The sequence below is a fragment of the Pseudomonas sp. 18-147 genome, from assembly GCF_051048045.1.
Classification (GTDB): domain Bacteria; phylum Pseudomonadota; class Gammaproteobacteria; order Pseudomonadales; family Pseudomonadaceae; genus Pseudomonas; species Pseudomonas aeruginosa.
Map to the genome: position 1 here is coordinate 1,779,504 of NZ_CP182296.1, position 54,179 is coordinate 1,833,682.

Sequence of the window (54,179 nt, forward strand, 5' to 3'; positions counted from 1 at the left end):
GGATCGCTCAGCAGGCGATCGAATATCGCCGGCTGGAACAGGCCGCGGTCCTGGCTCGGGTCGAGCAGCAGTTCGCGTACCCATTCGCGGGTGCGGCCCTGCAAGTGCTTGAGGCCGGGCACCGGGAAGTAACCCTTGGGCCGGTCGATGACTTCGCTGGGAATCACCTTGCGCGCGGCACCCTTGAGCACCTGCTTGCCGCCGTCGCCGAGCTTGAAGCGGGCGGGAATGCGCGCCGACAGCTCGGCCAGGCGGTAGTCGAGGAACGGCACGCGGGCTTCCAGGCCCCAGGCCATGGTCATGTTGTCGACCCGCTTGACCGGGTCGTCGACCAGCATGATCGTGCTATCCAGGCGCAGCGCCTTGTCCACCGCGGCCTCGGCGCCGGGGCTGGCGAAGTGGTCGCGGACGAAGCGCCCGGCGACGTCCTCGACGCGGAAGCGCTCGCCGACGGTGGCCAGGTATTCCTCGTGGTCGCGGTCGAAGAACGCCGCGCGGTACGCGGCGAAGGCGTCGTCGGCGCCATCCACCTTCGGATACCAGTGGTAGCCGGCGAACAGCTCGTCGGCGCCCTGGCCGCTCTGCACCACCTTGCAGTGCTTCGAGACTTCCCGCGCGAGCAGGTAGAAGGCGATGCAGTCGTGGCTGACCATCGGCTCGCTCATGGCGCGGAAGGCCGCCGGCAACTGCTCGATCACTTCGTGCTCGCCGATGCGCAGGCGATGGTGGCGGGTGTGATAGCGCTCGGCGATCAGGTCGGAATACTGGAACTCGTCGCCGCGCTCGCCGCCGGCATCCTCGAAGCCGATGGAGAAGGTCAGCAGGTTGTCCACCCCGGCTTCGTGCAGCAGGCCCACCAGCAGGCTCGAATCGACCCCGCCGGAGAGCAGCACGCCGACCTCGCGGGCGGCGCGCTGGCGGATCGCCACCGCTTCGCGGAGGCCGTCGAGGACGCGCTCCTGCCAGTCGTCGAGCGTCAGCTCGCGCTCGTCCGGGCGTGGGCCGTAGTCCAGCGTCCACCAGGTGCGCTGCTCGCAGCTGCCGTCGAGGTCGACGCTCATCCAGGTCGCCGGCGGCAGCTTCTTCACGCCCTCCAGCAAGGTGTGCGGGGCGGGAACCACGGCGTGGAAGTTGAGGTAGAAATTCAGCGCCTGCGGATCGAGGTCGCTGGCGATGTCGCCGCCCTTGAGCAGGGCCGGCAGGCTCGAGGCGAAGCGTAGGCGCGAGCGGTCGAGGCTGTAGTAGAGCGGCTTGATGCCGAGTCGGTCACGGGCCAGGAACAGCCGCTGGCGATCGCGCTCCCAGACGGCGAAGGCGAACATCCCATTGAGCCGGGGCAATAAATCGGCGCCCCAGGCATGGTACCCCTTCAAGAGAACTTCGGTGTCGCCGCCGGAGAAGAACCGATAGCCAAGGCTTTCCAGTTCGCCACGCAGTTCGGGGTAGTTGTAGATGGCGCCATTGAACACCATGGCCAGGCCGAGATCGGGATCGATCATCGGTTGGCCGGAAGCTTCCGCCAGGTCCATGATCTTCAGCCGTCGATGTCCGAGGGCGATCGGACCCTGGGCGTGGAAGCCCCAGGCGTCGGGGCCGCGAGGGGCCAGGTGGTGGGTGATGCGTTCGACCGCTGCGAGGTCGGCTGCCTGGTTGTCGAAACGAAACTCTCCTGATATGCCGCACATATTCCTTACCGGTTCTCCGTTGGGGAAGTGGGTTGCGTACCCCTTCCGGGTACATGACTTACCTAACAGAGGACCGTTACAGTTGGAAGGAGTTCTATACGAATTTTCCGGGCCTATCAGGACCCTTAACGAAGAATTTATTATGGTTGAAAGTAATAAGACCGCTGCCGATACCTATTCGCTCGCTATTTTCCGCGCCATCCGCGGTCTCCAGCAGGCCGCCGAAATCCACTCCAAGCGTCTCAGCCGATACGGTGGCCTGACCCCGCTGCAATTGCTGATCCTGCATGTCCTGGCGGTGGAGGGAGAACTGACCGCGACGCAACTGGCCAAGCTGGTCAGCCTGTCCCAGGCATCGCTCTCCGGCGTGCTCGATCGCCTCGAAGGACGCGGCCTGCTCTATCGTCGGCGCGACGAACAGGACCGGCGCAAGTCCTGGCTGCACCTCGACCCGGCCGGCCACGAAGCCCTGGCGGAGGCGCCGCCGCTATTGCCGGAGTACGTGATCGAGCGCTTCGCCGCGTTGCCCGAGTGGGAGCGCCACGGCCTGCTGGCCGCGCTGCTGCGCGCGGCCGACCTGTTCGGCTTGCCGGAAGAGGACGTCGAAGAAGAGTGAGGGCGCCAGGTTCGCTACGAAAGACAGTCGCGTCGGCGGTCTTTACCTGGCGAACCTGCCGATGCCTGGTGGACAAGCGCGTTGTACGCCATGGCGTGACCTCCGCGTAGGGCGGATAACGCCGTCGGCGTTATCCGCCGACCCAGCGATATCCGCCAGACGACATGGCATGACCGTCGAGCAGGGCGCATAACGCCGCTTCCCCGGTGCCCCGGCCGCCGAGGAAAGCTACCCGCCGTAGAGCTTCTGCGCCGCCAGGGAGAAGCTCACCGCCACCAGCATCAGCGCGAACAGGCGTTGCAGGGTCGGGCCGCCGAGGCGCTGCGCCAGCAGGTTGCCGCCGAGCACGCCGACCGCGCCGCCGGCGGCGAGGCCGCCGAGCAGCGGCAGCGGCGGGTGGGCGCCGGTCAGGTAGATCAGGAAGCCGCCGCCGGAGACCAGCGCGATCACCGCCATCGAGGTGGCGGTGGCGGCCATCATCGACAGCGGGGTGAACCAGAGTAGCCCCGGCACCACCAGGAAGCCGCCGCCCACGCCCATCAATCCCGACAGCAAGCCGACCGCCAGGCCGATGCCGAGCAGCGGCAGGCTCCGTGCCTGGTCGCTGGCCTCGCGTTTCATCCCGGCGCCGCGCCACATGCGCCAGGCTGACCAGAGCACCAGCAGGCAGAAGGCGACGATCAGCACGCCTTCCGGGACGAAGCGGCCGAGCCATTGGCCGACGGCGTTGCTCGGCAGGCCGGCCAGCGCCAGGACCAGCACCGGCCGCCAGGCCACCTGGCCCTGGCGCGCGCGCGGAATGGCGCCAATCAGCGCCGACAGGGCGACCGCGCCGAGGCTCACGCCGATGGCGTCGCGCAGCGGCAGGTGCAGGCTGAGCAGCAGGGGCAGGGCGACCAGCGAGCCGCCGGCGCCGGTGAGGCCGAGCAGCAGGCCGAGAACGGCGCCGATGCCCAGGGATTCGAAGAGCAGTACATCCATCGTCGATCAACTATTTCCGCGGGTGAGCCAGCCGGTGGTCCGGTATGGCCTGCGCGTGCGGCAGGCCCGAAGGGTAGCGCAAATCGGTGCGCCCGGGGCTTCAGCCGCGCTGCCCGCGCACCAGGTCGCGCAGCAGGAAGCGGTTCGGGTGGCAGGCCTCGGCCACCGCGCGCGGCAGCGGCAGCGGCTCGCCGCAGATCCACGCCGCCAGCAGTTCGCCGGACAGCGGCGCGCTGATCAGCCCGCGCGAGCCGTGGCCGCTGTTCAGGTACAGGCCTGGCAGCCAGGGGCAGGCACGCTCCGGCACCTGGCGGGCGTCGCGGGCGAGCACCGCGTAGACCTCGTCGAAGGCCGCGCGCTCGGCCAGCGGGCCTACCAGGGGCAGGTAGTCGGGGCTGGTGCAGCGGAATGCCGCGCGGCCTTCCAGGCGCTCCAGCGGCAGGTCGTCGGCGCCCAGGCGCTGCAACAGATCGGGGGATATTTCCCGCAGCAGTTCGAGGTTGCCCTGGTGTTCGGCGAGGGTTGGCGCCAGGTCTTCGCTCTTGAAGTCGAAGCTGGCGCCGAGGGTGTGTTCGTCGCCACGCGGCGGTGCGACGTAGCCCTCGGCGCAGACCACGGTGCGCAGCGCCCGGCTTTGCGGGGTGGCCGGCAGGCGGGTGACCTGCCCGCGAATGCGCTTCAGCGGCAGCTCGGCGGCGGGCGGGAAGTCGCGGATGTCGGCGGCGGTGGCGAGGATCGCGAGTGGCGCGCGGGCCAGGCATTCGTCGCCGGCGTAGGCGCACCAGTCGTCGCCCTCGCGGCGCAGGCGTACTGCCCGGCCGCTCAGCAGGGTGATCCCGGGGGTGGCGGCCAGGGCCTGGCACAGCGCGGGCGGATGGACCCAGCCGGCTTCGGGATAGAACAGGCCGCCGGCGGGCAGGGCGACGCCGGCGAGGCGCTCGGCCTGCTCGCGCTCCAGGCCGTGCAGCAGGTCGGCGGGGAAGGCTGCGGCCAGTTGCGCCTGGCGTTGCGCTTCCTTGGCGTCGAAGGCCAGTTGCAGTACGCCGCAGGCGTCCCAGTCGTGGCCGCGCCGCAGGCGTTCGAGCAGCCGGCGGGTATGGCCGAAGCCGCTGAGCACCAGGCGCGACAGCGGCGTGCCGTGGGCCGAGAGTTTCAGGTAGAGCACGCCCTGGGGGTTGCCCGAGGCTTCCCGGGCGAGGCCGGGATGGCGTTCGATCAGGGTCACCTGCCAGCCGCGCGCGGCGAGGCTGGCGGCGCTGGCGCAGCCGGCCAGGCCGCCGCCGACCACCAGTGCCGCGCGGCGCCCGGCGTGGGGCGCGGGGCGTGCGTACCAGGGCTTGCCGGCGTTCGCCGGCGGCCCCTGGTAGGTGCCGCTGAGCATCTCGCGCTTCTGTCCGTAGCCCGGTACCCGTTGCATGGCGAAACCGGCCTCGACCAGCCCGCGGCGGACGAAACCGGCGCTGGTGAAGGTGCCCAGGGTCGCCTGCGGCGCCGACAGTCGCGCCAGTTCGGCGAACAGTACGGGCGACCACATGTCCGGGTTCTTCGCCGGGGCGAAGCCATCGAGGAACCAGGCGTCGACCCGCGCGTCGAGCTGCGGCAGGCACTCCAGGGCATCGCCCAGCAGTAGGGTCAGGCCGACCCTTCCGCCCGCGAACGCCAGGCGCTGGAAGCCCGGGTGCACGGCAAGGTACTGGCCCAGCAGGGCCTCGCTCCAGGGCGCCAGTTCCGGCCATAGCGCCAGGGCGCGGCGCAGGTCGGCGGCGGCGAGGGGGAATTTCTCCACGCTGACGAACTCCAGGCGCGCGCCGGCCGGCGCGACCCGCTCGAACAGCTGCCAGGCGCAGAGGAAGTTCAGTCCGGTGCCGAAGCCGGTCTCGCCAATGCACAGCACCTCGCCGTCGCCCAGCGCGGCGAAGCGCTCGGCCAGGCGGTTGGTGGCGAGGAACACATGGCGCGTCTCGTTGAGCCCGGAATGCCGGGAAAAATATACGTCGCCGAAGGCGCGGGATAGCGGCTGGCCGTTTTCGTCCCAGTCGAGCTGGGCATGCTGGAAGTCGGACATGGGAGAACCTGAAAAAGCGGATGGCGCATTTTACGGGGCTTTGCCGGCCAGCGGCGAGGCGCTGCGCGAACATGCCGCGGCGCCGCGCAGACAGCCGCACGCCGATCCGCTACCTTGAAGGACTCAGGTTAAGGGAGACCTCCATGTTCGAATCCGCGGAAGTTGGCCACAGCATCGACAAGGACACCTACGAGAAGGCCGTCATCGAGTTGCGCGAAGCGCTGCTCGAGGCGCAGTTCGAGCTCAAGCAGCAGGCGCGCTTCCCGGTGATCATCCTGATCAACGGCATCGAGGGCGCCGGCAAGGGGGAGACGGTCAAGCTCCTCAACGAGTGGATGGACCCGCGCCTGATCGAAGTGCAGAGCTTCCTCCGTCCCTCCGACGAGGAACTGGAGCGGCCGCCGCAGTGGCGCTTCTGGCGGCGCCTGCCGCCCAAGGGGCGGACCGGTATCTTCTTCGGCAACTGGTACAGCCAGATGCTCTACGCGCGGGTCGAGGGGCATATCAAGGAGGCCAAGCTGGATCAGGCCATCGATGCCGCCGAACGCTTCGAGCGCATGCTCTGCGACGAAGGCGCGCTGCTCTTCAAGTTCTGGTTCCACCTCTCCAAGAAACAGCTCAAGGAACGCCTCAAGGCGCTGGAAAAGGACCCGCAGCACAGCTGGAAGCTCAGTCCGCTGGACTGGAAGCAGAGCGAGGTCTACGACCGCTTCGTGCATTACGGCGAGCGCGTGCTGCGCCGCACCAGCCGGGACTACGCGCCCTGGTACGTGGTGGAAGGCGTGGACGAGCGCTACCGCGCCCTGACCGTCGGTCGCATCCTCCTCGAAGGGTTGCAGGCCGCGCTGGCCACCAAGGAGCGCGCCAAGCGCCAGCCGCACGCCGCGCCGCTGGTGTCGAGCCTGGACAACCGCGGCCTGCTGGACTCCCTGGACCTGGGCCAGTACCTGGACAAGGACGCCTACAAGGAGCAGCTCGCCGCCGAGCAGGCCCGCCTGGCCGGGCTGATCCGCGACAAGCGCTTCCGCCAGCATTCGCTGGTCGCGGTGTTCGAGGGCAACGACGCGGCCGGCAAGGGCGGCGCCATCCGCCGTGTCACCGACGCGCTGGACCCGCGCCAGTACCATATCGTGCCGATCGCCGCGCCGACCGAAGAGGAGCGTGCGCAGCCCTATCTCTGGCGCTTCTGGCGGCACATTCCGGCGCGTCGCCAGTTCACCATCTTCGACCGTTCCTGGTACGGCCGCGTGCTGGTGGAGCGCATCGAGGGCTTCTGCGCACCGGCCGACTGGCTACGCGCCTATGGCGAGATCAATGACTTCGAGGAGCAGCTCAGCGAGTACGGGATCATCGTGGTGAAGTTCTGGCTGGCGATCGACAAGCAGACCCAGATGGAGCGCTTCAAGGAACGCGAGAAAACCCCCTACAAGCGCTACAAGATCACCGAGGAAGACTGGCGCAACCGCGACAAGTGGGACCAGTACGTGGACGCGGTGGGCGATATGGTCGACCGTACCAGCACCGAGATCGCGCCCTGGACCCTGGTCGAAGCCAACGACAAGCGCTTCGCCCGGGTCAAGGTGCTGCGCACCATCAACGACGCCATCGAAGCGGCGTACAAGAGGGATAAGTGAGGCCCGCCGGAATGCGGCGCCGTCCTCTCCAGGGGATGGCGACGCATACGCCGGATGAATGATCGGTGCCTCGCGCGATTGCCTCGCCTTATCCTCGCTCGATCCGGCCGCTGCCCCGGCGGCCGACCGACAATAACAGCGAGGGTACCCCCATGCGTGAAGTGGTGATCGTCGACAGCGTCCGGACCGGCCTGGCCAAGTCCTTCCGCGGCAAGTTCAACCTGACCCGGCCGGACGACATGGCCGCCCACTGCGTCGACGCGCTGCTGGCGCGCAACGACCTCGACCCGCTGCTGGTGGATGACTGCATCGTTGGCGCCGGCTCCAACGAAGGCGCCCAGGGCCACAACATCGGGCGCAACGTGGCGGTGCTCTCCGGCCTCGGCATCCAGGTGCCGGGGATGACCCTCAACCGCTACTGTTCCTCCGGCCTGCAGGCGATCGCCATCGCCGCCAACCAGATCGCTTCCGGTTGCAGCGAGGTGATCGTCGCCGGCGGCGTCGAGTCGATCACCCTGACCCTGAAGAGCGTCAACACCGACCACCTGGTGAACCCGCTGCTGCAAAGGGAGGTGCCGGGCATCTACTACCCCATGGGGCAGACCGCCGAGATCGTCGCCCGTCGCTACGGCATCACCCGCGAGGCCCAGGACGCCTACGCCCTGCAGAGCCAGCAGCGGATGGCGCGAGCCCAGGCGGACGGGCTGTTCGCCGACGAGATCGTGCCGATGACCACCCGCTACGCGGTGGAGGACAAGGCCAGCGGCGAGAAGCAGGTGCTCGACGGAGTGGTCGACCGCGACGACTGCAACCGCCCGGACACCACCCTCGAAGGCCTGGCCTCGCTGAAGCCGGCGTTCGCCGAGGACGGTTCGGTCACCGCCGGCAACGCCTCGCAACTCTCCGACGGCGCCTCGATGACCCTGCTGATGAGCCTGGAGAAAGCGCTGGCGCTGGGCCTGGAGCCGAAGGCCTTCTTCCGTGGCTTCACCGTGGCCGGCTGCGAGCCGGACGAAATGGGCATCGGTCCGGTGTTCTCGGTGCCGAAGCTGCTCAAGGCGAAGGGGCTGAAGATCGCTGACGTCGATCTCTGGGAACTCAACGAAGCCTTCGCCTCGCAGTGCCTGTACTGCCGCGACCGGCTGGAGATCGACAACGAGAAGTACAACGTCAATGGCGGCTCCATCGCCATCGGCCACCCGTTCGGCATGACCGGCTCGCGCCAGGTCGGTCATCTGGTCCGCGAACTGCGCCGGCGCAACCTGCGCTACGGCGTGGTGACCATGTGCGTCGGCGGCGGCATGGGCGCCAGCGGGCTGTTCGAAGCCGTACGCTGAGCCCGTGCGCGACGGCGGGCCCCGCAGGTCGGGGCTCGCCTCATGGGTTTTATTTACATGACGCTCCGTGCCATCCCCGGCGACTCGCGCTAGGCTAGGCGCCTTTTTCCTTGCATAGGGATGTAGCGATGTCCACCGAGCCCAACTCGCCGTTCGTCGACGACCCGCTGAGCGCCGTCGATGCACGGATTCTCGGCAGCCTCGTCGAGAAGCAGGCGACCACCCCGGAAACCTATCCGTTGACCCTCAATGCCCTGGTCCTCGCCTGCAACCAGAAGACCAGCCGCGATCCGGTGATGAACCTCACGCCCGGCCAGGTCGGCCAGAGCCTGCGCCAGCTCGAGGGGCGCGGCCTGGTCAGGCTGGTGATGGGCAGCCGCGCCGACCGCTGGGAGCACACCCTGGGCAAGGGCCTGGAATTGGTGGCGCCACAGGTGGCGCTGCTCGGCCTGCTGTTCCTGCGTGGTCCGCAGACCCTCAACGAACTGCTCACCCGCAGCAACCGCCTGCACGATTTCGACGACGTCGAGCAGATCCGCCACCACCTGGAACGCCTCGCCGGCCGTGGCCTGGCCGTGCACCTGGAGCGTCGCGCCGGGCAGCGCGAGGAGCGCTACATGCACCTGCTCGGCAGCCAGGCCGACCTCGAGGCCGCCGTGGAGGCGATGGGCAGCGACCCGGAACGCGCCGCGCCGGCCGCTCTGTCGGCCGATGCGGAAGCGCGGATCGCCGAGCTGGAGACGCGCCTGGCGGCGCTGGAGGAGCGCCTGGCCAGGCTCGAAGGAGGGGCGTGATATCGCGGGAGGGCGCAATCGGTGACATGCAGGTTCCGGCGGATAACCGCGAGCGGTTGTTCGCCCTACGGCCCACAGTGACTTTGTGGGCGGCGCTGCCTGTCGGGTAGGGCGGATAACGCCAGCGGCGTTATCCGCCGATGCGCCGCCCCGCAAGGCGAACGCCAACCCAAAAAAGCCCGGCTATTGCCGGGCTTTTTCATGCGCGCGCGTCGGTGGCCGATCAGGCCTCCGGCTGTACCGGCACGTGGATCAGTTGCAGGCGCTCGCTGCTCCAGGCACGGGTGCTGTTGGTCAGCTCGATGTCGTTGTTCAGCTTGCGCCCGTAAGACGGCACGATTTCCTTCAGGCGTGCCTGCCACTCGGGGGTAGCGACCTTGTCCTTGAAGGCCTTCTCCAGCACCGACAGCATGATCGGCGCGGCGGTCGAGGCGCCCGGCGAGGCGCCGAGCAGGGCGGCGACGGAGCCGTCCGCTGCGGTCACCACTTCGGTGCCGAATTGCAGTACGCCGCCTTTCTCGGCGTCCTTCTTGATGATCTGCACGCGCTGGCCGGCCTGCACCAGCTTCCAGTCCTCGTCGCGGGCTTCCGGGAAGTACTCGCGCAGCGAGGCCATGCGGTCGTCCTGGCTGAGCATCAGCTGGCCGATCAGGTACTGGCTGAGATCGAAGTTGTCGATGCCGGCGTTGAACATCGGGCCGATGTTGCCGCTGGTCACCGAGCCCGGCAGGTCCCACAGCGAGCCGTTCTTCAGGAACTTGGTGGAGAAGGTGGCGAACGGACCGAACAGCAGAACCGGCTTGCCGTCGATCATGCGGGTGTCGAGGTGCGGCACCGACATCGGCGGCGAACCCACCGAAGCCTTGCCGTAGACCTTGGCCAGGTGGCGCTTGACCACGTCCGGGTTGGTGGTGGCGAGGAACGAACCGCCCACCGGGAAGCCGGCGTAGCCTTCGGCCTCGGGGATGCCGGACATCTGCAGCAGCTTCAGCGCGCCGCCGCCGGTGCCGATGAAGACGAACCTGGCCTTGACGCTGGTTTCCTTGTCGCCATTGGCCAGGTCGGCCATGGTCACGGTCCAGGTGTTGTCGTCGTTGCGCTTGAGGTCGCGGACCTCATGTTGCAGGCGCAGCTTGAAGGTGTCCTTGGCCGACAGCGAGCCCACCAGTTGGCGGGTGATCTCGCCGAAGTTGACGTCGGTGCCGATCGACATGCGCGTGGCGGCGATCTTCTGCCCCGGCTCGCGGCCTTCCATCACCAGCGGCACCCACTGCTTGATCTGCTCGGGGTCTTCCGAGTACTCCATGCCGCGGAACAGCGAGCTGTGCTGCAGGGCGGCGTGGCGCTTCTTGAGGAAGGCGACGTTGTCGTCGCCCCAGACGAAGCTCATGTGCGGGACGTTGTTGATGAACGACTTCGGATCGTTCAGCACCTTGCGGTCGACCTGGTAGGCCCAGAACTGCTTGGAGATCTCGAAGTTCTCGTTGATCGCCACCGCCTTGCTGATATCCATCGAGCCGTCCGCGGCCTCGCTGGTGTAGTTCAGTTCGCAGAACGCCGAGTGACCGGTGCCCGCGTTGTTCCAGCCGTTGGAGCTTTCTTCGGCGACCTTGTCCAGGCGCTCGACCATCTCGATGGTCCAGCCCGGTTCCAGTTCGTTCAGATAGGTACCCAGGGTGGCGCTCATGATGCCGCCACCGATCAGGAGCACGTCGACCGGTTTTTCCGATTCGACGCTGTTTTTGGAGCAACCCAGCACGCTGACGCACAAAAGCATCAATAAGATTTTTTTCATGGATTTACCGCTAGAAAACGTGGAGAAGCGTGGATACGCACGACATGGCAGGTATTCACCGGGTGAATGATACTGGAACTCACCCCCGATGTGAGTGCGTTCACATGCGGTGACATTTGCCTCGGCGTTCCGCCGAGAATACCTGCCTTCCCTTTCTTGAACGTTTCAGCCGCCGGGAAATAAATTCAGCGCCTGTATCGTTTCAGCGGGAACCCGGCGCGTGGATTTCCGCCGATTGGCGCATCCTGCGGATATACGCGTCGATTTCCCGCTCCGCGTCGAAACGGGTGAAATAGGGACCTTCCAGGGTCCCTTCGCGGGTGGAGAAGAAGTACTGCCCATTCACCGAACTTATGCGATCGCTGCGAAAGCGGGTGGCCGGGGTGGGATCGGTGGAACGTTTCCCCAACATGACGGCGACTCCTGGATAGCGGGCCAAGGTGTTTTCAGTGTAGGCGGGGGTTGGCCGGGCGGCAGGCCGGCGGACGAAAGGAGACGGATTTCCAGGCGAAGGGTTGGGTATTCTATTTTTGGTTATAAGAAAATCTGAATTTATTCTTTTTAACGTCAGCCGGCCTTGGGCATAGTGGGCTCCAACACGAACAAGGAGTGACCCCATGAGCCTCAGACTCGGCGACATCGCCCCCGATTTCGAACAGGACTCCAGCGAAGGGCGCATCCGCCTCCACGAGTGGCTGGGCGACAGCTGGGGCGTGCTGTTCTCCCACCCCGCCGACTTCACCCCGGTGTGCACCACCGAGCTGGGTTTCACCGCCAAGCTCAAGGACCAGTTCGCCCAGCGCGGGGTCAAGGTCCTGGCGCTGTCGGTGGATCCGGTGGAGTCGCACCTGAAGTGGATCGACGATATCAACGAGACCCAGGACACCCGGGTCAATTTCCCGATCATCGCCGACGCCGACCGCAAGGTTTCCGAACTCTACGACCTGATCCACCCGAACGCCAACGACACGCTGACCGTGCGTTCGCTGTTCATCATCGACCCGAACAAGAAGGTGCGCCTGATCATCACCTACCCGGCGAGCACCGGGCGCAATTTCAACGAGATCCTCCGGGTGATCGATTCGCTGCAACTGACCGACGAGCACAAGGTCGCCACGCCGGCCAACTGGGAGGACGGCGACGAGGTGGTAATCGTGCCTTCGCTGAAGGACGAGGAAGAGATCAAGCGGCGTTTCCCCAAAGGCTACCGCGCGGTGAAGCCCTACCTGCGCCTGACGCCCCAGCCCAACCGCTGAGGCCGGATTCGTCCCGCCTGCATGGGCAGGCACGGCAGGCGGGACCTTTTATTCGACGGTGCGTGCCGTCATGCAACGCTGTTTAGCCACGAGCAGGGTTTTTGGCCGGTTTCGACCGGCCCTCTTTTTTATGTGCGCCAGCGCGTCGCCGCGACGCTTTTTATCCGCCATCCATTTCCGAAACCGGCTCTGACTTGCCCGCCAGACGGGGAGAAGGCTCGCTCATCCACCTCCTTCCAGGAGCAGACGCATGATCGCCGCTCTCCGTCGCTGCCGGGCCTGGCTGGCCCTGCTCGCCGTTCTTGCCGTGTTTCCCGCGGCAGAGGCCGCCGCCCCCGCTGAAATCCGTCTCGACTATGCCTACTACGCCCCCACCAGCCTGGCGCTCAGGAAGTTCGGCTGGCTGGAGAAAAGCCTGGACGGCAGCGGCACCCGGGTGCGCTGGGTGTTCAGCCAGGGCAGCAACCGTTCCCTGGAGTACCTCAACGCCGGCAGCGTCGATTTCGCCTCGACCGCCGGCCTCGCCGCGGTACTCGCGCGGGCCAACGGCAGCCCGGTACGTACCGTATACGTCGCCAGCCGCCCGGAGTGGACCGCGCTGCTGGTGCGCAAGGATTCGCCGATCCGCAGCCTCGCCGAGCTCAAGGGGCGCAAGGTGGCTGCCACCAAGGGCACCGATCCCTACCTGTTCCTGCTCCGCAGCCTGCACAGCGTAGGCCTGGACAAGAACGACCTGCGTATCGTCCACCTGCAGCATCCCGACGGCCGGGTAGCCCTGGAGAAGGGCCAGGTCGACGCCTGGGCCGGACTCGATCCGCACATGGCGGCCAGCGAGTTGCAGGCCGGCTCGCGGCTGCTCTACCGCAACCTCGGCTTCAACAGCTACGGCGTGCTCAATGTCCGCGAGGATTTCGCCGAACGCCATCCGCAACTGATCCGCCAGGTGCTGGCGGCCTACGAGCAGGCGCGCCACTGGGTGATCGGGCATCCCGACGAGGCCGCGCAACTGCTTGCCGAGGAAGCCGGCCTGCCGCTGGAAGTGGCTCGCCTGCAACTGTCGCGCACCGATTTCAGCCAGCCGCTGCCGGGCGCCGAACAGGTCGCCGCGCTCAAGGCCGCGGCGCCGATCCTGGCGGACGAGCGCCTGGTGCGGCCGGGCGTGGACGTGCAGAAGGTGGTCGACGAACTGATCGCGCCGCAGTGGGCCGCCGAGGTCATCGGCGGTGTCCCGTTGGCGCGCACGGAGCCCTGAGCCATGGTCAGCCAGAGCCTGCGACTGGCCCGGCGAGTCTCGCGCCGGGCGTGGCGACTGCGCGTGCCGGGCGCCTGGCGGGCCTGGGCCTTGCCGCTGCTGGCACTATCGTCGTGGGAGGCGCTGGTGCGCCTGGGCTGGCTGCCGGCCTACCAGATGCCGGCGCCGAGCGGCATCCTGCTGACCCTGGTGGAACTGGCTCGCGGCGAGCTGTGGGGGCATGTCGGCGCGAGCCTGGCGCGGGTCGCCGCCGGCTTCGCGATCGGCAGCGGCCTGGCCCTGGTGGTCGGTACCTGGGTCGGTCTCAGTCGTCGCGCCGAAGCCTACCTGGAGCCGAGCTTCCAGGCCCTGCGGGCGATCCCCAGCCTGGCCTGGGTGCCCCTGCTGCTGCTCTGGTTCGGCATCGACGAGACGCCGAAGATCGTCCTCATCGCCCTCGGCGCCTTCTTCCCGGTCTACCTCGCGCTGGTCGCCGGGGTACGCGGGGTCGATCGCAAGTGGGTGGAACTGGGGCGGCTCTACCGTTTGTCGCGCTTCGCCCTGGTCCGCCGCATCCTCCTTCCGGCGGCGCTGCCGAACCTGTTCACCGGCCTGCGCGGGGCGCTCAGCCTGAGCTGGATGTTCCTCGTCGCGGCGGAGCTGATCGCCGCCACCCAGGGCCTCGGCTACCTGCTCAGTGACGGTCGGGAAACCTCGCGTCCGGACCTGGTGATCGTCGCGATCCTGGTCCTGGCGGCCCTCGGCAAGCTCAGCGATGGCCTGCTCCGCTCGCTGGAGCGCCGGGCCCTGCGCTGGCGCGACAGCTTCGACGGGGAGGGCGGCGCATGAGCGGCCTGCTCGACCTGCTGGAGATTCGCAAGGCCTATGGCGATACGCGGGTGCTGGAGGGCGTGGCGCTGTCGCTGGCGCCCGGCGAGGTGGTCAGCCTGCTCGGCCCCAGTGGTTGCGGCAAGAGCACCCTGCTGCGGATCGCCGCCGGACTGGACGATGACTTCCAGGGCACTGTCGAACGCAACCCGATCCTCGGCTTCGGCCCGGACGGCGAGAACGGCCGCAGCGGCGGAATCGGCGTGGTGTTCCAGGAGCCGCGCCTGTTGCCCTGGCTGACGGTGGCGCAGAACGTCGGTTTCGCCGACGGCTGGCTGGAGGACGAGCACTGGGTCGAGCGCCTGCTCGCCGATGTCGGACTGGCCGGCTGCGGAGGATTGCTGCCCAAGCAACTGTCCGGCGGCATGGCGCAGCGCGCGGCGATCGCCCGCGGTCTCTACGGACGGCCGCAGGTGCTGTTGCTCGACGAGCCGTTCAGCGCGGTCGACGCCTTCACCCGCATGCGCCTCCAGGACCTGCTGCAGGACGTGGTGCAGAACTACGAGATCAGCGTCCTGCTGGTCACCCACGATCTCGACGAGGCGTTCTATCTCGCCGACCGCGTGCTGCTGATGGGCGGCCGTCCCGGACACATCCGCCGCGAGTTCCACGTACCGCTGGCGCGTCCCCGCGATCGCCGGGCGGTGGAGCTGGCCTACTTGCGCGGCGAGGCCCTGACCGAAATGCAGCGGGCGCACGTGCTCTGAGGCAAGACCCCGAACCGGGTTCTTATATGCTTTATGGAATAAATAAATGAATAAAAAACATTTATTGGAATATGAGGCCGCCTGTTAAGGTCTATGCAACTTGGTTAGCAAGCCAAACGAATATTCTGTTTTCCGGTTATAAGGAATCCCCCATGCTCGTCGTTTCCATCGCCGGAAGTCCCAGCGTACGCTCCCGCTCCGGGGTGTTGCTGGAGCGTGCCAGGGACTGGCTGAGCCGTCGCGGCGTCGAGGTGGCCAGCCACCAGGTGCTGGATTTTCCCGCCGAGGACCTGCTGCGTGCCCGCCTCGACAGTCCGCCGGTACTGGCGCTGGCCGAGCAGATCGGCCGCGCCGACGGCCTGCTGGTCGCCACCCCGGTGTACAAGGCCTCGTTTTCCGGCGCGCTGAAGGTCCTGCTCGACCTGTTGCCCGAGCGCGCCCTGGAGCACAAGGTGGTGCTGCCGTTCGCCACCGGTGGCAGCAGCGCGCACATGCTGGCCGTGGACTATGCATTGAAGCCGGTCCTGGCCGCGCTCAAGGCCCAGGAGGTACTGCATGGCGTATTCGCCGTGGACAAGCAGATCGCCTACGCCACCGAGAGCGACCCGGCGCGCCTGGAACCGGTCCTCGAGCAGCGCCTGGAAAACGCCCTGGAAACCTTCCACCTGGCCCTCTCGCGACGGCCGCAGCCGATCGACCCGCAGTTGCTCAACGAGCGCCTGGTGAACGCTCGCTGGAGCATCTGATCCGTCCGCCGCCAGCGCACGCGCGCCGCGGCCCGATTGCACAACGCACACACGACGACCTCACTGTTCCGTCAACGGCGCGGCAGGTTCGGCACCCACAACGACAAAGGAGAGCGCCATGCGCACCATCGCTTTGCGTCGTGGACTGGCGGCCCTGCTGGTGGCGGCCCTGTCCTACGGCGTTCAGGCCGACGAGAAGTCGGCCAACACCCTGCGGATCGGCTACCAGAAATACGGCACCCTGGTCCTGCTCAAGGCCCGCGGCACCCTGGAGAAACGTCTCGCCGAAGACGGCGTGAAGGTGCAATGGACCGAGTTTCCCGGCGGCCCGCAACTGCTCGAGGGACTCAATGTCGGCAGCATCGACTTCGGCGTGACCGGCGAAACCCCGCCGGTCTTCGCCCAGGCCGCCGGCGCCGACCTGCTCTACGTGGCCTACGAACCGCCGGCGCCGACCAGCGAGGCGATCCTCCTGCCGAAGGACTCGCCGATTCGGTCGGTGGCCGAGCTGAAGGGCAGGAAAGTCGCCCTGAACAAGGGCTCCAACGTGCATTACCTGTTGGTCCGCGCCCTCGAGCAGGCCGGCCTGAAGTACAGCGACATCCAACCCGTCTACCTGCCGCCGGCCGACGCCCGCGCCGCCTTCGAGCGTCACAGCGTCGACGCCTGGGTGATCTGGGACCCCTACCAGGCCGCCGCCGAGAAGCAGTTGTCCGCGCGGGTCCTGGTGGATGGTCGCGAGCTGGTCGACAACCACCAGTTCTACCTCGCCACCCGGACTTACGCGCAACGGCATCCGCAGGTGCTCGACAAGCTAGTGGACGAGATCCGCGAGGTCGGTGACTGGTCGCGGGCCAACCCGCAGCAGGTGACCGAGCAGGTCGCGCCGCTGCTCGGGCTGCCCGCCGACATCACCCTTACCGCGGTGAAGCGCCAGGGCTACGGCGCGCAGTTGATCACCCCGGCGGTGGTCGAGGCGCAGCAGAAGATCGCCGACACCTTTACCCAGCTGAAGCTGATTCCCAAACCGCTGAGCATCAAGGACGTGATCTGGACGCCGCCGGCCGGCAAGGTCGCCAGCGCACCCTGAGCCCGTACCGCCCACATGCCGACACGATCATCGCGCGGCTACGCCACGCCGGCGCGCTCACTCTGGAGTCAATTGCGATGAGCCTCGAGATTTTCTGGTTCCTTCCCACCCACGGCGACGGCCACTACCTGGGCACCACCCAGGGCGCCCGTGCCGTCGACCACGGCTACCTGCAGCAGATCGCCCAGGCCGCCGACCGCCTGGGCTTCGGCGGCGTACTGATCCCCACCGGACGTTCCTGCGAGGACTCCTGGCTGGTCGCCGCCTCGCTGATCCCGGTAACCCAGCGCCTGAAGTTCCTCGTCGCGCTGCGTCCCGGGATCATTTCGCCGACCGTCGCCGCGCGCCAGGCGGCGACCCTGGACCGGCTGTCCAACGGCCGCGCGCTGTTCAACCTGGTCACCGGCGGCGATCCCGACGAACTGGCTGGCGACGGCCTGCACCTGAGCCACGCCGAACGCTACGAGGCCTCGGTCGAATTCACCCGCATCTGGCGTCGCGTGCTGGAGGGCGAGACCGTCGACTACGCCGGCAAGCACATCCAGGTGAAGGGCGCCAAACTGCTCTATCCGCCGTTGCAGCAGCCGCGTCCGCCGCTGTACTTCGGCGGCTCCTCGGAGGCCGCCCAGGACCTCGCCGCCGAGCAGGTCGAGCTGTACCTGACCTGGGGCGAGCCGCCGGCGGCGGTTGCCGAGAAGATCGCCCAGGTACGCGAGAAGGCCGCCCGCCAGGGCCGCCAGGTGCGCTTCGGGATCCGCCTGCACGTGATCGTCCGCGAGACCAGCGAGGAAGCCTGGCAGGCCGCCGATCGCCTGATCGCGCACCTCGACGACGACACCATCGCCCGCGCCCAGGCCTCCCTGGCGCGCTTCGACTCGGTCGGCCAGCAACGCATGGCCGCGCTGCACGGCGGTTCGCGCGACAACCTGGAAGTCAGCCCCAATCTCTGGGCCGGCGTCGGCCTGGTACGCGGCGGCGCCGGCACCGCGCTGGTCGGCGACGGACCGACGGTGGCGGCGCGGGTCAGGGAGTACGCCGAGCTGGGCATCGATACCTTCATCTTCTCCGGCTACCCGCATCTGGAAGAGTCCTACCGGGTCGCCGAACTGCTGTTCCCGCACCTCGACGTGCAGCGCCCGGCGCAGCCCGAGGGACGCGGCTATGTCAGCCCGTTCGGCGAGATGGTGGCCAACGACATCCTGCCCCGGCAGGCCGCGCAGAGTTGAGAGCGGTCGGAGCGAACGACATGAGCATTTCCAAACGACTGGCCGAGCGCCTGGCGCCCTGGGCGCTGCCGCTGGTCCTGCTGGCGGTGTGGCAGGCGGCGGTTGAGTTCGGCTGGCTGTCCAGCCGCATCCTCCCCGCGCCCAGCGCCGTACTCGAGGCCGGCTGGGCGCTGCTGCGCAGCGGCGAGATCTGGCAGCACCTGGCGATCAGCGGCTGGCGCGCGGCGATCGGCTTTCTCATCGGCGGCGCCATCGGCCTGGTGCTGGGCTTCGTCACCGGCCTGTCGAAGTGGGGCGAACGCTTCCTCGACAGTTCGGTGCAGATGATCCGCAACGTGCCGCACCTGGCGCTGATCCCGCTGGTGATCCTGTGGTTCGGCATCGACGAGTCGGCGAAGATCTTCCTGGTCGCCCTCGGCACGCTGTTCCCGATCTACCTGAACACCTACCACGGCATCCGCGGCATCGACCCCGGCCTGCTGGAGATGGCGCGCAGCTACGGGTTGTCCGGCTTCGCCCTGTTCCGCCAGGTGATCCTGCCCGGCGCGCTGCCGTCGATCCTGGTCGGGGTGCGCTTCGCCCTCGGCTTCATGTGGTTGACCCTGATCGTCGCCGAGACCATTTCCGCCAGCTCCGGCATCGGTTACCTGGCGATGAACGCCCGCGAGTTCCTGCAGACCGACGTGGTGGTCCTGGCGATCCTGCTCTATGCCGTCCTCGGCAAGCTCGCCGACCTCGCCGCCCGCGGTCTGGAACGCGTCTGGCTACGCTGGCACCCGGCCTACCAGGTCAAGGGAGGTGGCGCATGAATGCCCACAACGCCGCCCTTGGCGGCACTCCGCAGCGCCTCAAGCGCGGTATCCCGCTGGCCCTGCGCGGAGTGGCGCGGCGCTTCGGCGAGCGCGAGGTGCTCAAGGACATCGACCTGCTGGTTCCGGCAGGGCAGTTCGTCGCTATCGTTGGCCGCAGCGGCTGCGGCAAGAGCACCTTGCTGCGCCTGCTGGCCGGCCTCGACCAGCCCAGCCGCGGCGAGTTGCTGGCCGGCTCGGCGGCGCTGGCCGAGGCCCGCGAGGACACCCGGCTGATGTTCCAGGACTCGCGCCTGCTGCCGTGGAAGCGGGTGATCGACAACGTCGGCCTCGGCCTGCGCGGCGACTGGCGGGCGAAGGCCCGGCAGGCGCTGCGGGCGGTCGGCCTGGCCGAGCGTGCCAACGAGTGGCCGGCGGCTCTGTCCGGCGGGCAGAAGCAACGCGTCGCGCTGGCTCGCGCGCTGATCCACGAGCCGCGCCTGCTGTTGCTCGACGAGCCGCTCGGCGCGCTCGATGCGCTGACCCGGATCGAGATGCAGCAACTGATCGAAGGACTCTGGCGCGAACACGGTTTCACCGTCCTGCTGGTCACCCACGACGTCAGCGAGGCGGTGGCGGTGGCCGACCGGGTGATCCTCATCGAGGACGGCGAGATCGGCCTCGACCTGCCGGTGGAACTGCCCCGGCCGCGCTCGCGTGGCTCGGCGCGACTGGCCGCGCTGGAAGCCGAAGTGCTCAACCGGGTGCTGGCGCAGCCGGAGCTGCCGCCGCAACCCGAACCCGTTTCACCCCTGCCCACGCAACTGCGCTGGGCGCTCTAAGCAACCATGCCTCGTTCCGAATCCCCCCAGGAGAAACGCCATGACCATCAAAGCCATCAACGTTCGTAACCAGTTCAAGGGCACCGTGAAGGAAATCATCGAAGGGCCGGTGCTCTCCGAGATCGACGTGCAGACCGCCGCCGGGATCGTCACTTCGGTGATCACCACGCGTTCGGTGAAGGAACTGGAGCTGGCCATCGGTAGCGAAGTGATCGCCTTCGTCAAGTCCACCGAGGTATCCATCGCCAAGCTGTGACGCTGGCTGCGCCGCGCTTGCGGCGGCGAGAAGGGCGGGGACCCCGATGGGGCCCCGCCTTTTTTCGTCGCGTATCGGCAAGGCCGGCCGGTGGCGACGGCTGGCGTGGGTCGCTATGGAGCGGTCGGTAGGGCGAATAACCGCTCGCGGTTATCCGCCGTGGGGGCGACCGGGACTTCTCAGCCCCGGCGCGACAGGGGCTGGCGCTCGAAATGCACGCCGGCCAGGCCGGTCTGTTGCAGGGCGCGGATGTTGGCGTGGTCGTCGCCTTCCGGGTTGTCGCGCACCGCACGGTAGTGCTCGCCGAAGGCCAGCAGGGTTTCCTCGAGGCTGAGGCCCTCGAGGATGGCGAAGCCCAGGGTCTTGCAGGAACCTTCGTTCTGCCCGGCCGGGTTGCTCACGCTGCCGTTGTCGAAGGCGCTCGGCGTGTAGCTGTAGTGCTCGGCGATGAATGCCAGGGTGTCGGTGAACAGGTGGTGTTCGCTGCGCAGACGCGCGCGGAAGTCGGTCAGGGTCATCGAAACAGGCTCATGGTGTCTGGGGCAGGGTTGGCAAGGGGCCCGGTGGCCTCAGGCGTTGCCCTGGCTCTTGGCGAAGGCGGCCTGTTGTTCCGGGCTCGCTTCTTTCTGGTACTTGGCTTTCCACTCGGCATAGGGCATGCCGTAGATCTCTTCGCGGGCCTGGTCATTGCTGACTTCCACCCCGAGGTCGTCGGCGGCGGCCTTGTACCACTTGGACAGGCAGTTGCGGCAGAAACCGGCGAGGTTCATCAGGTCGATGTTCTGCACGTCCTTGCGGGTCTGCAAATGATGGACCAGGGTGCGGAAGGCGGCGGCTTCGAGTTCCAGGCGTTGCTGTTCGGTGAGGTTGGCTGCGGTCATGGCGGTGTTTCTCGACGATGGCTCGGGGCAGGGTGAAGGCACAGGGCCAGGTCCGGCGATGATAAGAGTTGGCGCGGCCGGCGGGCAACGCTTGTGCGCGTCTTCGCGCGGTTCGCTCGTCGGCCGCCTCAGCGGTGGCCGGCGAGGGTGATCGAGACCGACTCGGCGAAGCGCAGCGCGTGCGGCTTGTCCACTTCCACCTCGGCGTAGCGCACCGCCGGGTTCTCCATCACCAGGTCGAGGATTTCCTGGGTCATCCGTTCGAGCAGGGCGAAGCGGTTCTCCTCGACGTGGCGGATGATCGCCTTGGTGATGGTGCGGTAGTTCAGCGCGTGCTCGATGTCGTTGACCTCCACGGCGTCCGCGGCCGGGTAGAGGATGGTCAGGTTGATCAGCACGTCCTGCTTGTTGAGGATTTCCTCCTCCTTGATCCCGATGAAGGTGCGCAGGCGCAGGTCCTTGACGCGGATTCGCGCCATTCCCGGTTCCAGTCGCGGCATGTCACTTGCTCCTTCCGATCAATTGCAGAAATTCCTGGCGGGTGGTGTTCGAGTCGCGGAACGCGCCGAGCATCACCGAGGTGAACATCTGCGAGTTCTGCTTCTCCACCCCGCGCATCATCATGCACATGTGCTGGGCCTCGATCACTACCGCCACGCCGGCGGCGCTGGTCACCTGGCGGACCGCCTCGGCGATCTGCCGGGTGAGGTTCTCCTGGATCTGCAGGCGGCGGGCGAACATGTCGACGATCCGCGCCACCTTCGACAGGCCGAGCACCTTGCCGGTGGGAATGTACGCCACATGAGCCTTGCCGATGAAGGGCAGGAGGTGGTGTTCGCACAGGGAGTACAGCTCGATGTCGCGGACGATGACCATTTCATCGTTGTCCGAGGCGAACAGCGCGCCGTTGACGATTTCCTCCAGGGTCTGGCCATAGCCGTGGCAGAGGTACTGCATGGCCTTGGCCGCGCGCTTCGGGGTGTCGAGCAGGCCTTCGCGCTGCGGGTCTTCGCCGAGACCGACGAGGATCTCCCGGTAATGCTGGGAAAGTGCTGGGTTCATAAGGGGTCCTTGGCGCCTCACTTGACGTGGCGGCCGCCGTTCACGGTCAGGGTGGTCCCGGTGACGTAGGGGTTGTCCAACAGGTAGCGAAGGCTCTGGTAGATGACTTCCGGCCCCGGTTCGATGCCGAGGGCGGATTTCGCCAGGGTGCGGGCGCGGTATTCGGCGTCGTCCCCGTCGTTGAACATCACCAGCGCCGGTGAAATGGCGTTGACCTTGATCCTCGGCGCGAAGCGCGCGGCGAACGACAGGGTCAGGTTGTCCAGCCCGGCCTTGCTCGCGCAGTAGGCGATACGCCGGGCGCTGCCCTTGCGCGCCACGTCGTCGGTGAGGTGGACGATGTCGGCAGGCTGCGAGCGTTCCAGCAGCTCGGCGCAGTGCAGGTTGATCAGGTAGGGCGCGAGCATGTGCACGCTGAACAGTTGCTGGAACGCCTCGGCTTCGTGGCCGGGCGTCTCGGCGACCCAGTCCGAGGCGTTGTGGACGATCGCTCGCAGGCTGTCGGTATGCTGTCGGAGGGCCCCGATGAAGGCGAAGATGCCGGCCTCGCTGGCGAAGTCGGCGTGCAGGGTCAGCGCGCCGGCCTGGCGCAGTTCGTCCAGCGCCGGGCGTTCGCTGCGGTAGCTGACGATCACCGACTCGCCGTCGGCCAGCAGGCGGCGGGCGCAATGCAGGCCGACACGCTGGCTGGCGCCGGTGATCAGGATCGGGGCTGTCGCCATGGGACTCTCACAGCAGGCGAAGGGAATCGGATGGATGCAGGGTACCCGACTGAGCCAGTCGGGCAAAGCCTTGCGCTACGGCCCACCCCGCCGGGGTGGGCGGCAAGCCGTCAGTGCGCTTCCGGCAGGCTGGCGGCGCGCTGCGGGCGGCGGTGCAGCCAGGGGGCGAGCAGGCGGCTGGAGAGAGGGATGAACCAGTAGGTCATCAACGGGGTGAGGACCAGGGTGCTGAGCAGCACCCGCGCGGCCAGCGACAGCTCGCCGAGGTAGGGGCCGGCGCCGAGGTTGAAGGCCAGCGAGACCGGGAAGAACGCGAGCCAGATCGCCACGCTCTGCTTCCAGCGCGGCGGTTTGCGGTTGTCGTCGAACCAGGCGGCGAGTCCGTGGGCGCGGCGCTCGCGCGGTTCGTCGAAGAGTCCCTGGCCGCGTTCGAGCCAGGCCTGGCGCGAGGCGGAGTGGACCCAGGCGGCGAGGGTGGCGTCGTCGGCGAAGCGAAAGATCATCTGGAATTCGTCTCCGCCGGCGGGCGGCGCCAGCGCCCCGGAGCCGAGGTAGCCGGGGAAGTCGGCGGCGAGGGCTTCGCCTTCGCGCTGCCAGGCGAGGAAGTCGCGGTAACGGCCGGCGGCGACGCGGCGGGCCACCAGCAGGGTAACGGGAGCGGTAGACATCGTGTATCTCCTGGAACGGTTGAGCGCGCTTCGTGGGCGCCCTCGGACAACGGCGCAGCGCCGGGGGTGGTGGGCTGCGTCGGAGGACAGGCAAGGATCGTTCCCGGCGTGGTGGCGAAGGTTCGCTGCCGTGTCTACGGCAGCGCGATGACATCCCGATGACAGGGCGCGCACCGAAATGGTGCTTTTGCGGCCTGTCTGCATTGATTCGGTGCGTCCCGCTCGGCGAACGCATGCGGCATAATGCCCGGCTTACCCCTGTTGGCTTACGGAGTGTTCATGAAAGTCGCCATTCTCTCCGGCTCGGTCTACGGCACCGCCGAAGAAGTCGCCCGGCACGCCCAGAAATTGCTGTCCGCGGCCGGCCTCGAGGCCTCCCATCTGCCCCGCGCCAGCCTCGACGAACTCAAGGCCTTCGCCCCCGAGGCATTCCTGGTGGTGACCTCGACCACCGGCATGGGCGAACTGCCGGACAACCTGCAACCGCTGTACTACGCGATCCGCGACCAACTGCCGGCCTGGCACGGCCTGCCGGGCGGGGTCATCGGCCTGGGCGATTCGAGCTACGGCGACACGTTCTGCGGTGGCGGCGAGCAGGTTCGCGAACTGTTCGGCGAACTGGGCGTGCGCGAAGTGCTGCCGATGCTGCGCCTGGATGCCAGCGAAACCGTTACCCCCGAGACCGACGCCGAGCCTTGGCTGGCCGAGTTCGCCGCCGCCCTCAAGGGCTGATCCCGGGCGTACCCCGCCGAGGCGGCGGATAACCGCGTGGCGGTTATTCGCCCTACACGGGGAGGGGACAAGCGGTAGGGCGAATAACGCCCCAGGCGTTATCCGCCGAAACGCCTGCCGAGGTGGCGGATAACCGCGTAGCGGTTATTCGCCCTACACGGGGAGGGAGCAAGCGGTAGGGCGAATAACGCCCCAGGCGTTATCCGCCGAAACGCCTGCCGAGGCGGCGGATAACCGCGTGGCGGTTATTCGCCCTGCACGGGGAGGGGACAAGCGGTAGGGCGAATAACGCCCCAGGCGTTATCCGCCGAAACGCCTGCCGAGGTGGCGGATAACCGCGTAGCGGTTATTCGCTCTACACGGGGAGGGAGCAAGCGGTAGGGCGAATAACGCCCCAGGCGTTATCCGCCGAAACGCCTGCCCAGGCGGCGGATAACCGCGAGGCGGTTATTCGCCCTACACGGGGAGGGAGCAAGCGGTAGGGCGAATAACGCCCCCAGGCGTTATCCGCCGTAGCCTCTGCCGAGCTGGCGGTTATTGGTCCTACGCCGGGCTTTCCTCCAGCGGCTGCTCGCGCAGCAGCTCCAGCCAGGCCTGCGCCGCCCGCGACAGGTAGCCGCCCCGGCGCCAGATGAAGGCGATGTCCCAGCGCAGGTCCGGCTCCTTGAGCAGGACCCGCACCACTCCCGGGCGTTCGATCTCGCGAGCGATCACCCGTGGTAGCAGCACCACTCCCTGGTTGGCCGCCACCAGCGCGCCGAGGAAGTCGGCCTGGCCGCTGCGGCCGCCTTCGCGCGGGCTGAAGCCGGCCTCCAGGCAGGCGCGCAGCAGGCGGTCGTTGAGGGTGAAGCTCTGCTGGTAGAGCAGGAACGGGCTGTCCGCCAGTTCGCCGAGGGCGACGCTGGCGGCAGCGGCCTTGGGATGCCCGGCCGGCAGCAGCACGTCCAGCGGTTCGTTGCAGAACGGCTGGTAGTCGAAGCCGTCGTCCGCCGGGGTGAGGCTGCCGGCCAGTTCCAGCTCGCCGGCCAGCACCGCCTGCTCCATGGTCTTGCTGCCGCCTTCCACCAGGTGCACGGCGATGTTCGGATAGCGCCGCCGGTATTCGGCGAAGCGTTGGGCGAACAGCGCGTCGGCGCCGAGCAGCGGCAGGCCCAGGCGCAGTTCGCCGCGGTTGAGCTGGCTGAGGTCGTCCAGTTCGCTGAGCAGGTCGCGGCGCAGCCGCAGCATCTCCTCGGCGCGGCGAAACACCACGGCGCCGGCGTCGGTCAGGCGCACGTGCGGCCCGTTGCGTTCCAATACCTGCACGCCAAGGCTCTGCTCCAGTTGGGCGACCTGCTTGCTGATGGTCGACTGGCTGGCGTGGCGGACCTGCGCCGCCTGGGTGAAGCTGCCCTGGCGGACCACTTCGACGAAGCTGCGGAGTTGACGGAATTCCATTCTGGAATGGCTCTCATGCGGACAATTCGCTTTGGGGATGATAGGCCGGGCCTTATCCTTTCTCCATCCCCGATTTCCCAGCCAAGGCCTTTCCCATGTTGCCCCCGCTCGTCCGCCGTCTGTCCCGCCTTGCCGCCGAACTGGCGGTACTCATCGCCTTCTGGTGGGCTGGCGGCTGGCTGGCGAAGGCCATCGGCCTGCCGCTGCCGGGCGGGGTGGTCGGCCTGGCGGCGCTGTTGCTGCTGTTCGCCAGCGGCCTGCTGCGTCCGGCCTGGCTGCAGGCCGGCGCCGGCCTGTTGCTGGCGGAGATGTTGCTGTTCTTCATCCCGGCGCTGATGAGCCTGCTCGACTACGGCGCGCTGCTACGCAGCGAGGGCTGGCGCATCCTCCTGGTGATCATGCTCAGCACCCTGCTGGTGATGCTGGTCACCGCGGTGTCGGTGGAGTGGATGTGCCGCTGGAGGGCGCGCCATGAGTCTCGATAAGCAAGCCCTGTTCTGGTTGGCGGCGACCGTCGGCGGCTACCTGCTGAGCCGCCAGCTGTACCGCCGGGTGAAGTGGTACTGGCTGTCGCCCATCGTGTTCGTCCCGGTGCTGCTCTACGCCCTGGCGATTCCCACCCATACCCGCTACGCCGACTACGCCCGCGACACCAATTGGCTGGTGGCGCTGCTCGGTCCGGCGACGGTGGCCTTCGCCATCCCGATCTGGCAGCAGCGCGAGCTGCTGATGCGCCACTGGCCGGCGCTGCTGGCCGGGATGTTCGCCGGCACCGCGGTGGCCATCGGCAGCTCCTGGGCGCTGGCCCAGGCCCTGGCGCTGGACGGCCAGGTCACGCTGTCGTTGCTGCCGCGCTCGATCACCACGCCGTTCGCCATGGAGATGTCCCACGACCTGGGTGGCGTGCCGGAACTGACCGCCGCCTTCGTGATGATCACCGGGGTGTTCGGCGCGGTGATCGGCGGCACCCTGCTGCGCGTCCTGCGCTTGCGCACGCCGCTGGCCCGCGGCGCGCTGTTCGGCGTCGGCGCGCACGGCGCCGGCACCAGTCGGGCCTACGAGTTCGGCGGCGAGGAAGGTTCGGCGGCCGGTCTGCTGATGGTTCTCACCGGGCTGTTCAACCTGCTGGTCGCACCCCTGGTCGCCCACTGCCTGTAGCCTGCGCGCATAGGCCGGCTGAATCCTCCGCCATTCAGCCGGCGCGCGAGTGTAAGCCCGGCGACAGTCGCCGGAGGAGGGCGGGGCTAGACTGCGGGCATCCGATAACGACAAAAGAGGATGCCGCCGTGACCGCCGTTCACTCCCTGCCCGCCGATGTGCAAGCCCAGGTCTCCGCCGCCGAATGGCAGACCCGTGTCGATCTCGCTGCCTGCTACCGGCTGGTCGCCCTGCACGGTTGGGACGACCTGATCTTCACCCACATCTCGGCCAAGGTGCCGGGCACCGAGGACTTCCTGATCAACCCGTTCGGCCTGATGTTCCACGAGATCACCGCCTCCAGCCTGGTGAAGGTGGATGCCAGCGGCAAGAAGCTGATGGACAGCCCCTACGAGATCAACCCGGCCGGCTACACCATCCATAGCGCGGTGCACGAGGTCCGCCACGACGTCGAGTGCGTGCTGCACACCCATACCGCCGCGGGGATCGCGGTGTCCTGCCAGAAGCAGGGCCTGTTGCCGCTGTCGCAGCAATCGTTGTTCGTGCTCTCCAGCCTGTCCTACCACGCCTACGAGGGCGTCGCCCTGAACCATGAGGAAAAGGCCCGCCTGCAGGCCGACCTGGGGACCAGCAACTTCCTGATCCTGCCCAACCACGGCCTGCTCACCTGCGGCGGTTCCATCGCCGATACCTTCCTCATGATGTTCACCCTGCAACGCGCCTGCGAGGTACAGGTGATGGCGCAGAGCGGCGGCGCCGAGCTGATCCACATCCCGGGGCAGATCCTCGCCGGCGCGCGCGACATGATCGCCGGGGTGATGCGCAGCAAGACCGGCATGGGCGGCCAGCTCGCCTGGCCGGCGCTGCTGCGCAAGCTCGACCAGCAGAACCCGGGCTACCGCCAGTGACCGCGGCGCTGCCCGGCATTCCACTGGAGGCCTGGCGGAGGCGGGGCCGCACCCTGGATTTCAAGGGCTTCCCGATCCGCTACTGGGAAGCCGGGCAGGGTCGGCCGTTGCTGCTGATCCACGGTTTTCCCAGCGCCGCCTGGGACTGGCACTACCTCTGGGAGCCGCTGGCGCAGCGCTACCGCGTGCTGGTCTGCGACCTGCTCGGCTTCGGCGATTCGGCCAAGCCGCGCGCCCATCGCTACAGCCTGCTGGAGCAGGCCGACCTGCAACAGGCGCTGCTCGGCCGCCTGGGAATCGACGAGCCGCTGCACGTGCTGGCCCACGACTACGGCGACAGCGTCGCCCAGGAACTGCTCGCCCGCCATCACGAAGGCCGGCTGCGGCTCGCCTCCTGCGTGTTCCTCAATGGTGGGCTGTTCCCGGAAACGCACCGCCCGGTGCTCAGCCAGAAGCTGTTGCTGAGCCCGTTGGGCGGGCTGTTCGGCCGGCTGTTCGACCGCCGCGCCCTGGCGCGCAACTTCGCCAAGGTCTTCGGCCCGCGCAGCCAGCCCGGCGAGACCGAGCTGGATGCCTTCTGGAGCCTGATCGAAAGCAACCAGGGGCAGCGGGTGATGCATCGCCTGATCCGCTACATCGTCGACCGCCGCGAGCAGCGTGAGCGCTGGGTGGCGGCGTTGCAGCACGGCGGGGTGCCGTTGCGGGTGATCGACGGCGCCGTCGACCCGATCTCCGGGGCGCACATGGTCGAGCGCTACCGGCAACTGGTCGCCGATGCCGACTGCGTGCTGCTCGATGGCATCGGCCATTATCCGCAGATCGAAGCGCCGGCGGCGGTGCTCGAACATTACCTGGCGTTTCGCGCCCGACTGGATGATTCAGAGTTTTCTTAAGCGAGTTTGAGATTGCAGCAAGTGCCATCGCGCAAGGATCGGGGCTAGGGTGCTGGCGCCTCGCTGGACGAGGCGTTTCGTCACCCATGGAGGTCTCCATGCACGATCCCGTTTCTCCCTTGCGCGTGTTCGACGAGGGCTCCTGGTTGTTCCGCCAGATGGTGCAGGCGCAACCGTTCATCCGCCAGTCCGGGATGGTCCTCGCCGAACTCGGCCTGCTGCTGGCGCTCGGGCTCGGCTACCTGTGCTGGCAGGAAGGCAGTCGCTGGTACGCCGTCGGCGCCGGCCTCGCGTTGCTCGGCAGCCTGCTGCTGGTGGTGGTCCGGCACAACTACGACTGGTGGCTGTTCAAGCTCGGCCCGCGTGGCCGGCTGTACATTCCGTTCGACTGAAGCGGAACATCCCGCTGCCTTATCGGGCGCCATTCATGGCGGCGCGAAGCCTTGTCCCCGCCGGCGGGCTGGCCGACACTCGGGCAATCCTTCCTACTGCCCTGGAGTCCCGAACATGAGCGATGCCCTGCGTTTCGACGACCAAGTCGTGATCGTCACCGGAGCCGGCGGCGGCCTTGGCCGCGCCCACGCCCTGCTGTTCGCGAAGCATGGCGCCAGGGTGGTGGTCAACGACCTCGGCGGCAGCACCCATGGCGAAGGCGCCAGTGCCTCGGCGGCGGACAAGGTGGTGGCGGAGATCCGTGCCGCCGGCGGCACCGCGGTGGCCAACCACGACTCGGTCACGGACGGCGGCAGGATCGTGGAGAACGCGCTGGACGCCTTCGGTCGCGTCGACGTGGTGGTCAACAATGCCGGCATCCTGCGTGACAAGACCTTCCACAAGATGGAGGACGCCGACTGGGACCTGGTCTACCAGGTGCATGTCGAAGGCGCCTACAAGGTCACTCGCGCCGCCTGGCCGCACTTGCGCGAGCAGGCCTACGGGCGGGTGGTGTTCACCTCCTCGACCTCGGGCATCTACGGCAACTTCGGCCAGAGCAACTACGGCATGGCCAAGCTCGGCCTCTACGGCCTGACCCGCACCCTGGCCCTGGAAGGGCGCAAGAACAATATCCTGGTCAACGCCATCGCCCCCACCGGCGGTACGCGGATGACCGAGGGGCTGATCCCGCCGCAGGTCTTCGAGCAGCTCAAGCCGGAGCTGGTCAGCCCGCTGGTGGTCTACCTCGGCAGCTCGGCCTGCGAGGATACCTCGGGGCTCTATGAGGTCGGCGGTGGCTGGATCGGCAAGGTGCGCTGGGAGCGCAGCCTGGGCTTCGGCTTCGATCCGAAGGCCGGCTTCGATGCCGAGGACGTGGCCGCGCACTGGCAGCAGATCTGCGACTTCGAGAACGCCGCGCACCCGGCGGACAACGTCGAGGCGCTCCGTGAAATGATGGCCAACCTGCAGAAGCACGCGCACTGAGACGCCCGGCGGATGCGGCGCGGCCGCGGGAAAAGGACTAAGGTGAAGACCGGCTGACGCCGGTCTTCTGCCATCCGGCCGGTGTCTTTTTTCGCTTTTTCCGCAGGGAGTCTGTCATGAGTGTCATCGTCGAACGCAACGGCCCGGTCACCACCCTGGTCATCGCTCGCCCGGAGCGGCGCAATGCGGTGGACCGGCCGACCGCCCAGGCCCTGGCCGACGCCCTGCGCGAGTTCGAAGCGGACGATACGGCGCGGGTCGCGGTACTCACCGGCAGCGGCGGCAATTTCTGCGCCGGCGCCGACCTGGCGGCGGTGGCCGAGGATGGCGAGCGGCGCAATCGCCTGGAGGCGGAGGGCGACGGACCGATGGGGCCGAGCCGCATGCAGCTCGGCAAGCCGCTGATCGCCGCCATCGAAGGTTATGCGGTGGCCGGCGGGCTGGAGCTGGCGCTGCTCGCCGACCTGCGGGTGATGGCCGAGGACGCCATCTGCGGAGTGTTCTGCCGGCGTTTCGGGGTGCCGCTGATCGATGGCGGCAGCGTGCGCCTGCCACGGATCGTCGGGCAGGGCCGGGCGCTCGACCTGATCCTCACCGGGCGTCCGGTGAAGGCCGACGAAGCGTTGCAGATCGGCCTGGCCAACCGGGTGGTGCCGAGCGGTTCGGCGCGAGCCGAGGCCGAGGAGCTGGCGGCGGAACTCGCCGCCTTCCCGCAGACCTGCATGCTCGCCGATCGCGCCAGCGTATACGCGCAGTGGGAACTGTCCTTCGACGTGGCCCTGGCCAACGAATTCCAGGGCGGGCTGGCGGTGATCGAGAGCGGCGAGACCCTGGAGGGCGCGCAGCGCTTCAAGGACGGCGAGGGGCGCCACGGGCGCTTCGAGTGACGCCGTCGCGCCGCCCGGGCTAGCGGTGGATGATCACGTAGCTCTTGCGCACGGTTTCCTGCACATCCCACACGCCAAGACTGTTCTCCGGCAGCAGCAGGGCATCGCCGGCCTCGATGCGGATGGTCTCGCCGCCGTCCGGGGTGAAGGTGCAGCGGCCTTGCAGGAAGTGACAGAACTCCTGCTCGACGATCTGCCGCCGCCAGCGTCCGGGGGTGCATTCCCAGATGCCGGTTTCCACCTGGTCGGTGCGCTCCACGGCGTAGGCGCGGGTCTGCGCGACCGGCTCGCCAAGGGGCACCGCGACCGGGCTGGCGGCGCCAAGATCGGCGCCGGCGGTATTTTTCAGAAGGGTCAGGGCCATGCGGTTTTTCCTCTGTGGGAGGTGGAGGGGATTTTCAGCGCATCAGGCTTTCCATGCCGGCCGCGAGGGTTTGCGCCAGGCTGCGGCGCCAGGGCGCGCTGTGCGGGTCGGCAAGGACCCGGTCCTCATGGACGAAACTGCGGATGATCGCGTTGTAGCCGAGCCAGCGGCAGGGTTCCGGTTCCCAGCGGGCCAGGCTGTCCAGCGGACGCTCGCCCAGCACCCAGGGCTGCCGCAGCAGCTCGCTGTCCTCACCGAGGATCAGCGCGGCCAGGGTGCGGCCGCCGAGGTTGCTGGCGCCGACCCCTTCGCCGCCGTAGCCGCCGGAGAGGGCGATGCCACTGGCGCGGTCGAGCAACATGTGCGGGCGGAAGCGCCGGGCCATGCCGAGGTTGCCGCCCCAGGTGTGGCTGATCCTGGCGTCCTTGAGCAGCGGGAAGAGTTCGCCGAACAGGTAGCGACGCAGGCCGACTTCCTCGTCGTCGAGGCTGAAGTCGCTGCGCAGCTTGCCGCCGAAGCGGTAGCCGCCCCGCGCGCCGAAGGCCAGGCGGTCGTCGGCGGTGCGCTGGCCGTAGGTGACCTGGCGGCTGAATTCGCTGAAGGCCTGGCCGCGCTCCAGGCCGATCTCCGCCCAGACCGACGACGGCAGCGGCTCGGTGGCCACCAGCAGACTCTGCACCGGCAACTGGTAGTGGCCCAGTGGCGGCAGGCTGGCGGCATAGCCTTCCACCGCCGGCACGATCCATTCGGCGCGTAGTTCGCCGCGCTCGGTGCGCAGCAGGCCGCGTTGCCAGTGCAGCACCCGGCTCTTCTCGAACAGCCGCACGCCCAGGCGCTCCACCGCGCGGGCCAGGCCGCGCGCGAGCCTGGCCGGCTGGATGGTGGCGCAGTGCGGCGAATGGATCGCCCCGTAGCTGCCGGGGATGCGCAACTGCTGGTCGAGTTCCTGCGGCGTCAGCCAGCGGTAGTCGCTTTCGTCCAGGCCTTCGGCATAGAGATCATGCAGATAGGCGCGCAGGCGGCGTTCCTGTTCCGGGTAGCGCGCCGCGCAGTAGAGCACGCCGCCCTTGCGGTAGTCGCAGTCGATGCCTTCCTCTTGCAGCACCCGCGCGACTTCGTCGGGAATCCCGTGCAGCAGGTCGTAGCCGGCCCGGCGCCGCTCCGGCGGCAAGCCGGCGAGCAGGCCGTCCTCGCCGAGCAGGTTGCCCATCAGCCAGCCGCCGTTGCGCCCCGAGGCGCCGAAGCCGGCGGTTTCTGCCTCGACGATGGCGACGCGCAACTGCGGCGCCCGGCGCTTCAGGTAATAGGCGGTCCAGAGGCCGGTGTAGCCGGCGCCGACGATGGCCACGTCGACCTCGAGGGATTCTTCCAGGGACGGGCGCGCTTCGAGCGGATCGTCCAGTTGATTCATCCACAGGCTGAGGTGGCGCCAGGCCGACATAGAGGGCTCCATAGCGAGAGGGAAGGGGGAATGCGGCGAGAGTAGGAAGATGCTGTGCGCCTGTCGTGCGCGCGGGTCCGCTGGGAAATCTCAGCGGCGCGACGACAGGCGCTTCAGGTATTCGCGCGGAGACTGGCCGGTGTGCTGGCGGAAGCAGCGGTAGAAGGCCGACAGCGAATTGAAGCCGGCGGCGAAGGCCAGTTCGTCGACCCGTCCGGGCAGCTCGCCGGAAAGCTGGCCGAGCAGGTGTTGCAGGCGGGTCTGGTTGACGTACTGGTAGAAGCTCAGGCCGAGCACCTGGTTGAGCAGGTAGGAAATCTGGTTGCGCGTATAGCCGGTGGCATTGGCCACCTGGGTCAGGTCCAGGTCCGGATCGAGATAGGGCTGGGCCTGTTGGAAGTAGTGCTCCAGGTCGCGCGCCAGCAGGCTCAGCTGCTTGGCCGAAAGCCCCAGGCGGCTGGCCGGCGGCCGGCCGTCGCCGCCGGCCTGGGCTCCGCCGCCGCTTTCGTGGACCAGCGAGGCGTATTCGTTGATGCGCCAGATCAGGCCGTCGCGCACGGTGATCGCCTCGCTGGCGCGGAACGAAGCCAGGCGGCCGCTGAGGGTCACCCGCAGGCGGTACTGGATGAAGGCGGTATCGCCGTCGAAGCGGATACGGTCGGTGTGCTCCAGCGACTCGTCGGGGCCCTTGGGCATGGTCGCCTCGACGTACTCGCGGAGATCGGCCAGGCGCATCCGGCGGTTCTGGAAGAAGTCGTTGTATTCGACCTCGGGATGATAGAGCGCCATCACCGCGTCGATGTCGCGGTGCTTCCAGCTGAGGTGGTAGCGCATGACCGTCTCGCGGGTGGCGTCGGCGAGGTCGCGGTCGGCGGGAATGGACTGTTCGGGCTGCATGCAGCGAAGGATGCCATCGCCGCCGCCGGCGGAACAGTGCCGCGCCGTCATCCATGCACTGGATGACGGCGTATCCATCCTGCATATGGCGTTCGCCGAGGCGCTTTCCAGGGCCCCTGTTCACTCTTTCGGGCGACAGCCGGAATACCTCCTTGGTGCGCTTACCGCCGTTCGGGCCGCTGGGTAGGGTGTAGCCACCTCGACCCTGTCAGGAGAGCCGCATGACAACAACAAAAAGGCGCGGAATCTTCCCTCTGCACGCACTCGCTGCGGCCACAGCCCTGGGTTGCGCCACCCAGGCCTCGGCCGTGTCATTCAACATCGGGGAGATCGAAGGGCAATTCGACTCGTCGCTGTCGGTGGGGGCCAGCTGGTCCATGCGTTCCGCCGACAAGGACTACATCGGCACCCGCAACGGCGGCCACGCCTCGTCGCAGACCTCCGACGACGGCCGGCTGAACTTCAAGAAGGGCGAAACCTTCTCGAAGATTTTCAAGGGCATCCACGATCTCGAACTCAAGTACGGCGACACCGGCGCGTTCTTCCGTGGCAAGTACTGGTACGACTTCGAGCTGAAGGACGAACACCGCCTGCTCTACGACATCGACGACCACAATCGCAAGGAGGGCGCCAAGTCCTCCGGGGCGCAGCTGCTCGATGCCTTCCTCTACCACAACTACAGCATCGGCGACCTGCCCGGCAGCGTGCGGGTCGGCAAGCAGGTGGTGAGCTGGGGCGAGAGCACGTTCATCCAGAACTCGATCAACAGCATCAACCCGATGGACGTCGCCGCGTTCCGCCGGCCCGGCGCGGAGATCAAGGAAGGCCTGATCCCGGTGAACATGCTCTACCTGTCCCAGGGCATCAGCGACGCGCTGACCGTCGAAGGCTTCTACCAGTTGGAGTGGGACCAGACGGTGATCGACAACTGCGGCACCTTCTTCTCTACCACCGACGTGGTCGCCGATGGCTGCGAGCGGATGGTCTACGCCGGCAGCGACTTCGACCCGAACCCGGCCAACGGCTACCGCTACCTGCCGCGCGCCGGCGATCGCGATGCCCGCGACAGCGGCCAGTGGGGCCTGGCCCTGCGCTGGTACGCGGCGGAGCTGAACGACACCGAGTTCGGCCTGTACGCGATGAACTACCACAGTCGCAACCCGTACTACAGCGTGATCGCCGGCAACGGCCTGGCCACCTCCGACCCGGTCACCGGGCGCTCCACCGGCTATTACTTCATCGACTATCCCGAGGACATCCGCCTCTACGGCCTGAGCTTCCAGACCAACATCGGCAGCACCTCGGTGGCCGGCGAGCTGAGCTACCGGCCGAACATGCCGCTACAAATCAACAGCACCGACATGTCGATCGCCGCGATCTACCCGACCACCCTGTTCGGCAACCCGATCTACGACAGCGGCTTCGCCACCCCGCGCGCCGGCGAGGTGATCAACGGCTACGTGCGCAAGCCGGTGACCCAGGCACAGGTGACCGTCACCCAGTTCTTCGACCGGGTACTGGCGGCCGACCGCCTGACCGTGGTCGGCGAAGTCGGCTACAACCACCTCAGCGGGGTCGACGGCGACGACCTGCGCTACGGTCGCGACGCCATCTATGGCATCGGCGAACTGCCGAACAACGCCTTGTGCACCGGCGCGCTCAACGTGGCCAACCCGCAGGAGTGCAACAGCCACGGCTTCTACACCCGCAACTCGTGGGGCTATCGCCTGCGCGGGATCCTCGAATATCCCAACGTGTTCGCCGGGGTCAACCTGAAGCCGAACCTGGCCTGGTCGCACGACGTCGAGGGCTACGGGCCGAACTTCAGCGAGGGCGCCAAGGCCGTCAGCGTCGGCCTCGATGCCGACTACCAGAACACCTATACCGCCAGCATCAGCTACACCGACTTCTTCGGCGGCAACTACAACCCGATCAACGACCGCGACTTCCTCGCGGTGAGCTTCGGGGTGAACTTCTGAGGTCCGCCGCCCCTCGGGGCGGCCGCTTTCGCGGATACGAACAAGGATAACGACGCATGAAAACAGCACGACTCCTGTCCTCCGGGGCGCTGGCCCTCAGCCTGCTGGCCGGTTCGGTGACGGCGGCGGTTTCGCCCGACGAGGCCGCCAAGCTCGGCAGCAGCCTGACCCCCATCGGCGCGCAGAAGGAAGGCAACGCCGACGGCAGCATCCCGGCCTGGACCGGCGGCCTCGCGGCCAGCGCCGGCAAGGTCGATGGCAAGGGCTTCCTTTCCGATCCCTTTGCCGACGAGAAGCCGCTGTTCACCATCACCGCGCAGAACGTCGAGCAATACAAGGACAAGCTCTCCGACGGCCAGTTGGCGATGTTCAAGCGCTACCCGGAAACCTACCGGATCCCGGTGTACAAGACCCATCGCACGGTGGCCCTGCCGGCCGAGATCGACGAGGCGGTCAAACAGAGCGCGCTGAACGTGCAGCCGATCAACGACGGCAACGGCCTGTCGAATTTCGAGAAGAGCCGCTACTACGCCTTCCCGATCCCGAAGAACGGTGTCGAAGTGCTCTGGAACCACATCACCCGCTACCGCGGCGGCAACCTCAAGCGCACCATCGTCCAGGCCACCCCGCAGACCAACGGCAGCTTCACGCCGATCCGCTTCGAGGAGTCGGTGGCATTCCCGCAGAACATGCCCGACCTCGACCAGAGCAAGGCGGCCAACATCCTCACCTTCTTCAAGCAGCAGGTGACCGCGCCGGCGCGCCTGGCGGGCAACGTGCTGCTGGTCCACGAGACCCTCGACCAGGTCAAGGAGCCGCGCCTGGCCTGGGTCTACAACGCCGGCCAGCGCCGCGTGCGGCGCGCCCCGCAGGTGGCCTACGATGGCCCGGGCACCGCCGCCGACGGCCTGCGCACCTCGGATAACTTCGACATGTTCTCCGGCGCCCCGGACCGCTACGACTGGAAGCTGGTCGGCAAGCGCGAGATGTACATCCCCTACAACGCCTACAAGCTCAACGACCCGACCCTGAAGTACGGCGACATCATCAAGGCCGGGCACATCAACCAGGACCTGACCCGCTACGAGCTGCACCGGGTGTGGGAAGTGGTCGGCACGGTGAAGCCGGGCGAGCGGCACATCTACGCCAAGCGCCACATGTACATCGACGAGGACAGCTGGCAGATCGCCCTGGTCGACCACTACGACGGTCGCGGCCAGCTCTGGCGGGTCGGCGAGGGCCACGCGCAGTACCACTACGACCAGAAGGTCGCCGGCTACACCCTGGAGGCGCTCTACGACGTGATCGCCGGTCGCTACCTGGCGCTGGGCATGAACAACGAGGAGAAGCGCGGCTACGAGTTCGGCTTCAAGGCCTCGTCCGCCGACTACACGCCGGCCGCCCTGCGCAACGCCGGGGTACGCTGAGTCCCGGCCAGTCGCGACGAGCGCGTCGGCTTGTGCCGACGCGCTCGTGCGTTATGACGGCCCATCACCCGGCGCAATCATCGTTCAGCAGCGGGGCAGGCGCGGTCTAGGCTCCCGGCAAGGCGCTTCGACAGAACAAGAGCACTGCCATGACCGAGCCGACCGAGCTGCCCGCCGCCTTGCCGCGGCTGCCGCCGCAGCACCTGCCGCGGCCCCGTTTGCACCAGCCGCTGCTGCGCGGCGAATGCCGCCTGCGACTGCTCTGCGCGCCCGCCGGCAGCGGCAAGACCGTCCTCCTCGGAGAATGCGCGCGGCGGGCGCCGCCTGGCGTGCAGGTGGTCTGGCTGGCGCTGGGCGGGGAAGCGCTGGACCCCGCGACCTTCCGCCGCCGCCTGGCCGGCGCTCTCGGCTTGGCCGAGGACAGCGACGAAGCGCAGCTGTGCCGGCGGCTGCGCAACGCTTCCGCGCTGTGGCTGCTGCTCGACGATTACCCACGGCACCCCGACCCCGCCCTCGACGCCTGCCTCGATCGCCTGTTGAGCGCGGCCTCGCCACGGGTGGGCTGGTGGCTGGCGAGCCGGCGGCGGCCGCAGTGCAACCTGGCGCGGTTGCTGCTGGAAGGGGAGTTGCTGGAGGTCGACGGCGGCCTGCTGGCGTTCGATGCCGACGAGGTCGCCGAACTGCTCCGCCTGCACGGGCGCAGCGCCGATGCCGCTACGTCCGGGACACTGCTGGAACGCAGCGGCGGTTGGTGCGCCGCGTTGCGCTTGCGCCTGCTGGTCGGCGAAGAGACGGCCGGACCGTTGTTGCAGGAATACCTCCAGCACGAGTTGCTCGACGAGCTGCCGCCGCCGCTGGCCGACGCCGCGCGTGCCCTGGCCTGGCTGCCGCAAGTCGGTCCGGAGCTGTTCCGCCGGCTGTTCGAGGAGCTGCCCCACGGGCTGGACGACCTGTTGGCGCGGGGCTTCCCCCTGCTGGCCGATGCGAACCAGCGCTACAGCCTGCCACCGGCGATCCGCGAGGCCTGGCGCGAAGCGCTGCAGCGCCCGCAGCGGGACTTCCACCGGGAAGCCTGCGAATGGTTCGCCGAACACGGCGAGACCCGCGAGGCGGTCGACCAGGCGCTGGCCGCCGACGAACCGGAAACCGCCGCCGGATTGTTGCAGAAGCTCACCGAGGAGCAATTGCTGCACGGCCACAACATCGGCATGGTCCTGGCCCTGCGCGACGAACTGCCGGCGGCGCTGCTGGCCAGCACGCCGCGCCTGGTGATCCTGAATGCCTGGACGCTGCTCTACGCCGGACGCCTGGCCGAAGCCGAGGACTGCATCGGCCAGTTGGCGCGCTTCCTGCCGATGCCCTCGGCGTCCCGCCAGCGGGTGCTGCTGGCGCAATGGCAGGGCTTGTTCGGGATCCTCCTGCACTGCCGCGGCGAGCGCGGCGCCGCCGACTACCTGCGCGAGGCGCTGGAGCAACTGCCGGAGGACGCCTGGTCGCAGGGACTGATCTGCCGCTCGGCGCTGATGCAACTGGCGATGATCGAGGGGCGGATGGACCAGGCGCGGTTGATCGGCCGCGATGCCTTGCGCCTGGCGCGCGAGCACGACAGCCTGATCTTCGAGGCGCTGATCGAACTGGAGCGGGCGCAGTGGCTGGAGCAGCGCGGCGAACTGCTGCGCGCGGAAGGCGTCCTCGATCGCGCCCAGCGCTACCTGGAGGACCTCGGCCAGCAGGGCAGCCCGATGCTCGGCCGGATCGCCCTGCGCCGCGCGCGCCTGTGCCTGCAGCAGGGCCGCGAGGTCGAGGCCGGGCACTGGTATCGGCTGGGGCTGGAGCAGGCACGGGAGAATCTCGATCCCTGGGCGCTCTACGGCTACCTGGGACTGGCCTTGCTGGAGGCCGGGCAGGGCGACCTGGACGCGGCGTTCAACCGCCTGCTGGAGGTCGAGCGGCTGATGCAGCAGCGCCATGTCCCCGATCCGCTGTATCGCGGCGCGCTGCTGCTGGTCAGCTCCGCCCTGACCCTGCAGCAGGGAAGGCCGGCGCAGGCGCGGGAGATCCTGCTGCGGGTCCGCGCCTACTTCCAGCCGGGACGGGCGCGCCTGTCGCCGCCCTCCGAACCGGAGCTGGAAGCGCGGGTAGAGCACCAATTGGCACTGGCCGAACTCTACAGCGGCGAGGCAGCCGCCGCCGAAGCGCGGCTGCGCGGGCTGCTCGCCATTCTCGAGGCGCAGGGGCGGCAGACGCTGCTTTGCGAAGTGCGCATGGGTATCGCCGAGTGCCAGTTCCTCTCCGGACAATTGCCCCAGGCCCAGCAGACCCTGCGCAGCGGCCTGGAGCTGGCGGAGCGGCTAGGCCTGCAACTGCCGCAGCGGCGACTGCGGGATCGCCAGCCGCAACTGTTCGCCGCCCTGCCGGGGGAAGAAGAGGAGGGGCTCAGTCCGCTCAGTTGTCGGGAGCTGGCGGTGCTCGGCCTGATCGCCCAGGGCTGCTCCAACCAGGAGATCGGCGAGCAACTGTTCATTTCCCTGCACACGGTGAAGACCCACGCCCGGCGGATCAACGGCAAGCTCGGGGTGGCCCGTCGGACCCAGGCGGTGGCGCGGGCCAAGGCCCTCGGCCTGCTCGCCTGAGCGGCCTCAGTGCAGGGCGCGGCTGGTCGGCGGGGCGAGTTCGCCCAGGCGCTGGCCGAGGCGCAGTTGCTCGGTGGGATCGTCGCTGAGCAAGAGCGCGCGTTCCAGGTCGTAGCGTTCCGCCTGCGGGCAATCCAGTTGCCGATAGAGGCCGGCGCGGGCCTCGTGGTCGGCGGCGCCCACCGGGCCGAGTTCGATCACCCGCTGGGCATCCTTCAGCGCGGCTAGCGGCTCGCCGGCGGCGCTGTGCAGTTGTCGCAGGTTGCGCGACAGACGCTGGAGGATTTCCCCGGGAGAGGCCTGCTTCAGGTAGGCGGCTTGCAGTTCGCTCTTCGGCCCTTGCAGGCGCAGCAGCAGTTCGCGGCAGTCGGGGGTATAGAGGCGTCGCCCGGTGGCCGGGTCGAGCAGATGGTCGGCCTGCGGCACGCGCAGCAGGAAGCGTCCCGGGAAGTTCACTCCGACCAGCGGAATGTCCAGCCGCCGCGCCAGTTCCATGGCCACCAGCGCCAGCGACAACGGCTGTCCCTGGCGCCGCTGCAGCACCAGCGGGAGCAGGGCCGAGCGCGGTTGCAGGGGGAAGTCGTCGTCTTCGCAGAAACCCTGTTCGCTCATTCGCCGCAGCAACCCCTGGGCGCGCTCGCTGGCCGAGGCGCGGTCGTCCAGGCTGGCGCCGATCTGCCGGACGAGTTCGTCGAGCTCGCGCAGGGCGTGGGCGGGCGAATACGCCGGGAGGTGCTCCGCGGCGATCCACAGGGCCGCCTCGAACAGCGCTGGCGGTTCCTGGGCGAGACAATCGAGGCAGGCTTGACGCGGGTCCATGGCTTTCCTCCTGGTGCGCCTGGATCGCTGCGGACGGGCCGTTCGGAGCACGCCGGGGCCGGTTTCGAGCGGGCGGACCCCAAGGTTGTAACCGTCCGCCGAAGCTTCGTCCAGTACCCGGCTCGGCGAGCGCCGCCGCCTGGTCGTCGGCCTTGCGGGCGTTTCGCCGACGCCTGCCTATACTGAAGGTGCCGGGCGGCAACGGCCCGGCCCGGACAACAAGCAGCAAGCAGGGGAGCCCCAGCATGTTCGACATGATGGACGCGGCCCGGCTCGAGGGTCTCCACCTCGCCCAAGACCCGGCCACGGGACTCAAGGCCATTATCGCCATCCACAGCACGCGACTCGGCCCGGCGCTGGGTGGTTGTCGCTACCTGCCTTACCCCAACGACGAAGCCGCCATCGGCGACGCCATCCGCCTGGCCCAGGGCATGAGCTACAAGGCGGCCCTGGCCGGGCTGGAGCAGGGCGGCGGCAAGGCGGTGATCATCCGCCCGCCGCACCTGGACAATCGCGGCGCGCTGTTCGAGGCCTTCGGGCGCTTCATCGAAAGCCTCGGCGGACGCTACATCACTGCGGTGGACAGCGGTACCTCCAGCGCCGACATGGACTGCATCGCCCAGCAGACCCGCCACGTCACCAGCACCACCCAGGCCGGCGACCCCTCGCCGCATACCGCCCTCGGCGTGTTCGCCGGGATTCGCGCCAGCGCCCAGGCGCGCCTCGGCAGCGACGACCTGGAAGGCCTGCGGGTCGCGGTGCAGGGGCTCGGCCACGTCGGCTACGCATTGGCCGAGCAACTGGCGGCGGTCGGCGCCGAGCTGCTGGTCTGCGACCTCGATCCCGGCCGGGTGCAACTGGCCGTCGAGCAGCTCGGTGCCCATCCGCTGGCGCCGGAGGCATTGCTCTCCACCCCTTGCGACATCCTCGCGCCCTGCGGCCTGGGCGGCGTGCTCACCAGCCAGAGCGTCAGCCAGTTGCGCTGCGCGGCGGTGGCCGGGGCGGCGAACAACCAGTTGGAGCGGCCGGAGGTCGCCGACGAGCTGGAGGCGCGCGGCATCCTCTATGCGCCGGACTACGTGATCAACTCCGGCGGCCTGATCTACGTCGCCCTCAAGCACCGCGGCGCCGACCCGCACAGCATCACCGCGCACCTGGCGCGGATTCCCGCGCGGCTCACCGAGATCTATGCCCATGCCCAGGCCGACCACCAGTCGCCGGCGCGGATCGCCGACCGTCTGGCGGAACGGATTCTCTACGGCCCGCAGTGACGGGCCGGCGTTTCCGGCGAGGCCGCCAGCGGGCCTCGCCAGCGGCAGTGCGGGCCACCCCCGCCGCGCCGCGCGTGCACGCCGCCACCCGCGGCGCGACCCTGAGCGGCACGCCTACCCGGCGTGCGGAGGAGGTTTGCGATGGTTCACAACCGGATCGACCCGCCTTTCACCCGCTACCTCGACAGCGACGGTCGGCCCCTCGGCGAGTTGCCCGCCTGGGCCGGCGACAGCGATGCGCTGGTCGGCCTCTACCGGCAGATGCTCCTGACCCGCCTGTTCGACCAGAAGGCGGTGGCCCTCCAGCGTACCGGGCGGATCGGCACCTATGCGCCAACCCTCGGCCAGGAAGCCATCGGCGTGGCCATCGGCAGCCAGATGCGCGCCGAGGACGTGCTGGTGCCTTATTACCGCGATACCGCCGTGCAATTGATGCGCGGCGTGCGCATGGAGGACATCCTCCTCTACTGGGGCGGCGACGAGCGCGGCAGCGACTACGCCGAAGCGCTGGCGGCGCAGGACTTTCCCATCTGCGTGCCGATCGCCACCCAGGCCCTGCATGCCTGCGGGGTCGCCTCGGCGTTCCGCATCCGCGGCGAACACCGGGTGGCGGTGACCACCTGCGGCGACGGCGCCACCAGCAAGGGCGATTTCCTCGAGGCGCTGAACGTGGCGGGCGCCTGGCAGTTGCCGGTGCTCTTCGTGGTCAACAACAACCAGTGGGCGATCTCGGTGCCGCGGCGCATCCAGTGCGGCGCGCCGACCCTGGCGGAGAAAGCGGTGGGTGCCGGCTTCCCCGGCGAACAGGTGGACGGCAACGACGTGCTGGCGGTCGCCGAACGCGTCCGCGCGGCCCTGGAGCGCGCGCGCCAGGGCAAGGGGCCGACCCTGCTGGAGTGCATCAGCTATCGCCTGTGCGACCACACCACGGCCGACGACGCCAGCCGCTACCGTTCCGCCGAGGAGGTCAACCAGGCCTGGCGCGAGGAGCCGATCAAGCGCCTGCGCGCCTTCCTCGCCGGCCGCGGCCAGTGGGACGAGGAGCGCGAGCAGGCGCTGGTGGGCGAGTGCCAGGCGCGGGTGCAGGAGGCGGTGGAGCGTTTCGAGACGTTCGCCGCGCAGGCGCCGCAGGCACTGTTCGAGCATGTCTACGCGCGCTGGCCGGCGGTCCTGGAGGAGCAGCGCGAGCAATTGCTGGAGCGCGCCGCGCGGCGGCAGGGAGGGGCCGAACATGAATGAGCGCAACGGCGAAGCGAAACGCCTGGCCCTTCTGGAGGCGGTCAACCTGGCGTTGCACCGGGCCATGGCCGAGGACGAGACGGTGGTGGTGCTGGGCGAAGACGTCGGGGTCAACGGCGGGGTGTTTCGCGCCACCCTCGGCCTGCGCGAGCGCTTCGGCTTCAAGCGGGTGCTGGATACGCCGCTGGCGGAGAACATGATCGCCGGGCTGTCCATCGGCATGGCCGCCCAGGGCCTGAAGCCGGTGATGGAGATCCAGTTCATGGGCTTCATCTACGCCGCCATGGAGCAACTGGTGTCCCATGCCAGCCGCCTGCGCAATCGCACCCGCGGCCGCCTGGCCTGCCCGTTGGTGCTGCGCACGCCGATGGGCGCGGGGATCCGTGCGCCGGAGCACCACAGCGAGGCGACCGAGGCGATGTTCGCGCACATCCCCGGCGTCCGCGTGCTGGTGCCGTCGTCGCCGGCGCGGGCCTACGGCCTGCTCCTGGCGGCGATCGACGATCCCGATCCGGTGATCTTCCTCGAGCCGACCCGGCTCTACCGGATGAACCCGCAGCCGCTGGCGGACGACGCCCGGCGCCTGCCGCTGGACAGTTGCTTCACCCTTCGCGAAGGCGGCGACCTGACCCTGGTCAGCTGGGGCGCCAGCGTCCACGAGACCCAGCAGGCCGCCGAGCGCCTGGCGCAGCGCGGCATCGAGGCCGAAGTGATCGACGTCGCCTGCCTCAAGCCGCTCGACCTCGACACCCTCGAAGCCTCGGTGCGCAAGACCGGTCGCTGCGTGATCGTCCATGAGGCGCCGAAGAGTGGCGGCCTCGGCGGGGAAATCGCCGCGAGCCTCTACGAGCGTGTCCTGTTCGACCTGCGGGCGCCGATCCAGCGGGTCGCCGCGGCCGATATCCCGCCGCCGCTGTACCGCCTGGAAGCGCTGTACATGCCCGCCGTGGAGGACATTCTGGCGGCCTGCGACACCGTGCTCGGCTACGCCTGAGCCAAGGGGAGACGACCATGAAGCACTTCAAGCTGCCCGACCTGGGCGAGGGCCTGCAGGAAGCGGAAATCGTCGAATGGCACGTCAAGGCCGGCGACAGCGTGCGCGCCGACCAGCGCCTGGTCTCGGTGGAAACCGCCAAGGCGCTGGTGGACATCCCTGCGCCCTACGATGGGGTGGTGGGCAAGCTGTTCGGCGCCGAGGGCGACATCCTCCACGTCGGCGAACCGCTGGTGGGCTTCGAGGGCGAGGAGGCGGACGCCGGTACCGTGGTGGGGCGCCTGGAGGGCGGCGGTAGCGCCCTGGAGGACCGTTTCTTCATCGGCGCCGCACCGTCCACCCGCGAACACCTGGCACCGCGCGCGACCCCGGCGGTGCGCCAGTTCGCCCGCCAGCAGGGCGTCGAACTGGCCGGCCTGAGCGGCTCCGGCCCGGATGGCCTGATCACCCGCGCCGACGTCGAGGCCGCCGCCCAGGGCGCCCGCGAACGCTTCGGCGGCGAGCGCTTGCGCGGGGTACGGCGGAGCATGGCGCTGAACATGGCGCGCTCGCATGCCGAGGTGGTGCCGGTGACGATCTACGGCGACGCCGACCTGCATCGCTGGAAGACCGCACGCGACCCGTTGATCCGCCTGGCCCAGGCGCTGGCCGAGGCCTGTCGCGCCGAGCCGACCCTCAACGCCTGGTTCGATGGCGCCTCGTTGTCGCTGAAACTGCATGAGCGGCTCGACCTGGGGATCGCCGTGGACACCCCGGACGGCCTGTTCGTGCCGGTGCTGCGCGACGTCGGTGCGCGTTCGGCGGAGGACCTGCGCGCCGGTATGCGGCGCCTGCGCGAAGACGTCCAGGCACGCTCGATCCCGCCGGCGGAAATGCTCGGCGCGACCCTGACCCTATCCAACTTCGGCACCCTGTTCGGCCGCTACGCCAACCCCGTGGTGGTGCCGCCGCAGGTGGCCATCCTCGGCGCCGGCGGCATCCGCGACGAAGTAGTGGCCTGGCGCGGCGAGATGGCGATCCACCCGATCCTGCCGCTCTCGCTGAGCTTCGATCACCGCGCCGCCACCGGTGGCGAGGCGGCGCGTTTCCTCAAGGTACTGGTGAACGCCCTGGAGCAGCCCGACGGCTGATCAGCGCCGGCGCTCCAGCCACCATGCCAGCAGCGCGCCGAGGGCATAGGCGAGCAGGTCGAAGCCGTCGGCGGTGCTACCGAGAACGATGCGCAGCACGGGACTGGAAAATTGCCAATGCAGTTGCGCCGCCAGGTACTGGCCCAGTTCCAGCAGCGCGCCGACGGCAAAGGCGGCGGATGCCAGCCAGGCGGCCGGCGCCCTGAGCGCGCTGCCCATCAGGTAGTAGAGCCAGACCACCGCCAGCAGGTCGCCGCCGAAGCTGCGTATCCAGCCCCAATGCCGGCCCAGGGTGGCGAGCAGGACCAGCAGGCCGAACAGCAGCAGTGCCAGCAGCAGGCTGCGCCGGTCCAGGCGCCAGCGTCGGGAGCGGACGGGGGAGGCGGGGAGAGCGGGCATGGGGCCTTCCTGGTCGATGGGGGTCGGACAAGCGCCGCGCGGACTCAGCGGCGTCGCAGGCTGGCGAGCAGTTGTTCGACGAAGGCGTCGCTGCCGGAGCTGTCGAGGTAGTGCACCTGGGGACCGTCGAGCAGGTAGAGCGCGTGGTAGGGCTTGCCGGCCTGGCTGCCGCGCAGGCGATAGACCTCGGTGCCGGCCACGCGGTAGCGGCTGGCGCTGGCGCGCCGGTCGCACAGGCCGAGGGCCTGGCGCTGCGCCTGGAGACGCTCGCGCTCGGCGTCGGGCAGGCCGTCCAGCGGCAGGGCTCCGAACAGCAGGCGAACCTGTCGCGGGAGGTCGAGCCGTTCGCCCTCGTCCGCGCCCATCTCGTTGCCTTCGAGCAGGCGGTGGGCGAGGTAGTGACCCTCGGCGTAACGGGCGATCAGCAGGTCGCCGCTGTGCAGCAGGGTGGCGGGGGCCCGTTGCAGGTCGAGTTGCAGCCTGCCGGCGCCGCCCAGGGCCAGGACCTGCGCGGCGCCGGCAGAGGCTGCCGGTGTCTCGGCGTCCGTGGCCCGGAACGGGCAGGCGAGGGTAGGGGCACCGGCGAGGCCGAGGAGGACGCACAGCAGGCCGGCAAGTTGTCGCGGCATGTTTCGGCTCCTTGCGCTTTGCTTGCAGCGGCGGCTCATTCGTCCGCGGCGTTTTCCTCGAACAGTTCGTTGAGGGCGTCCGGCTGGTTCTTGAAGGCGCGGGCGAAGGCGTCGCGGTTCTTCGCCATGAAGATGCCGAGTTCTTCCACTTGTTCCTCCTTCAGCGACGGCACCGCCTTCTGCAGCACCTCGGCCAGCGTTTCCGCCAGCTCCAGCATCTTGTCGTAACGATCGGCTTCAGCCTTGTCCATGAACAAACGCTCCTGATCCCGGCTGCTGCGGTACACCACTTCGACGGCCATTCATCACCTCTGTGCCTTCTGAGTCGCAAGGTTGCTTTGACTGGTTATCCATACAGTATATGGCGTCTTGCCGTCCGTGGATAGCGCCAGGATTGCCGGCGCATTGCCAGGGCGGTCGTCGTCTGACAGAAATGTCACGCCGGGCTCATGAGCCTGACAGTCTCCGCAGCGTAGTTTCAGGCTGAACGTTCTACCAAGGAGACATCCTCATGAGAGTGATCCCGTTGGCACTTGTCGCGCTGCTCGGCCTGGCGCCGCTGGCCCAGGCGCAGCAGCAGCCCTACGGACCCAACCCGGACTCGAAATCGCTCCGCCAGCACTACGTGGAAGGGCGCCTGGACATCGCCCGGGTGATCTACAAGACCGACCTGTGGAGCGCCTGTGGGATCGTCCCGGCGCGCCTGGTCTACGAGGACTCGCAGGGCGAGCGGCATACCGTCGAGTACAAGGCCTGGGGCAGCGGCTGCAGCGGCAATTGAGCGAACCCGGCGCGGCACGGGCCGCGCCGGGTTTTCCTCGGCTCCCGCGCTTCTGCTAAGGTTGCGCGCCTGCCGCCCGTTGCGCGGCGCATACCTTCCGCCCCGCAAGGATGCCCGGCATGCAAGACTTCGGTTTCGCCCTTCTGCTCATCGGCTACGTCTGGTCCGTGGCCAGCGGCGGTCGCCGTTCGATCCCCTGCGCATTGCTCTGCCTGCTGCTGTTTCCGCTGGCGCAACTGGCCTTCGCCATCAACGACGCGCCGATGCGCCCGCCGCTGGCGCTGGCGGCCTTTGGCGCGGGCCTGGCCTACCTCGGCGGCGGCTCGGTGTTCGGCTGAGCCCGGCATCTCACAAGAATACGATTGAAAATCATTATCATAAAAAATATGCTGCTGCCCTTCTGAAAGGACGTGGGTGGATGCGCCGTTGGCGGAGCAGGATCTCAAGGCACTGTTTCTCAGGCATGCCCGGCAGTTGCAGTCGTATCTGTTGCGCAAGACCCGTGATCCACACCTGGCGGCGGACCTGGCGCAGGAAAGCTTCCTGCGCCTGGCCGAGCAGCGGCACAAGGAGCCGATCGAGCATGTCGACGCCTATCTCTACCGCACCGCGCACAACCTCACCATCGACCATTACCGGCAGGAACGGCGGCGGCGCACCGAGACCCGGCCCAACGACGACCTCGCCGGGTTCGTCGCCGACCAGCCCGGCCCCGAGGAGTCCGCGGTGGATGCCGATGCGCTTGCCCGCCTGCGCGAGATAGTCGCCGAACTGCCGCCGCGCACCCGTGAGATCTTCCGTCTCAACCGTCTGGAGGGGCTGACCCATGCCGAGGTGGCGAGACGCCTGGAAATCTCCGATAGCTCGGTGCAGAAGCACCTGGCCCGCGCCCTGGCCCATGTGATGCAGGCACTCGAGGATTCCCGCTGAATGGATTACCGAGTCTTGCCGGTTCGCGCGTCTGAACCTCTATAACGACCAACGAGAGCCGCACGTGAACAGCCCCCAGGAACAACAGCAGATCCGCCAGCAGGCCGCCGAATGGGCGATCCGCCTGGACGGCGGCGACCTCGACCGGTCCCGGCGCGAAGCGCTGGACGGCTGGCTGGCGGCCGACCCCCGGCACCCGGCCGCGCTGGCGCTGGCGCAACGGACCTGGAAACAGCTGGGATCGCTGGCCGAACCGCGGACGATGGTTCAGACGCCGGTCGCCAGCGCGCCGCGCCGCGCCGGGGGGCGGCGCAAGGGCTGGCGCGGCTGGGCCGCGGCGGCGGCGGTGCTGCTGGCCCTGGGCAGCGCCTGGAACGAACGCGACGCCGGCGTGAGCTGGCTGGCCGACCACGCCACCGGCAAGGGCGAGGTGCGCATCCTGCGGCTGGTGGATGGCAGCGAGGTCGAACTGGACGCACAGAGCGCCATCGATGTCGCCTACGACAGCCGCGAGCGACGGGTGCGCCTGCTCGAAGGCAGCGCGATCTTCCGCGCCGCCCCCCGCGCGGGCCGGGAGACCCGGCCCTTCGTGGTGGAAAGCGCCGGCGGCAGCACTCGTGCGCTGGGCACTCGGTTCCTGGTCAGCCGCAACGACGACGGCAGCGTCCAGGTCGGGGTGCTCGAACACCGCGTCGCGGTGGCCCTGGCGCATCCGCGCACGGGGACCGTCGGGCGCCGCGAGCTGGGCGAGGGCGAGAGCCTGCGCTACAGCGCGGAGGGCGGCGTCGAGGCGCCGCTGGGCGGTCGCCTCGACGACCTGACCAGTTGGCGGCGCGGCCTGCTGGTCTTCGACGAGCAGCCGCTGGGCGAGGTGGTGGCGCGGCTCAATCGCTACCGGCCGGGGCATTTGCTGGTGGCTCCCGGTGCGTTGGCGCAGCGGCGGGTCAGCGGCGTATTCCGGGTCGCCGACCTGGAGGCCTCGTTGCAGTCGATCAGCGATGAGCTGGGAGTGCGCAGCCTGGGCCTGGCGGGAGTGACGCTGCTGTACTGAGCGGCGCGATCGCTTCCGAGAGCCTCGACCACGGGCCGGGCAGTCGCCCCGCGCGCTTGTTCCGGCAGGGGCCGGGAAGCGCATTTTCGAGCCGTGGATCCCGCCGGCGAAAAATTTTCTCGATTTCCGTTACTGACTTTCCCTGCCTCCATCGTTCTCTTAACGAGACTGATTCTTATTACACAAAACGATGGAGTGTAGGCGCTGTCATGAAACATCGTGGATGGAGTGCCGTGCGAGGCGGTCGCAAGGGGGCGCAACTGGCCCTGGGGCTGGGCCTGGTCCTGCTGGGAACGGCCGCGCTACCGCTGCATGCGCAAGACGGGGCGGACTCGGCGAGCCAGCAGCAGACCGCGCTGCGCCGGGTCCGGCTGGACATCCCGGCACAACCGCTGAACCGCGCCCTGCTGCGATTCGCCGAGCAGGCCGGGGTCCAGGTGTTCTTCGACAGCCAGCGTTTCGCCGGTCTCGGCAGCGCGGCGGTGCACGGCGAATACGTGCTGGCCGACGGCCTGAGCCAGATGCTCCAGGGCAGCCCGGTGGAATACCGCTTCTCCGGCAAGGACCAATTGAGCCTGATCCGCGTCAGCCAGGACGACCTGGTGCAGATGTCGCCCTCGGTGATCTCCGCCGCGCGTCCGGACGACTGGGTCTACCAGACGCCGCATTCGGTCAGCGTGATCGGCCGCGAGCAGATCGAGCGCAACCCGCCGCGGCATGCCGCCGACATGCTCGAGGAAACCCCCGGGGTGTACTCCTCGGTGAGCCAGCAGGACCCCGGCCTGTCGGTGAACATCCGTGGCATCCAGGACTACGGGCGGGTCAACATGTCGGTCGACGGCATGCGCCAGAACTACCAGCAGAGCGGCCACCAGCAGCGCAACGGGACGCTCTACGTCGATCCCGAGCTGCTCAGCGAGGTGGTCATCGACAAGGGCGCCAGCTCGGCCATGGGCGGCGCCGGGGTGATCGGCGGGATCGCCAACTTCCGCACCCTGGAGGCCCGCGACCTGGTCAAGCCGGGCAAGCAGGTCGGTGGCCGGGTGCGCCTCACCAGCGGCCTGGGCGGCGACGCCAACGGCACCCACTTCATCGGCAGCGCGGCCTTCGCCATCGGCACCGAGGCCTGGGACATGCTGGTCGCCGCCAGCGAGCGCCACCTGGGCGACTACGACCCGGGGACCAAGGGCAGCATCGGCGAGCTGCGCACCGGCGCCTGGTTCAATCCCGAGGCCGGGCAGCGGGTCAAGCATTCGCCGGTGGCCTACTCCGGCTATGTGATGCGCTCGCGACTGGCCAAGCTTGGCGTCGCCCTGCCGCAGGACCAGCGCCTGCAGTTCAGCTACCTGACCACCCAGGTGTCCTACGACGACGCCAACATGCTCAACACCGAGAACCAGGCGCTCTGGGAAAAGCTCGGCAGCAGCGACGTGCGTGCGCAGAACTTCGCCATCGACTACGGCTACGCGCCGGACAACCCGTTGGTGGACTTCAAGGCCAAGCTCTACTACGTCGACAACCGCAACCGCCAGCAGACCCTGCAACGCGGTATCACCCCCGGCTACTCGATCACCTACCAGACCGACACCTACGGCGCGCAGGCGCAGAACACCTCGACCTTCGCTCTCGACGATCTCTCCACGCTGCGCGCCAACTATGGCCTGGAGTTCTTCTACGACAAGGTGCGGCCGGACTCCAGCCAGCCGCGGGCGAGCACCTCGGCGGTCGGCTTCCCTGCGGCCGAAGGCATGACCCCCAAGGGCGACCGCGCCCTCGGTAGCCTGTTCGCCCGTCTCGACTACGACTACGACGACTGGCTCAACCTCAACGCCGGGCTGCGTTACGACCGCTACCGCCTGCGCGGCGACACCGGCTTCAACGCGCGCACCTTCATCCTTGGCACCACCCGGCAGACCGACATGCCGCTGCAATACGCCGTCGACCGCGAGGAGGGGCGCTTCTCGCCGACCTTCGGCCTGTCGGTCAAGCCCGGCGTCGACTGGTTGCAGTTGTTCGCCACCTACGGCAAGGGCTGGCGCCCGCCGGCGGTGACCGAGAGCCTGATCACCGGCCGCCCCCACGGCGGCGGCGCGGAAAACATGTACCCCAACCCGTTCCTCAGTCCGGAGCGCTCGAAGGCCTGGGAAGTCGGTTTCAACGTGCTGAAGGAGAACCTCTGGTTCAGCGACGACCGCCTGGGCCTGAAGGTCGCCTACTTCGACACCCGGGTCGACGACTTCATCTTCATGGGCATGGGCATGCAGCCGCCGGGCTACGGCATGGCCGGGATCGGCAACAGCGCCTACGTCAACAACCTCGACAGCACGCGCTTCCGTGGCGTCGAGTACCAGCTCGACTACGATGCCGGGCTGGCCTACGGGCAGCTCTCCTACACGCACATGATCGGCAGCAACGACTTCTGTTCGAAGACCGCCTGGCTCGGCGGCGTCACCCAGACGGTGAAGGGCAGCGGTCGCCGCCCGCCGGTGATCGACATGCGGCCGGACGAGCAGGCCAACGCCGCCACCCATTGCAGCGCGGTGCTCGGCTCCGCCGAACACATGCCGATGGATCGCGGCTCGCTGACCCTGGGCATGCGCTTCTTCGACCGCAGGCTGGACGTCGGCGCCCGTGCCCGCTACAGCGAAGGCTACTCGGTGGCTGGCGGCGCCACGGTGTCGCAGGCCGGCGTGTACCCGGCGGACTGGAAGGAATACACCGTCTACGACCTGTACGGCAGCTACCGGGTGAGCGATGAACTGACCCTGCGCCTGGCCATGGAGAACGTCACCGACCGCGCCTACCTGGTGCCGCTGGGCGACGTGCTGGCCTTCACCCTCGGTCGCGGGCGGACCCTGCAAGGCACCCTCGAATACCAGTTCTGACCCCCGTTTTGCCCAGTGAAGGGCAAAACCGGAGCGGGCATCCGTGCGCTCCGGCATTCACCACTCGTTGAATTGGAGTTTTGGCATGAGCATTTCGATTTCCTACAGCACCACCTACAGCGGCTGGACCGTAGCGGATTACCTGGCGGACTGGTCGGCCTACTTCGGCGACGTCAACCATCGTCCGGGCCAGGTGGTGGACGGCAGCAATACCGGCGGCTTCAACCCCGGTCCGTTCGACGGCAGCCAGTACGCGCTGAAGAGCACCGCCAGCGACGCGGCCTTCATCGCCGGCGGCGACCTCCACTACACCCTGTTCAGCAACCCCAGCCACACCCTGTGGGGCAAGCTGGACAGCATCGCCCTCGGCGACACCCTGACCGGCGGCGTCTCCAGCGGTGGCTATGCCCTGGACAGCCAGGAGGTGAGCTTCAGCAACCTGGGCCTGGATTCGCCGATCGCCCAGGGCCGCGACGGCACCGTGCACAAGGTGGTCTACGGCCTGATGAGCGGTGACAGCAGCGCCCTGCAGGGGCAGATCGACGCGCTGCTGAAAGCGGTCGACCCGAGCCTGTCGATCAACTCCACCTTCGACCAGTTGGCCGCGGCCGGCGTCGCCCATGCCACCCCGGCTGCGGCAGCGGCGGAAATCGGCGTGGTCGGCGTGCAGGAACTGCCGCACGACCTGGCCCTGGCGGCCTGAGCAACTGTCCACGATAGCGTTCGTGGACTGCTTGCGCTAAAGGCCGGAGAGGAGTTGGCGCTCCTCTCCGGCGCACGAACCGCCGTCGCTGCGCCTCGCACCCGTGGCGACGGCGGCCCCCGGATTGTTCCTCCGCCGGCCGTGCCCGGCAAGCGGAGACTGCCGCAATGTCCTCCGGGCCCGCTCGCGGCCCGGACACCCACAGGACCCGACTCCGATGAAGCTCCGGCCGGCCTCGCCGCGCAATGAAATCCTCGCCACCCTCGGCCGCTTCCGCCCGGCGCTGCGCAGCGTCGCGCTGTTCACCGCGGTGATCAACCTGCTGATGCTGGCGCCGTCGCTGTACATGCTGCAGGTCTACGACCGGGTGCTCGGCTCCGGCAACCACATGACCCTGCTGATGCTGACCCTCATGGTGCTCGGCCTCTACCTGCTGCTCGGCGCCCTGGAGTGGGTGCGCAGCCTGGTGGTGATCCGCCTCGGCGGCCAGCTCGACATGCAACTCAACCAGCGCATCTACGACGCCTCGTTCCGCGCCAGCCTGGAGCGCGGCGAGCAGGCCGTCGGGCAGGCGCTGAACGACCTGACCAGCCTGCGCCAGTTCCTCACCGGCAACGCCCTGTTCGCCTTCTTCGACGCGCCCTGGTTCCCGCTCTACCTGCTGGTGATCTTCCTCTTCAGTCCCTGGCTCGGCCTGCTCGCCCTGGTTGGGGCGCTGCTGCTGGTGCTGCTCGCCTGGGTCAACGAAAGCCGCTCGCGCGAACCGCTGGCCGAGGCCGGGCAACTGTCGATCCTCGCCACCCAGCAGGCCTCGGCCAACCTGCGCCAGGCGGAAACCCTGGCGGCAATGGGCATGTTGCCGGCCATGCGCGCGCGCTGGTTCGCCCAGCACCAGGCCTTCCTTGCCCGGCAGAACCTCGGCAGCGAGCGCAGCGCGGCGATCGGCGCGACCTCCAAGGGCGTGCGCCTGGCCTTGCAGTCGCTGGTGCTCGGCCTCGGCGCCTGGCTGGCGGTGGAAGGCCTGATCACCCCGGGGATGATGATCGCCGGCTCGATCCTGATGGGCCGCGTGCTCAGCCCCATCGACCAGTTGATCGCGGTCTGGCGCCAGTGGAGCGGCGCGCGGCAGGCCTACCAGCGGCTGGCGCGGCTGCTCGAGGAGAATCCGCCGGCTGCCCTGGGCATGCCGCTGCCGGCGCCGCGCGGCGCGTTGCGCGTCGAGCGGCTCTGCGCGGCCGCGCCGGGACGCGAGCAGGCATTGTTGCAGGACCTCGGTTTCGCCCTGGAGCCTGGCGAAGCGCTCGGCGTGATCGGGCCGTCCGGTTCCGGCAAGTCGACCCTGGCGCGCTTGCTGGTGGGCGCCTGGCAGCCGCTGTCCGGCGCGGTGCGCTTGGACGGCGCCGACCTGCGGCAGTGGAGCGCGGCGGCACTGGGGCCGCACATCGGCTACCTGGCCCAGGACGTGCAACTGTTCGCCGGCAGCATCGCCGAGAACATCGCGCGCTTCGCCGAGGTGGATGCCGAGAAGGTGGTGGCGGCAGCGCGCCTGGCCGGCGTACACGACCTGGTGCTGCGCCTGCCGCAGGGCTACGACACGCGCCTTGGCGACGGCGGCGCTGGACTCTCCGGCGGCCAGCGCCAGCGCATCGGCCTGGCCCGCGCGCTGTACGGGCGACCGGCGCTGATCGTGCTCGACGAACCCAATGCCAGCCTCGACGAGGCGGGTGAGGCGGCCCTGGCCGAGGCCATCGCGGCGATGCGCCGGCACGGCAGCAGCCTGGTGCTGGTCACCCACAAGCCGGCGGTGCTGGCGCTGACCGACAAGCTGTTGTTGCTGCATGGCGGACGCCTGCAGCGTTTCGGCGCGACCGCCGAGGTGCTTGCCAGCGCCTCGCCGCCGGCC

At 68.6% G+C, this 54,179-nt stretch carries 55 protein-coding genes (2 of these 55 cut by a window edge); 36 read left to right on the plus strand and 19 right to left on the minus strand.

The features are described 5' to 3' along the window. On the minus strand, nucleotides 1–1,685 hold the 5' portion of the coding sequence (locus ACM0M4_RS08580; RefSeq protein WP_003106635.1) for an N-acetylglutaminylglutamine amidotransferase. The gene continues 85 nt to the left of window position 1, outside the view; 1,685 of the gene's 1,770 nt are visible here — the first part of the coding sequence; its start codon is at nucleotides 1,683–1,685; its stop codon lies off the left edge, out of view. Nucleotides 1,686–1,827: 142 nt separating this feature from the next. On the opposite strand from ACM0M4_RS08580, the gene ACM0M4_RS08585 reads away from it, so the two are divergent. Further along, on the plus strand, nucleotides 1,828–2,301 hold the full coding sequence (locus tag ACM0M4_RS08585; protein WP_221345528.1) for a MarR family winged helix-turn-helix transcriptional regulator: 474 nt from the start codon (nucleotides 1,828–1,830) through the stop codon (nucleotides 2,299–2,301). A gap of 228 nt (nucleotides 2,302–2,529) precedes the next feature. Here ACM0M4_RS08585 and ACM0M4_RS08590 read toward each other — a convergent pair whose 3' ends face one another. Together ACM0M4_RS08590 and mnmC are read right to left on the minus strand one after the other, a co-directional pair. Then, on the minus strand, nucleotides 2,530–3,282 hold the full coding sequence (locus ACM0M4_RS08590; protein ID WP_003117537.1) for a sulfite exporter TauE/SafE family protein: 753 nt from the start codon (nucleotides 3,280–3,282) through the stop codon (nucleotides 2,530–2,532). 100 nt (nucleotides 3,283–3,382) lie between these two features. After that, the gene (gene mnmC / locus ACM0M4_RS08595; protein WP_003117538.1) at nucleotides 3,383–5,347 is read right to left on the minus strand and encodes a bifunctional tRNA (5-methylaminomethyl-2-thiouridine)(34)-methyltransferase MnmD/FAD-dependent 5-carboxymethylaminomethyl-2-thiouridine(34) oxidoreductase MnmC; all 1,965 of its coding nucleotides are present in this window, start codon (nucleotides 5,345–5,347) and stop codon (nucleotides 3,383–3,385) included. Between the two features lie 143 nt (nucleotides 5,348–5,490). Here mnmC and pap point away from each other — a divergent pair, with 143 nt between their 5' ends. The 3 genes from pap (at nucleotide 5,491) to ACM0M4_RS08610 (ending at nucleotide 9,112) form a co-directional block, all read left to right on the plus strand. Then, a complete protein-coding gene (gene pap / locus ACM0M4_RS08600; RefSeq protein ID WP_003122193.1) occupies nucleotides 5,491–6,981 on the plus strand; it encodes a polyphosphate:AMP phosphotransferase in 1,491 nt (496 codons plus the stop codon). Between the two features lie 152 nt (nucleotides 6,982–7,133). Next, the gene (locus ACM0M4_RS08605; RefSeq protein WP_003102299.1) at nucleotides 7,134–8,318 is read left to right on the plus strand and encodes a thiolase family protein; all 1,185 of its coding nucleotides are present in this window, start codon (nucleotides 7,134–7,136) and stop codon (nucleotides 8,316–8,318) included. Between the two features lie 128 nt (nucleotides 8,319–8,446). Continuing rightward, the gene (locus tag ACM0M4_RS08610) at nucleotides 8,447–9,112 is read left to right on the plus strand and encodes a YceH family protein (RefSeq protein ID WP_003091932.1); all 666 of its coding nucleotides are present in this window, start codon (nucleotides 8,447–8,449) and stop codon (nucleotides 9,110–9,112) included. A gap of 223 nt (nucleotides 9,113–9,335) precedes the next feature. On the opposite strand, the gene ACM0M4_RS08615 is transcribed toward ACM0M4_RS08610, so the two are convergent. Beyond that, nucleotides 9,336–10,907 (minus strand): malate:quinone oxidoreductase, encoded by a 1,572-nt coding sequence (locus ACM0M4_RS08615; RefSeq protein WP_054376107.1) that lies wholly within the window; start codon nucleotides 10,905–10,907, stop codon nucleotides 9,336–9,338. A 202-nt stretch (nucleotides 10,908–11,109) separates the two neighbouring features. Then, nucleotides 11,110–11,319, minus strand: a complete 210-nt coding sequence (locus ACM0M4_RS08620) for a DUF6316 family protein (RefSeq protein WP_003102301.1) — start codon at nucleotides 11,317–11,319, stop codon at nucleotides 11,110–11,112. Between the two features lie 205 nt (nucleotides 11,320–11,524). On the opposite strand from ACM0M4_RS08620, the gene ACM0M4_RS08625 reads away from it, so the two are divergent. The 10 genes from ACM0M4_RS08625 to ACM0M4_RS08670 all read left to right on the plus strand — a co-directional run bounded on the left by ACM0M4_RS08625 (nucleotide 11,525) and on the right by ACM0M4_RS08670 (nucleotide 19,937). Further along, nucleotides 11,525–12,163 carry a peroxiredoxin gene (locus ACM0M4_RS08625; protein ID WP_003102302.1) on the plus strand — a complete coding sequence of 213 codons (639 nt, stop codon included), beginning with the start codon at nucleotides 11,525–11,527 and terminating at the stop codon, nucleotides 12,161–12,163. 250 nt (nucleotides 12,164–12,413) lie between these two features. After that, nucleotides 12,414–13,415 carry an aliphatic sulfonate ABC transporter substrate-binding protein gene (locus tag ACM0M4_RS08630; protein WP_003117540.1) on the plus strand — a complete coding sequence of 334 codons (1,002 nt, stop codon included), beginning with the start codon at nucleotides 12,414–12,416 and terminating at the stop codon, nucleotides 13,413–13,415. A gap of 3 nt (nucleotides 13,416–13,418) precedes the next feature. After that, nucleotides 13,419–14,243, plus strand: a complete 825-nt coding sequence (locus ACM0M4_RS08635; protein ID WP_023123559.1) for an ABC transporter permease — start codon at nucleotides 13,419–13,421, stop codon at nucleotides 14,241–14,243. After that, nucleotides 14,240–14,989, plus strand: a complete 750-nt coding sequence (locus ACM0M4_RS08640; RefSeq protein ID WP_003091922.1) for an ABC transporter ATP-binding protein — start codon at nucleotides 14,240–14,242, stop codon at nucleotides 14,987–14,989. The genes ACM0M4_RS08635 and ACM0M4_RS08640 overlap by 4 nt, the downstream gene beginning before the upstream one ends. Before the next feature lie 152 nt (nucleotides 14,990–15,141). Then, nucleotides 15,142–15,735, plus strand: a complete 594-nt coding sequence (gene ssuE / locus ACM0M4_RS08645; protein WP_003091915.1) for an NADPH-dependent FMN reductase — start codon at nucleotides 15,142–15,144, stop codon at nucleotides 15,733–15,735. A 118-nt stretch (nucleotides 15,736–15,853) separates the two neighbouring features. Next, entirely contained in the window at nucleotides 15,854–16,825 is a 972-nt protein-coding gene (locus ACM0M4_RS08650) for a sulfonate ABC transporter substrate-binding protein (RefSeq protein ID WP_003091913.1), read from the plus strand. A gap of 77 nt (nucleotides 16,826–16,902) precedes the next feature. Then, nucleotides 16,903–18,051 (plus strand): FMNH2-dependent alkanesulfonate monooxygenase, encoded by a 1,149-nt coding sequence (gene ssuD / locus ACM0M4_RS08655; protein ID WP_003091910.1) that lies wholly within the window; start codon nucleotides 16,903–16,905, stop codon nucleotides 18,049–18,051. Nucleotides 18,052–18,071: 20 nt separating this feature from the next. Further along, nucleotides 18,072–18,860: an aliphatic sulfonate ABC transporter permease SsuC gene (gene ssuC / locus ACM0M4_RS08660; RefSeq protein ID WP_003102309.1), complete on the plus strand. Its 789-nt coding sequence runs from the start codon at nucleotides 18,072–18,074 to the stop codon at nucleotides 18,858–18,860. Continuing rightward, nucleotides 18,857–19,681, plus strand: coding sequence for an aliphatic sulfonates ABC transporter ATP-binding protein (ssuB, locus tag ACM0M4_RS08665; RefSeq protein ID WP_003117544.1), 825 nt, complete (start codon nucleotides 18,857–18,859; stop codon nucleotides 19,679–19,681). The genes ssuC and ssuB overlap by 4 nt, the downstream gene beginning before the upstream one ends. A gap of 40 nt (nucleotides 19,682–19,721) precedes the next feature. Further along, nucleotides 19,722–19,937, plus strand: a complete 216-nt coding sequence (locus tag ACM0M4_RS08670) for a TOBE domain-containing protein (RefSeq protein WP_003091900.1) — start codon at nucleotides 19,722–19,724, stop codon at nucleotides 19,935–19,937. 179 nt (nucleotides 19,938–20,116) lie between these two features. On the opposite strand, the gene ACM0M4_RS08675 is transcribed toward ACM0M4_RS08670, so the two are convergent. From ACM0M4_RS08675 to ACM0M4_RS08700, 6 genes are all read right to left on the minus strand, one after another. Further along, on the minus strand, nucleotides 20,117–20,455 hold the full coding sequence (locus tag ACM0M4_RS08675; RefSeq protein ID WP_003091899.1) for a HopJ type III effector protein: 339 nt from the start codon (nucleotides 20,453–20,455) through the stop codon (nucleotides 20,117–20,119). Nucleotides 20,456–20,506: 51 nt separating this feature from the next. Next, nucleotides 20,507–20,818, minus strand: coding sequence for a DUF1244 domain-containing protein (locus ACM0M4_RS08680; protein WP_003091898.1), 312 nt, complete (start codon nucleotides 20,816–20,818; stop codon nucleotides 20,507–20,509). A 128-nt stretch (nucleotides 20,819–20,946) separates the two neighbouring features. After that, entirely contained in the window at nucleotides 20,947–21,318 is a 372-nt protein-coding gene (folX, locus tag ACM0M4_RS08685) for a dihydroneopterin triphosphate 2'-epimerase (protein WP_003091897.1), read from the minus strand. Nucleotide 21,319: 1 nt separating this feature from the next. Next, nucleotides 21,320–21,880 (minus strand): GTP cyclohydrolase I FolE, encoded by a 561-nt coding sequence (gene folE, locus ACM0M4_RS08690; RefSeq protein WP_003091896.1) that lies wholly within the window; start codon nucleotides 21,878–21,880, stop codon nucleotides 21,320–21,322. A gap of 17 nt (nucleotides 21,881–21,897) precedes the next feature. Continuing rightward, complete coding sequence (gene folM / locus ACM0M4_RS08695) at nucleotides 21,898–22,602, minus strand: dihydromonapterin reductase (protein ID WP_003091895.1); 705 nt, start codon at nucleotides 22,600–22,602, stop codon at nucleotides 21,898–21,900. Between the two features lie 110 nt (nucleotides 22,603–22,712). Then, a complete protein-coding gene (locus ACM0M4_RS08700; RefSeq protein WP_221345529.1) occupies nucleotides 22,713–23,270 on the minus strand; it encodes an antibiotic biosynthesis monooxygenase in 558 nt (185 codons plus the stop codon). A 279-nt stretch (nucleotides 23,271–23,549) separates the two neighbouring features. On the opposite strand from ACM0M4_RS08700, the gene ACM0M4_RS08705 reads away from it, so the two are divergent. Further along, complete coding sequence (locus ACM0M4_RS08705; RefSeq protein WP_003102319.1) at nucleotides 23,550–24,002, plus strand: flavodoxin; 453 nt, start codon at nucleotides 23,550–23,552, stop codon at nucleotides 24,000–24,002. A 543-nt stretch (nucleotides 24,003–24,545) separates the two neighbouring features. Here ACM0M4_RS08705 and ACM0M4_RS08710 read toward each other — a convergent pair. After that, a complete protein-coding gene (locus ACM0M4_RS08710; RefSeq protein ID WP_003102321.1) occupies nucleotides 24,546–25,439 on the minus strand; it encodes a LysR family transcriptional regulator in 894 nt (297 codons plus the stop codon). 95 nt (nucleotides 25,440–25,534) lie between these two features. On the opposite strand from ACM0M4_RS08710, the gene ACM0M4_RS08715 reads away from it, so the two are divergent. The 7 genes from ACM0M4_RS08715 (at nucleotide 25,535) to ACM0M4_RS08745 (ending at nucleotide 30,704) form a co-directional block, all read left to right on the plus strand. After that, the gene (locus ACM0M4_RS08715) at nucleotides 25,535–25,924 is read left to right on the plus strand and encodes a CidA/LrgA family protein (RefSeq protein WP_003091885.1); all 390 of its coding nucleotides are present in this window, start codon (nucleotides 25,535–25,537) and stop codon (nucleotides 25,922–25,924) included. Beyond that, on the plus strand, nucleotides 25,911–26,597 hold the full coding sequence (locus ACM0M4_RS08720) for an LrgB family protein (RefSeq protein ID WP_003102323.1): 687 nt from the start codon (nucleotides 25,911–25,913) through the stop codon (nucleotides 26,595–26,597). Before ACM0M4_RS08715 ends, ACM0M4_RS08720 begins: the two co-directional genes overlap by 14 nt. A 128-nt stretch (nucleotides 26,598–26,725) precedes the next feature. Further along, nucleotides 26,726–27,505, plus strand: coding sequence for a class II aldolase/adducin family protein (locus ACM0M4_RS08725; protein WP_003091880.1), 780 nt, complete (start codon nucleotides 26,726–26,728; stop codon nucleotides 27,503–27,505). Continuing rightward, complete coding sequence (locus ACM0M4_RS08730) at nucleotides 27,502–28,398, plus strand: alpha/beta fold hydrolase (protein WP_003102328.1); 897 nt, start codon at nucleotides 27,502–27,504, stop codon at nucleotides 28,396–28,398. Before ACM0M4_RS08725 ends, ACM0M4_RS08730 begins: the two co-directional genes overlap by 4 nt. 98 nt (nucleotides 28,399–28,496) lie before the next feature. Next, complete coding sequence (locus tag ACM0M4_RS08735; protein ID WP_003111018.1) at nucleotides 28,497–28,790, plus strand: hypothetical protein; 294 nt, start codon at nucleotides 28,497–28,499, stop codon at nucleotides 28,788–28,790. Between the two features lie 115 nt (nucleotides 28,791–28,905). After that, complete coding sequence (locus ACM0M4_RS08740; RefSeq protein ID WP_054376108.1) at nucleotides 28,906–29,817, plus strand: SDR family oxidoreductase; 912 nt, start codon at nucleotides 28,906–28,908, stop codon at nucleotides 29,815–29,817. A gap of 116 nt (nucleotides 29,818–29,933) precedes the next feature. After that, the gene (locus ACM0M4_RS08745; RefSeq protein ID WP_003091874.1) at nucleotides 29,934–30,704 is read left to right on the plus strand and encodes a crotonase/enoyl-CoA hydratase family protein; all 771 of its coding nucleotides are present in this window, start codon (nucleotides 29,934–29,936) and stop codon (nucleotides 30,702–30,704) included. 19 nt (nucleotides 30,705–30,723) lie between these two features. On the opposite strand, the gene ACM0M4_RS08750 is transcribed toward ACM0M4_RS08745, so the two are convergent. The 3 genes from ACM0M4_RS08750 to ACM0M4_RS08760 form a co-directional block, all read right to left on the minus strand. Further along, on the minus strand, nucleotides 30,724–31,068 hold the full coding sequence (locus tag ACM0M4_RS08750; protein ID WP_003091873.1) for a cupin domain-containing protein: 345 nt from the start codon (nucleotides 31,066–31,068) through the stop codon (nucleotides 30,724–30,726). Between the two features lie 34 nt (nucleotides 31,069–31,102). Beyond that, on the minus strand, nucleotides 31,103–32,509 hold the full coding sequence (locus ACM0M4_RS08755; RefSeq protein WP_003102335.1) for an NAD(P)/FAD-dependent oxidoreductase: 1,407 nt from the start codon (nucleotides 32,507–32,509) through the stop codon (nucleotides 31,103–31,105). Nucleotides 32,510–32,599: 90 nt separating this feature from the next. Then, nucleotides 32,600–33,343 (minus strand): AraC family transcriptional regulator, encoded by a 744-nt coding sequence (locus ACM0M4_RS08760; RefSeq protein ID WP_003119583.1) that lies wholly within the window; start codon nucleotides 33,341–33,343, stop codon nucleotides 32,600–32,602. A 284-nt stretch (nucleotides 33,344–33,627) separates the two neighbouring features. Between ACM0M4_RS08760 and ACM0M4_RS08765 the strand changes: the two genes are divergently transcribed. The 3 genes from ACM0M4_RS08765 to ACM0M4_RS08775 all read left to right on the plus strand — a co-directional run bounded on the left by ACM0M4_RS08765 (nucleotide 33,628) and on the right by ACM0M4_RS08775 (nucleotide 39,445). After that, entirely contained in the window at nucleotides 33,628–35,385 is a 1,758-nt protein-coding gene (locus ACM0M4_RS08765) for a DUF1302 domain-containing protein (RefSeq protein ID WP_003102337.1), read from the plus strand. Nucleotides 35,386–35,441: 56 nt separating this feature from the next. Then, nucleotides 35,442–36,812: a DUF1329 domain-containing protein gene (locus ACM0M4_RS08770; RefSeq protein WP_003102338.1), complete on the plus strand. Its 1,371-nt coding sequence runs from the start codon at nucleotides 35,442–35,444 to the stop codon at nucleotides 36,810–36,812. Nucleotides 36,813–36,961: 149 nt separating this feature from the next. Then, nucleotides 36,962–39,445 (plus strand): LuxR C-terminal-related transcriptional regulator, encoded by a 2,484-nt coding sequence (locus ACM0M4_RS08775; protein WP_054376109.1) that lies wholly within the window; start codon nucleotides 36,962–36,964, stop codon nucleotides 39,443–39,445. Between the two features lie 6 nt (nucleotides 39,446–39,451). Here ACM0M4_RS08775 and ACM0M4_RS08780 read toward each other — a convergent pair whose 3' ends face one another. After that, nucleotides 39,452–40,264: a SirB1 family protein gene (locus ACM0M4_RS08780; RefSeq protein WP_003106976.1), complete on the minus strand. Its 813-nt coding sequence runs from the start codon at nucleotides 40,262–40,264 to the stop codon at nucleotides 39,452–39,454. 245 nt (nucleotides 40,265–40,509) lie between these two features. Between ACM0M4_RS08780 and ACM0M4_RS08785 the strand changes: the two genes are divergently transcribed. From ACM0M4_RS08785 to ACM0M4_RS08800, 4 genes are all read left to right on the plus strand, one after another. Further along, nucleotides 40,510–41,535, plus strand: coding sequence for a Leu/Phe/Val dehydrogenase (locus ACM0M4_RS08785; protein ID WP_003091859.1), 1,026 nt, complete (start codon nucleotides 40,510–40,512; stop codon nucleotides 41,533–41,535). 141 nt (nucleotides 41,536–41,676) lie between these two features. Further along, the gene (pdhA, locus tag ACM0M4_RS08790) at nucleotides 41,677–42,774 is read left to right on the plus strand and encodes a pyruvate dehydrogenase (acetyl-transferring) E1 component subunit alpha (protein ID WP_054376110.1); all 1,098 of its coding nucleotides are present in this window, start codon (nucleotides 41,677–41,679) and stop codon (nucleotides 42,772–42,774) included. Next, entirely contained in the window at nucleotides 42,767–43,768 is a 1,002-nt protein-coding gene (locus ACM0M4_RS08795; RefSeq protein WP_003106981.1) for an alpha-ketoacid dehydrogenase subunit beta, read from the plus strand. Before pdhA ends, ACM0M4_RS08795 begins: the two co-directional genes overlap by 8 nt. A 17-nt stretch (nucleotides 43,769–43,785) precedes the next feature. Further along, nucleotides 43,786–44,898: a dihydrolipoamide acetyltransferase family protein gene (locus ACM0M4_RS08800; RefSeq protein WP_003138213.1), complete on the plus strand. Its 1,113-nt coding sequence runs from the start codon at nucleotides 43,786–43,788 to the stop codon at nucleotides 44,896–44,898. On the opposite strand, the gene ACM0M4_RS08805 is transcribed toward ACM0M4_RS08800, so the two are convergent. The 3 genes from ACM0M4_RS08805 to ACM0M4_RS08815 are packed head-to-tail and all read right to left on the minus strand — an operon-like array spanning nucleotide 44,899 to nucleotide 46,228. Further along, entirely contained in the window at nucleotides 44,899–45,297 is a 399-nt protein-coding gene (locus tag ACM0M4_RS08805; RefSeq protein ID WP_003107529.1) for a DUF2809 domain-containing protein, read from the minus strand. A 44-nt stretch (nucleotides 45,298–45,341) separates the two neighbouring features. Next, complete coding sequence (locus ACM0M4_RS08810; RefSeq protein ID WP_054376111.1) at nucleotides 45,342–45,926, minus strand: hypothetical protein; 585 nt, start codon at nucleotides 45,924–45,926, stop codon at nucleotides 45,342–45,344. Between the two features lie 35 nt (nucleotides 45,927–45,961). Further along, entirely contained in the window at nucleotides 45,962–46,228 is a 267-nt protein-coding gene (locus ACM0M4_RS08815) for a YebG family protein (protein ID WP_003091854.1), read from the minus strand. 209 nt (nucleotides 46,229–46,437) lie between these two features. On the opposite strand from ACM0M4_RS08815, the gene ACM0M4_RS08820 reads away from it, so the two are divergent. The 7 genes from ACM0M4_RS08820 to ACM0M4_RS08850 all read left to right on the plus strand — a co-directional run. Then, nucleotides 46,438–46,707, plus strand: a complete 270-nt coding sequence (locus ACM0M4_RS08820; RefSeq protein WP_003091850.1) for a DUF2790 domain-containing protein — start codon at nucleotides 46,438–46,440, stop codon at nucleotides 46,705–46,707. Nucleotides 46,708–46,826: 119 nt separating this feature from the next. Continuing rightward, nucleotides 46,827–47,045: a hypothetical protein gene (locus tag ACM0M4_RS08825; RefSeq protein WP_054376112.1), complete on the plus strand. Its 219-nt coding sequence runs from the start codon at nucleotides 46,827–46,829 to the stop codon at nucleotides 47,043–47,045. A gap of 76 nt (nucleotides 47,046–47,121) precedes the next feature. Next, the gene (locus ACM0M4_RS08830; RefSeq protein ID WP_003107536.1) at nucleotides 47,122–47,637 is read left to right on the plus strand and encodes an RNA polymerase sigma factor; all 516 of its coding nucleotides are present in this window, start codon (nucleotides 47,122–47,124) and stop codon (nucleotides 47,635–47,637) included. Between the two features lie 64 nt (nucleotides 47,638–47,701). Continuing rightward, entirely contained in the window at nucleotides 47,702–48,688 is a 987-nt protein-coding gene (locus tag ACM0M4_RS08835; RefSeq protein WP_003138216.1) for a FecR family protein, read from the plus strand. A gap of 209 nt (nucleotides 48,689–48,897) precedes the next feature. After that, entirely contained in the window at nucleotides 48,898–51,573 is a 2,676-nt protein-coding gene (gene hasR / locus ACM0M4_RS08840) for a heme uptake receptor HasR (protein ID WP_009313657.1), read from the plus strand. Nucleotides 51,574–51,658: 85 nt separating this feature from the next. Continuing rightward, nucleotides 51,659–52,276 (plus strand): heme acquisition protein HasA, encoded by a 618-nt coding sequence (gene hasA, locus ACM0M4_RS08845; RefSeq protein WP_031756904.1) that lies wholly within the window; start codon nucleotides 51,659–51,661, stop codon nucleotides 52,274–52,276. Nucleotides 52,277–52,493: 217 nt separating this feature from the next. Then, a protein-coding gene (locus ACM0M4_RS08850; RefSeq protein WP_003453185.1) for a type I secretion system permease/ATPase crosses the window boundary here: on the plus strand, nucleotides 52,494–54,179 show its 5' portion. 105 nt of this gene lie beyond the right edge of the window; 1,686 of the gene's 1,791 nt are visible here — the first part of the coding sequence; its start codon is at nucleotides 52,494–52,496; its stop codon lies beyond the right edge, outside the window.

Bases quoted from the DNA above. Each gene is read 5' to 3' on its own strand.
- ACM0M4_RS08585 (WP_221345528.1), top strand. From the start codon at position 1,828: ATGGTTGAAAGTAATAAGACCGCTGCCGATACCTATTCGCTCGCTATT.
- ACM0M4_RS08590 (WP_003117537.1), bottom strand. From the start codon at position 3,282: ATGGATGTACTGCTCTTCGAATCCCTGGGCATCGGCGCCGTTCTCGGC.
- mnmC (WP_003117538.1), bottom strand. From the start codon at position 5,347: ATGTCCGACTTCCAGCATGCCCAGCTCGACTGGGACGAAAACGGCCAG.
- pap (WP_003122193.1), top strand. From the start codon at position 5,491: ATGTTCGAATCCGCGGAAGTTGGCCACAGCATCGACAAGGACACCTAC.
- ACM0M4_RS08605 (WP_003102299.1), top strand. From the start codon at position 7,134: ATGCGTGAAGTGGTGATCGTCGACAGCGTCCGGACCGGCCTGGCCAAG.
- ACM0M4_RS08610 (WP_003091932.1), top strand. From the start codon at position 8,447: ATGTCCACCGAGCCCAACTCGCCGTTCGTCGACGACCCGCTGAGCGCC.
- ACM0M4_RS08615 (WP_054376107.1), bottom strand. From the start codon at position 10,907: ATGAAAAAAATCTTATTGATGCTTTTGTGCGTCAGCGTGCTGGGTTGC.
- ACM0M4_RS08620 (WP_003102301.1), bottom strand. From the start codon at position 11,319: ATGTTGGGGAAACGTTCCACCGATCCCACCCCGGCCACCCGCTTTCGC.
- ACM0M4_RS08625 (WP_003102302.1), top strand. From the start codon at position 11,525: ATGAGCCTCAGACTCGGCGACATCGCCCCCGATTTCGAACAGGACTCC.
- ACM0M4_RS08630 (WP_003117540.1), top strand. From the start codon at position 12,414: ATGATCGCCGCTCTCCGTCGCTGCCGGGCCTGGCTGGCCCTGCTCGCC.
- ACM0M4_RS08635 (WP_023123559.1), top strand. From the start codon at position 13,419: ATGGTCAGCCAGAGCCTGCGACTGGCCCGGCGAGTCTCGCGCCGGGCG.
- ACM0M4_RS08640 (WP_003091922.1), top strand. From the start codon at position 14,240: ATGAGCGGCCTGCTCGACCTGCTGGAGATTCGCAAGGCCTATGGCGAT.
- ssuE (WP_003091915.1), top strand. From the start codon at position 15,142: ATGCTCGTCGTTTCCATCGCCGGAAGTCCCAGCGTACGCTCCCGCTCC.
- ACM0M4_RS08650 (WP_003091913.1), top strand. From the start codon at position 15,854: ATGCGCACCATCGCTTTGCGTCGTGGACTGGCGGCCCTGCTGGTGGCG.
- ssuD (WP_003091910.1), top strand. From the start codon at position 16,903: ATGAGCCTCGAGATTTTCTGGTTCCTTCCCACCCACGGCGACGGCCAC.
- ssuC (WP_003102309.1), top strand. From the start codon at position 18,072: ATGAGCATTTCCAAACGACTGGCCGAGCGCCTGGCGCCCTGGGCGCTG.
- ssuB (WP_003117544.1), top strand. From the start codon at position 18,857: ATGAATGCCCACAACGCCGCCCTTGGCGGCACTCCGCAGCGCCTCAAG.
- ACM0M4_RS08670 (WP_003091900.1), top strand. From the start codon at position 19,722: ATGACCATCAAAGCCATCAACGTTCGTAACCAGTTCAAGGGCACCGTG.
- ACM0M4_RS08675 (WP_003091899.1), bottom strand. From the start codon at position 20,455: ATGACCCTGACCGACTTCCGCGCGCGTCTGCGCAGCGAACACCACCTG.
- ACM0M4_RS08680 (WP_003091898.1), bottom strand. From the start codon at position 20,818: ATGACCGCAGCCAACCTCACCGAACAGCAACGCCTGGAACTCGAAGCC.
- folX (WP_003091897.1), bottom strand. From the start codon at position 21,318: ATGCCGCGACTGGAACCGGGAATGGCGCGAATCCGCGTCAAGGACCTG.
- folE (WP_003091896.1), bottom strand. From the start codon at position 21,880: ATGAACCCAGCACTTTCCCAGCATTACCGGGAGATCCTCGTCGGTCTC.
- folM (WP_003091895.1), bottom strand. From the start codon at position 22,602: ATGGCGACAGCCCCGATCCTGATCACCGGCGCCAGCCAGCGTGTCGGC.
- ACM0M4_RS08700 (WP_221345529.1), bottom strand. From the start codon at position 23,270: ATGTCTACCGCTCCCGTTACCCTGCTGGTGGCCCGCCGCGTCGCCGCC.
- ACM0M4_RS08705 (WP_003102319.1), top strand. From the start codon at position 23,550: ATGAAAGTCGCCATTCTCTCCGGCTCGGTCTACGGCACCGCCGAAGAA.
- ACM0M4_RS08710 (WP_003102321.1), bottom strand. From the start codon at position 25,439: ATGGAATTCCGTCAACTCCGCAGCTTCGTCGAAGTGGTCCGCCAGGGC.
- ACM0M4_RS08715 (WP_003091885.1), top strand. From the start codon at position 25,535: ATGTTGCCCCCGCTCGTCCGCCGTCTGTCCCGCCTTGCCGCCGAACTG.
- ACM0M4_RS08720 (WP_003102323.1), top strand. From the start codon at position 25,911: ATGAGTCTCGATAAGCAAGCCCTGTTCTGGTTGGCGGCGACCGTCGGC.
- ACM0M4_RS08735 (WP_003111018.1), top strand. From the start codon at position 28,497: ATGCACGATCCCGTTTCTCCCTTGCGCGTGTTCGACGAGGGCTCCTGG.
- ACM0M4_RS08740 (WP_054376108.1), top strand. From the start codon at position 28,906: ATGAGCGATGCCCTGCGTTTCGACGACCAAGTCGTGATCGTCACCGGA.
- ACM0M4_RS08745 (WP_003091874.1), top strand. From the start codon at position 29,934: ATGAGTGTCATCGTCGAACGCAACGGCCCGGTCACCACCCTGGTCATC.
- ACM0M4_RS08750 (WP_003091873.1), bottom strand. From the start codon at position 31,068: ATGGCCCTGACCCTTCTGAAAAATACCGCCGGCGCCGATCTTGGCGCC.
- ACM0M4_RS08755 (WP_003102335.1), bottom strand. From the start codon at position 32,509: ATGTCGGCCTGGCGCCACCTCAGCCTGTGGATGAATCAACTGGACGAT.
- ACM0M4_RS08760 (WP_003119583.1), bottom strand. From the start codon at position 33,343: ATGCGCTACCACCTCAGCTGGAAGCACCGCGACATCGACGCGGTGATG.
- ACM0M4_RS08765 (WP_003102337.1), top strand. From the start codon at position 33,628: ATGACAACAACAAAAAGGCGCGGAATCTTCCCTCTGCACGCACTCGCT.
- ACM0M4_RS08770 (WP_003102338.1), top strand. From the start codon at position 35,442: ATGAAAACAGCACGACTCCTGTCCTCCGGGGCGCTGGCCCTCAGCCTG.
- ACM0M4_RS08775 (WP_054376109.1), top strand. From the start codon at position 36,962: ATGACCGAGCCGACCGAGCTGCCCGCCGCCTTGCCGCGGCTGCCGCCG.
- ACM0M4_RS08780 (WP_003106976.1), bottom strand. From the start codon at position 40,264: ATGGACCCGCGTCAAGCCTGCCTCGATTGTCTCGCCCAGGAACCGCCA.
- ACM0M4_RS08785 (WP_003091859.1), top strand. From the start codon at position 40,510: ATGTTCGACATGATGGACGCGGCCCGGCTCGAGGGTCTCCACCTCGCC.
- pdhA (WP_054376110.1), top strand. From the start codon at position 41,677: ATGGTTCACAACCGGATCGACCCGCCTTTCACCCGCTACCTCGACAGC.
- ACM0M4_RS08795 (WP_003106981.1), top strand. From the start codon at position 42,767: ATGAATGAGCGCAACGGCGAAGCGAAACGCCTGGCCCTTCTGGAGGCG.
- ACM0M4_RS08800 (WP_003138213.1), top strand. From the start codon at position 43,786: ATGAAGCACTTCAAGCTGCCCGACCTGGGCGAGGGCCTGCAGGAAGCG.
- ACM0M4_RS08805 (WP_003107529.1), bottom strand. From the start codon at position 45,297: ATGCCCGCTCTCCCCGCCTCCCCCGTCCGCTCCCGACGCTGGCGCCTG.
- ACM0M4_RS08810 (WP_054376111.1), bottom strand. From the start codon at position 45,926: ATGCCGCGACAACTTGCCGGCCTGCTGTGCGTCCTCCTCGGCCTCGCC.
- ACM0M4_RS08815 (WP_003091854.1), bottom strand. From the start codon at position 46,228: ATGGCCGTCGAAGTGGTGTACCGCAGCAGCCGGGATCAGGAGCGTTTG.
- ACM0M4_RS08820 (WP_003091850.1), top strand. From the start codon at position 46,438: ATGAGAGTGATCCCGTTGGCACTTGTCGCGCTGCTCGGCCTGGCGCCG.
- ACM0M4_RS08825 (WP_054376112.1), top strand. From the start codon at position 46,827: ATGCAAGACTTCGGTTTCGCCCTTCTGCTCATCGGCTACGTCTGGTCC.
- hasR (WP_009313657.1), top strand. From the start codon at position 48,898: ATGAAACATCGTGGATGGAGTGCCGTGCGAGGCGGTCGCAAGGGGGCG.
- hasA (WP_031756904.1), top strand. From the start codon at position 51,659: ATGAGCATTTCGATTTCCTACAGCACCACCTACAGCGGCTGGACCGTA.